A 57,671-nucleotide genomic window follows, 5' to 3' on the forward strand; every position below is an offset into this window, starting at 1 on the left:
ATGCTTACCCTGTTAATTCGTGAAACCATTGAGGTATTAGCGCCAACAACTGCTTGAGGATGCTGTCTATAAATCAAGGTGGGCTCTTCATCGTAATAAAAATAACCATCAATTGCTGTAATTAATTGATACATCCACCAATCGTGAGAGACCACTTTCACCGGACTAATTTGTTCGATAATATTTTTAAAAGCCTGATTGAATGCCAAAGAATTACCCCCTACAACACATTGAACAATTGCATTTCTGAAATTCTTGGGGAAAAGGTAAATATGAGACTTCTCGTAAATTACGCCATGCTCATCGCCAAGCAAGGTGCTGCTGCCGTACAATGATGGCTTGTTGGCATTGGTCACTTTTAGACAGTTAACAGCCCGTTCCAATTTATCGGGTAACCAAATATCGTCTTGATCGGAGAAAAAATAATAATCGGCTTTTATGTCAGAATCACTGGCCAAAGCCATAAAATTATCAGCAAAACCAGTTGATGGTCCTTGCTTTAAGATAATGCGATCAGAACCTGTTTTTTTCTGGTAATCTCTAATAATATCCAGCGTATTGTCAATGGAGCCATCATCACTGATAATGATTTTCCAATTTTTGAAGGTCTGCCTGCAAATTGAATCAAGCTGTTCAGCTATATACTTCCCGCCATTATATGTCCCCATGAGGATTGCAACAGCAGGCGCATTATCCGCCTCAAGCTGAACGTGCTCATTCTTCATAAAATTTAATTAATTCTTATTTATTGGCTTATAACCAAGACGCTGGCCAAGAACTTGGTTCCTGAGATTATTGGCATAATATACAGTAATAAATTTTCTATATTTTTTATTATTGAATCGATTTCTATAAACTTTCAGAAATTAAATTTCCAATTTACATCGCTGTAATCACACACAGATACCATTCATATCAAAGGATAGTATCTGTGTGCATAATAATTATTTATCTGAAAATCTATAGCGGGATAAAATTAATAAATATTATAACTCTTTGATTGAAATATTATTTTTTGCATTTACTCAGTTAATTATCAATATATTCAATCCATATTATAGTATAAATACTGTTGCAAATAGCCATAAAACCCACGCTAAATCAACCTATAAACAAATAACCATTGCCCGCCACATCCTTTGAAACGCCTGTCGGTATTTGAGACAACGCCAAACCGGTCAAGGTGATGGACGTATCAATAAGGCGATCATTATTTAAGTCATAATGATAGGTGGCACCTTTATAACCATCCGCGCCCTGATTTTCCATAGCAAATACCTGCTTGCTGACGCCATTATTCCAGCCCCATATATTGATTTGATCACCCACACTAAAGTCGGTTACGGTTGACCAGGTGATGGAACCTCCGCGACCATCCAAAAATATCGTATCGTTACCGCTGCCACCGGTCAAAAAGTTGGAGCCTGTACCGCCATCAAGCACGTCATTACCGGCACCGCCATTGGCGGCATCGTCACCAGCCAGTAAGTTCATAAAGTCATTGCCTGTTGATCCGATAATCACATCCCCGGTTGACTTACCCAGTAACTCATACTCTAAAAAAGTGACCGGACCGGTGTATTTGGCGGGCATAACATAACTCGACGTGCCGTCGCTGGCACTTGAGGAAAACAGAGGCACTGGCGTGTATTGCGCAATAAATTCATTAATCGATAAATTTGCATCCAAAAAACTCAGGTTTTCAATATTCAACAAGGTATCCGTACCTTCCAAGCTCTTGACCATCAGAGTATTGCCGTCACTTGAGCGACCGATTTCAGTAACAGCACTCTTATTGAAGTTAAAAATTACGGTGTCATTGCCAGCACCACCATCAAATAAATCATCACCACTTGTACCCACTAAAGTATCATTTCCTGAAGTATCAGTAGTGACGCTGTTTAACAAAGTATTATTCTGCGATAACTCGGTAATGATCGTATTGTAAACAAAAGAGTTACCAATATCGGCCCACCATGTGCCGGTACTTTTAACGCCAATAACAGAATTACCGACCAAAAGCGGGCCCCCAGAGCTTCCTGCTCCCATAACCTCTACTAGTGATTCGTAAATACCGTAGTCCCAAATGTTAAAAACCGATGCTGATTGCATCATCATCCCGGTGGATCCAACTGGATAACCAACCGCTATTGCTGCCTGGTTTCCGTTATAACCGGGATCTAATTCCAACCAACCCAGTGTGTCGCCAATTGGATTATCAATACCTATTAACGCAACATCAAACTGGGATTCGCTTTGCAGCATCGTCTGGTTATTTCCATCAGAATAGATTTGCGATGTCCAGGCATTCGCTGTCCATTTCGAGAAAGTTGGATTTGAAATCCATGATTCGAACGCTCCGGTATTAGAGTTGTAATCAGCCCCAAAATAAAATTCAAAGCCTGTGGCCCATCCTTTTTCATCAGGATTAAATACACAATGGCCAGCTGTCAAAATGTCGTTTCGCCCAACGAGACTACAGGTACCCAGAGTTATTGAACCATCAGACCATGTTGTCTTTATCAGCCCAATATTGTTGTATGGCTGACTATTTCGTTCGCTAAAGTTAAGCTCAATCATTAGTGTGCTCCGGATAACAAGTGATTAATTTACCAAGTAAGAAAGTAAAGCAATTGCCTGCTGTAATAATAAGCACTGTTCATTCAAAAAAAATAAATTAAAGATAATAAAATTTACAATCCTATTACTTCTGATTTAAAAGCTATTGAAGTCTTCAACAGTTTCGGTCAAGGTTACCCCGCCGACCGGTATGTTTTATGATACCAAATCATTCATCACTTCCATGAAAAAATTAAAAATGCTCATTATTAATAAAATAAAGTCTACATAGTAAACTATGCAGACTTTTTTACAATCAGAAAAACACAAAATACCTATCGAAATAATTTTTCTGTTAATAATATTAGTTATAAGAAAAATAACTCAAGCGTTGGCTGTTTAGTGAGAGCGACTAAAGCATTGCACTTAAATCACCGTCCACTAATACCCTATTTCAGCTTATTTAATACCCCTTCCGATGCCGATCCGGGTTTGCAACCCAAACCAAAACGTTTGAATATTTCTATAGCTTTTAAAACGTAAAAAAATCCTCCGTTAACTAATATACAAATACCCATGAGCGCCAAAGCTGTCAGTCACCTGCCCGGTAAGAAAATGCGTATTGGTGCCACTGGTGATTTGATTATTCAAATCTGCCAAAGAACTGGCACCAAATTCCGCCAGGGTATGCCCGGTCAGGGTAATTGAATTTAACGCCGGATTAGTGGTGCCGGCTGCCGAGCCATCAGGCAGCAGATTCTGAATATGCAACGTTAAGCCGGTATAGCCATCCGCACCATCGCTGTTGGAAAAAGCAACCACTTTACTGACACCGTTAACCCAACCAAAAATAGTGGCGTGATCCTGACCTTGCTGAAAATCAGTCAGCGTTGACCAGGAGGTACCGACCATTCTGCCATCCAGAAAGACCGTATCATTGCCCTCGCCACTGGTCAAAAAGGACGATCCTGTAGAACCATCAATCACATCATTGCCTGTTCCGCTATTGACGGCTTTATTGCCACTACCAGCTACCTTGATAAAATCATTACTGTCTGAACCAATAATAACCGCGTTGGCGGACTCATCTATTAGTTGATAGTCAAGATCAAGAGGACCCGTATACAAGTCAGGCATAACATAAGTTTTGTTAGCGTTGCCTAAAGAATCAAATAACTGATCAACCGTTACCATCTTCAAAAAATCAGCCATACTGATGGTGTCACTGCCAAAAACCAGATCTTGGATATTGGTTAAGGTATCGGTGCCATCAACGCCTTTAAAAACTACCGTTTTTCCATCAGCAGAGAGCCCAACCCGGGTAAAATTGGTTGACGTATCTGCTGCCAGAGCAAAATCATATTCAACCGTGCTGTTGTCAACACTACCGACAAAGGTATCATTTCCCGTTGTGTCTGTTTGTAACGCTATGACATTAGCGCTGGCAGCACTGGTTACCTGTTCAAGCGCACCGGCATCATCGGTATAACTGGCTTGTACGGTAATCGCTTGAGCCACCTGCTCCTGACCCAAAGTAAATGTTTCTGCAGTTGCACCGTTAATGACCGTGCCATTGGCAAACCATTGGTAGGCAATGACGCCTAAACCATCGGCATCTGCTAAGGTATTGGCGGCGATTAAGGTTTGATTTTGCTTGGCCGTACCGGTAATCGTTACTAAACCGGTCGGTCCATTGTCGTTCAGGTTAACCACCGAAACGACCACGGCTTGTGTGGTGGGGTTATCGCCGTCATTGGCGATGACATCAAAGTTGTAGCTGGCTTTGGTTTCAAAGTCGGCAGCTTCTTTCAGCGTCACCGCACCCGTTTGCGCATTAATATCCAGCCAGTTCCGATCTGCACCGCCCAAGTCGTAAGTAACCGGTAAGAGGTTGTCCACGTCGGTAGTCACTGCCGTGTATAGCGGCGTACTGCTTAGCGCGTTTTCATTGACAGTACCGGTAGCGCCTGAAATAAATACCGGCGCATTGTTATTCAGATTAATTACGTTAATTGCTGCCTGAATGGCGGTAACCGATTCCAAACCTTGATTATCTATAGCCATCACAGTAAAGGCATTCAGGATGCCGTTGGCATTAGCTTCCGGTGTCCAGTAAGCAAACTGCGTTTCATTAACCAGATAGTTAGTAACGGCATCCCAAATGGTAGCTGATTGTTCATTAACACCAATTTTTAACGTACCACTGGTGATCGCTTTAACGGCAAAGGCCATTACATCACCGTCACTGTCAGCCTCATCACCTTGGGCGACAAGATCAGTCAAAGTAATGGTAATGGCCGTATCTTCATTACCGGTAACCAGCGTTAAGGCGAAGGCGGTTAAGGTTGGCGCATCGTTGGCGGCGGTTACGCTGACAGTTGCCTGAATGGCGGTAGCCGATTCTGCACCCAGATCGTCAACGGCGGTCACGGTAAAGGCATTTTGAGTGCCGTTGGCGTTGGCATCCGCTGTCCAATAAGCACTATGTGTTTCATCAACCAGATAGTTGCTTGAACCATCCCAGTCGGTAGCCGATTGTTCATCGCTACCAATTCTTAAGGTACCTGATGTGATCGCTTTAACAGCAAAAGCCATTACATCATCGTCACTGTCAGCTTCATCACCTTGAGCGACAAGATCAGCTAAAGTAATGGTAATGGCGGTATCTTCATCGCCGGTGACCAGCGTTGAGGCGAAAGCAGCCAAGGTCGGCGCATCGTTGACGACCGTTACGTCGACGGTTGCCTGAATGGCGGTAGCCGATTCTGCACCCAGATCATCAACGGCGGTCAGGGTAAAGGCATTCAGGATGCCGTTGGCATTAGCCTCCGGTGTCCAGTATACAAGGTGTGTGGCATCAACCAGATAATTGTTCTCGGCATCCCAAGCGGTAGCCAATTGTTCATTAACACCAATTTTTAAGGTACCACTGGTGATCGTTTTAACGGCAAAGGCCATTACATCACCGTCACTGTCAGCTTCATCACCTTGAGCGACAAGATCAGCTAAAGTAATGGTAATGGCGGCATCTTCATCGCCGGTGACCAACGTTGAGGCGAAAGCAGCCAAGGTCGGCGCATCGTTGACGGCCGTTACGTCGACGGTTGCCTGAATGGCGGTAGCCGATTCTGCACCCAGATCATCAACGGTGGTCACGGTAAACGCATTTAGGATGCCGTTGACATTGTCATCCGGTGTCCAGTAAGCACTATGTGTTTCATCAACCAGATAGTTGCTTGAACCATCCCAAACAGTCGCAGTTTGTGAATCGACACCAATTTTTAAGGTACCCGTGCTGACGGCTTTAATAGCAAAGGCCGCTCCATTACCATCACTGTCAGCCAGATCACCCTGGACGACCAGATCAGCCAAAGTAATGGTGACGGCAGTATCTTCATCGCCAGTAGCCAACGTTGAGGCGAAGGCAGTTAAGGTCGGTACATCGTTGACGGCCGTTACGTCGACGGTTGCCTGAATGGCGGTAGCCGATTCTGCACCCAGATCATCAACGGCGGTCACGGTAAATGCATTAAGGGTACCGTTGGCATTGGTATCCGGTGTCCAATAAGCAATCTGCGTGGCATCAACCAGATAGTTGGTTAAAGCATCCCAAGCGGTAGCCGATTGTTCATCGATACCAATTTTTAAGCTACCTGATGTGATCGCTTTAACCGCAAAGGCCATTACATCACCGTCACTGTCAGCCTCATCACCTTGAGCGACAAGATCAGCAAAAGCAATAGCGATTGCGGTATCTTCATCGCCGGTAACCAGCGTTGAGGCGAAAGCAGCCAAGGTCGGCGCATCGTTGACGGGCGTTACGTCGACAGTTGCCTGAATGGCGGTAACGGATTCTGTACCTGTATTGTCAACGGCCTTAACCGTAAATGCATTCAGAGTGCCGTTGGTATTGGCATCCGCTGTCCAGTAAGCAATATGTGTGGCGTCAACCAGATAATTGGTAACGGCGTCCCAGTCGGTAGCCGTTAGTGCTGAAGTACCAATTTTTAAAGTACCGGTAGTGATCGCTTTAACAGCAAAAGCCGTTACCGTACCGTCACTGTCAGCTTCATCACCTTGGGCGGCAAGATTTGCAAAAGTGATGGTAATGGCTATATCTTCAGTGCCGTTAGTCAGTGTTGAGTCGAAGACACTTAATGTCGGCGTAGCGTTGTTAATAAATAACAGAGTATTGCCTTCAAGGTTACCAATCAAGGCATCCAGCTTACCGTCACCATTAATATCAACAAAGCTGGGACTGGCGATACTGCCAACATCCGTCAAACCAAAAGGATTGCTTACTGGCGCAGAAAAAACGGCTCTGCTGGCAGTACCGGTATTTCTATAAAACAGGGTAGTACCATCATTATTGCCAATAAAAGCATCCAGATCGCCGTCGCCATCAATATCAATCAAACTGGGCGTCGCAGAAATACCTACATTAGTCAAGCCAAAGGCATTGGTAATCGGCGCAGTAAAAACAGCACCGCTGGCATTGCCGATATTTTCATAAAACAGGGTATTGCCTGCACTGTTACCAATAAAGGCATCCAGATCGCCATCACCATCAATATCAACCAAGCTGGACGATGCAAAACTACCAACATCGGACAAGCCAAAGGCATTAGTAGCTGGCGTAGAAAAAACGGCACTGCTGGCAGTGCCCGCATTTTCATAATACAGGGTGTTGCCTCCGTTGTTGCCAATAAAAGCATCCAAATCGCCGTCGCCATTAATATCTACAAAGGTGGGCCTGGCAATATTACCAACATCCGTTAAACCAAAGGCATAACTGGTTACAGTAAAAGACGCACTACTAAAAGTGCCTGTATTTTCATAAAACCGGGTAAAGCCATCATTATTACCAATAAAGGCATCCAGATCGCCGTCGGCATCAATATCAACCAAACTGGGCCTGGCAACAAGATCGCTATTAGTAAGACCAAAGGGATTAGTAACCGTAGTAGTAAAAGTCGGATCCTGCGGGTGCCAAACGGTAACTGTCGTGGTGGTATTGGTTACCGTCGGGGCAACACCGTCACTGACGCTAACGGTAAAATGGGTGATTTCATGGCCAAGTGCTCCCACCCGATTGGCAGTGGGTTGAAATACCAATAACTGCAGGGCGGCTTGCAACGCGGCGGGGGTGCCGGTTGCATGGTTGTAAGTCAGGGCATCTGTAGTGCTAAAGCCGGAACTACTTAAGGACGCCGCCGTAAACACACCTTTGGCAGCGTTATCCAGGGCAATACTGACGGTTAGGCTGGCGCTGTCAGCATCGGTAATGGTAAACGCCGAAAACGGTGTCGCAGTCCCGGTATCATTAATATTGGTTACTGCCGTTACACCTGCCAAGGTCGGCGCATCGTTGACTGCCGTTACGTCAACGGTTGCCTGAATGGCGGTAGCCGATTCTGCACCCTGATCATCAACAGCCGTCACAGTAAAGGCATTCTGCGTGCCATTGGTATTGGCGTCCGCTGTCCAGTAAGCGAACTGCGTGGCATCAACAAGATAGTTGGTTGAAACATCCCAGTCTGTAGCCGATTGTTCATCAACACCAATTTTTAAGCTACCGCTGCTAATGGCTTTAACAACAAAAGCCACTACGGTACCATCACTGTCAGCTTCATCACCTTGGGCGGCAAGATTTGCAAAAGTAATAACGATGGCGCTATCTTCATTACCGGTGGCCAACGTTGAATTGAAAGCAGTTAAGGTCGGCGCAACATTATTAATAAATAGCTGGGTGATGCCATCGTTATTGCCAATCAAGGCATCCAGATCGCCGTCGCCATCTATATCAACGAAAGTAGGCTTGGCAGAACTACCAACAGTGGTTAAACCTAAGGCATTGGTCACTGGCGCAGCAAAAACGGCAAGACTGGCAGTACCGATGTTTTGATAAAACAGGATATCGCCATCACTGTTGCCGATAAAAGCATCCAAATCGCCGTCGCCATCAATATCAATAAAAGTGGGCGAGGCAGAAATACCGGCATCGGTCAAACCAAAAACGTTGCTTACTGGTGCAGTAAAAGCGGCAAGACTGGCCGTGCCGTTGTTTTGATAAAATAGAGTATTACCATCAAAATTGCCGATAAAGGCATCCAAATCGCCGTCGCCATCAATATCAATAAAAGTGGGTGATGCAAAACTGCCGACATCCGTTAAGCCAAAGGCATCGCTGATTGGCGCAGCAAAAGAAGCAAGACTGGCAGTGCCGTTGTTTTTGTAAAACAAGGCATTGCCATCCCTGTTACCAATAAAGGCATCCAGATCGCCATCACCATCAATATCAACCAAGCTGGGTGCGGCACCATAACCGGCATTGGTCAAACCAAAAGCATCGCTGATTGGCGCAGCAAAAACAGCAAGGCTGGCAGTGCCGGTGTTTTGATAAAACAGGGTATTGCCATCATAACTGCCAATAAAGGCATCCAGATCACCGTCGCCATCAATATCAACCAAATTGGGCTTGGCATAGTCACCAACATCGGTCAAACCCAGCGGATTACTGATTGGGCTATTGAAAACAGCATTCCCAATCCGCAGGTCATTATCGGTGACTGCCACGATAACGTTGCCAATAACCAGACCATTGTAACCGGGGTCAACACTGGCTACGGTGTGTTGAATAACACTACGGTGCATGCCTTCACCCACCGTATCATTAACTGCACTGACAGTTACAGTTTGCGGCGCATTCCAGTTGGCTGTCGTAAAGGTTAAGGTGGCAAAATCAGTACTTGCCTGTCCGTTGGTGTTACCCAAGGTAATAATAACATCAGCGGTGGGTGCGCTTTCCAGTACCAGTGTATAAGTATCGGCGGCACCACCTTCGGTAACTACGGTATTACCGGCAGTTTGGGTAATGATAATATCCGGCACCGCCGTTACCTCGACAGTTGCCTGAATGGCGGTAGCCGATTCTGCACCCTGATCATCAACAGCCGTCACAGTAAAGGCATTCTGCGTGCCATTGGTATTGGCGTCCGCTGTCCAGTAAGCGAACTGCGTGGCATCAACAAGATAGTTGGTTGAAACATCCCAGTCTGTAGCCGATTGTTCATCAACACCAATTTTTAAGCTACCGCTGCTAATGGCTTTAACAACAAAAGCCACTACGGTACCATCACTGTCAGCTTCATCACCTTGAGCGACCAGATCAGCAAAAGTAATAACGATGGCGCTATCTTCATTACCCGTGGCCAGCGCTGAGGCTAAGGCAGTTAAGGTCGGCGTAACATTGTTAATAAACAGCTGGGTGATACCATCGTTGTTGCCAATCAAGGCATCCAGATCGCCGTCGCCATCTATATCAACGAAAGTGGGCTTGGCAGAACTGCCAACAGTTGTTAAACCTAATGCATTGGTAACTGGCGCAGCAAAAACAGCAAGGCTGGCAGTACCGATGTTTTGATAAAACAGGGTATCGCCAGACTGGTTGCCGATAAAGGCATCCAGATCGCCGTCGCCATCAATATCAATAAAAGTGGGCGAGGCAGAAATACCGGCATCGGTCAAACTAAAAGCGTTGCTTACTGGTGCAGTAAAAGCGGCAAGACTGGCCGTGCCGTTGTTTTGATAAAATAGAGTATTACCATCAAAATTGCCGATAAAGGCATCCAAATCGCCGTCGCCATCAATATCAATAAAAGTGGGTGATGCAAAACTGCCGACATCCGTTAAGTCAAAGGCATCGCTGATTGGCGCAGCAAAAGCGGCAAGACTGGCAGTGCCGTTGTTTTCGTAAAACAAGGCATTGCCATCCCTGTTACCAATAAAGGCATCCAGATCGCCATCATCATCAATATCAACCAAGCTGGGTGCGGCACCATAACCGGCATTGGTCAAACCAAAAGCATTGCTGATTGGCGTAGCAAAAACGGCAAGGCTGGCAATGCCGGTGTTTTCATAAAACAAGGTGTTGCCATCATAACTGCCAATAAATGCATCCATATCACCGTCGCCATCAATATCAACCAAATTGGGCTTGGCATAGACACCAACATCAGTCAAACCTAGCGGATCACTGGTTGGGCTATTGAAAACAGCATTCCCAATCCGCAGGTCATTATCGGTGATTGCCACGATAACGTTGCCAACAACCAGGCCATTGTAATTGCCGTCAGCACTGGTCACCGTGTGTTGAATAACACCACGGTGCATGCCTTCACCCACCATATCATTAACTGCACTGACAGTCACAGTTTGCGGCGTATTCCAGTTGCCTGCCGTAAAGGTTAAGGTGACAAAATCAACGTTTATCTGTCCGTTGGTGTTACCCAAGGTAATAATAACATCAGCGGTGGGTGCGCTATCCAGTACCAAAGTATAGGTATCGGTGGCACTACCTTCGGTAACTGCGGTATTGCCGGCAGTTTGGGTAATGATAATATCCGGCACCGCCGTTACCTCGACAGTTGCCTGAATGGCGGTAGCCGATTCTGCACCCAAATCATCAACAGCAGTCACGGTAAAGGCATTCAAGGTGCTGTTGGCGTTGGCTGCCGGTGTCCAGTATGCAATCTGCGTGGCATTAACCAGATAGTTGGTTGAAACATCCCAGTCAGTTGCCGTTGCTACATCGACACCAATTTTCAAGCTACCGCTGCTAACGGCTTTAACGGCAAAAGCCGTTACCGTACCATCACTGTCAGCCTCATCACCTTGGGCGGCAAACTCAGCCAAAGTGATGGTAATAGCAGTATCTTCATTGCCGGTGGCAAGTGCTGCGGCGAAGGCGGTTAAGGTCGGCGCTGCGTTGTTAATAAACAGCAGGGTGTTACCAGCGCTGCTGCCAATCAAGGCATCCAGCTTACCATCACCATTAATATCAACCAAGCTGGGCGTGGCACTAGAACCAATATCGGTCAAACCAAAGGCATTGGTAACTGGCGCAGCAAAAACCGCAAGACTGGCCGTGCCGGTGTTTTTATAAAACAGGGTATTGCCAGCGCTGTTGCCAATAAAGGCATCCAGCAAACCGTCACCATTAATATCAACAAAACTGGGCCTGGCAATATTAACGACATTGGTTAAACCAAAGGCATTGTTGATTGGCGCAGCAAAAACCGCAAGGCTCGCAGTGCCGGTGTTTTCATAAAACAGGGTGTTGCCAGCAAAGTTGCCAATAAAGGCATCCAGATCGCCGTCACCATCAATATCAACCAAGCTGGGCGCGGAACGAGTACTGATAGGGGTCAAACCAAAGGCATTGCTAACCGGCGCAGCAAAAACGGCAAGGCTGGCCGTGCCGGTATTTTGATAAAACAGGGTATTGCCAGAATTGTTGCCAATAAAGGCATCCAGCAAACCGTCACCATTAATATCAACAAAAGTGGGTACGGCAGAATTACCGACATCGATCAAACCAAAGGCATTGGTGATTGGCGTAGCAAAAACGGCAGAGTTGGCAGTGCCGGTGTTTTCATAAAACAGGGTGTCGCCAAAGCGTTCGCCAATAAAGGCATCCAGATCGCCGTCGCCATCAATATCAACAAAAGTGGGCTTGGCAGAATTACCGACATCGGTCAAACCCAGCGGATTGCTGGTTGGGGTACCGAAAAGAGGATCCCTAACCGGCAGATCATTATCGGTAACCGCCACGATGACATTGCCAACAACCAAACCATTATAATTGCCGTCAGTACTGGTCACCGTGTGTTGAATAACACCACGGTGCATGCCTTCACCCATCGTGTCATTAACCGCTGTTACCGTCACTGTTTGCGCGATGTTCCAGTCAACTGCCGTAAAAGTTAAGGTAGTGACATCAGTACTTACCTGTCCGTTGGTGTTACCCAAGGTAATAATAACATCAGCGGTGGGTGCGCTATCCAGTACCAAAGTATAGGTATCGGTGGCACTACCTTCGGTAACAACAGTATTGCCAGCGGTTTGGGTAATGGTGATTTGATATACTGCCATAATGTTGTTGCTCGATAAGGTGATACTTGAGTTAAAACCGGTCAGCCTTTCGTTATTTGAAAGTACTGCACGGGTGCTTATTAATTGTTGTTGTCAGCATTGATTGGCAAGCCGTAAGCTTGTATCAAGCAATAGTCCGCTTAGGAACTGCATGCGGTACTCTGCGGTAAAAATGCGCTACTCATCAGTGAGTTTTCAAGGCTTGCTGCAAACATTGGGTTAAGGCAGCGGCAATACCCTGACGCCGATAGGCCGGCAACACAAACAACGACAACACTTCAATAGCGTATGTTTCGGGATTGGCTTGCGGTACTTGTTCGGCAACGATAAAACCGATCATTTCTCCGTCTATAGAAGCCGATACGCCATGCAACTCACCGCGTTGCAGTTTGGTTTGCCAGTGTTGTTGCAGACTGGGGAAGGTTAACGCCTCGTAGGGCAGCAGATTATCGGGGGTCAGGTGGTAAACCCGTTGATATTTAATCGGTGCGGGAGTACTTGGGGCCAGCTGCGTTAAGCGCGGTAAACCGGCAACCTGGATAACCGTGCCGATACCCGGACGCTTAACGGTAGGTTTGGTGGTAATAAGACCACCGGAACCCGGAAAATTAATCAGACGGTCAATCGCTTCTTCTTTAAATCCCAAGGTCGCGGGCCGCAGCACATCGGGCAACACCACCACGTCAAACAGCTCTTCCACGACACCGGTAAACTCTAAACTGTGCACCACGGCACCGGTATTTAAATCAATCACCTGCAAGCCGCACTGTGGGGTTTGCCCCAGTGCCGCCAAGCGCTGTTCCAAAACCAGGCCGCCAAAACTGGCTGAGCGCAATTTTGATAAACCCACCAGAGCGTAGTGGCCAAAAAATGCCAGGCCGCGAACAAATCCCGGGCAAAACGTCACCGGAATAAAGCGCTCGCCATCCAGATAACCCAGTTCGCCGCTGCCGGAATTAAGCAACCAAAGTTTGCCCTTGTGCCAACGTGGCGAGTGCGGCATGGATAAACCGGTAGCAATAATTTCATTACTGGGTATGTGCATGACAATGCCGCCGTGATGACGATGATGGCGCCAACCGGCGGCACTATCGGTACTGCTGCAGGCCGTGGCATAAGTCGGTTGGCCACCACGGAGCGCCAGGCCGTTTAAGTGGCAACGATCTTCAGATGCCAGTTTGGTGATAAATGGCGGCTGCCAGAGCGGCTCAAAACTAAATCCGGGGCGCAAAGCCGCCAGACAGCTAAAATCGGTATTGATAAACAGCAGTTGGCCGTCTTTATCCAACACCACATCATGCACATTAAGATCGCCAGTGGTGTACGACTGGCACGGAATGTACAGACGATCATTGCCCTGCCAGCTTTCACCTTCGGCCAGACGATTTTCCAGTTGCCAGAGCTGATAGCGGGTTGCCATGTACAGACTGTTATCGTGGGCATACAACCCCATCGGTTTATCAAACAAGCGCTCATTGACTGCCAACTCCCCGTCGGGCTTGCAACCAAGCAAAAATAAACGATTGGTTTGATAAGTGGTAAAAGCCAGACTCAGCTTGTTGGTGTTTAACCATTGCCATAGGCCTACGGAGGCTTGCAAATTAATTATCGATGGGGTTTCTTCAATCATGATGGTTTCTTTATTAGGGTGTAAAAATGTGCTTACAGAGTTGTACTATCGGTGCTGATAGTTTGCCAGAGCGTACGCAAAGTGTGTTCCAGCGTTTGTATAAACACCTGCGGTTTAAACAAGGGTGCGGTAATCAGCATATCGGCCAGTTTGGCTTTTAAAGCGGCCAGTTTCAGCCTGTCACGACCCAGCTCAAGGGCTTGTTGTTCATAGGCTAACGATGACGCGCAGATCAGTTCGGGCATACCAATGGCGTGACTTAAACTGGCGCCCATCCGTGTGGCATTGCTTTCGCCCGGACAGGTTAATACCGGTAATCCTGCCCACAAGGCACCTATAGCGGTGGAGGCTGCACTGTAGTTAAACGTATCCAAAAACAGGTCGGCCAGGCGGTAACGTGCCAGGTATTCATCATGCGGCAACTGTCCTGCAAAAATCAGCCGTTCAGGCGCGATACCCAAAAGCTTGGCTTGCTGCTGCAGGCGTTGTTTGATAAGGGGATGACCGCCCTCACTTAACCACAAAACGCTGCCGGGTAATTGTTGCAATATACGCATCCATACCTGAAAAAGGCTTGGGTCAATTTTATAGGTGCCGTTAAAACAACAAAACACCATACCGTCAGCAGGCAAGCCATAATCGGCCCGGGTAAGGGTGACATCGGCAATATCCATGGGCGCTGCCACCCAGGCATGGGGTAAATGCAATATCTGTTCGGTGTAATGGGCGGCGGTGGACGGCGGAAGCAAGGTGTGATCGGCCAGCATATACGGGATAAAATCAGCACTTAAGGTGCCGGGATAACCCAGATAATGTAGCTGTACCGGTGCCGGTTTTAAAGCAAACAACGCCGTTAACGAATGACTGGTATAACCGGCCAGATCAATCAAAATATGGATACCGTCCGCTTGAATCCGTTGTGCAATGGCCAGCGGTGACAGAAAGGCAACGTCAATAAAATGATCACAGCCTTGCCGGATACTTTCGGTCCAGTCATCATCAGTCGGTATCAGACTATAGGCAAAAATTTCAAAATCCGGGCGCTGATGATACTGGAACATCTCGTGTATCAGCATGCCGACAGCATGGCAGCGAAAATCCGGCGACACATAACCCAGTCGCAAGCGCGCTGGTGCCTGCTCAGGGATGACAGGAGGCACTTGGGCTTGCATACCGGTAACAGAAAGCGCATACGACTCGGCCACTTGTTTGGCGACAGCGCTTTGCAAAGCCATCGGCATGGGTACTGACATTAATTGCATTATTGGTAAGGTGGCTGCCTGTTGTTGGTCGACACAGACTTGCGTTTGCGCAATTAAGGTAGCCAGCCGTTGCTCATAATCCTGCCAGTCAGCCAGTTTTAAACGCAAGTGGTTTAGTCGGTATAAAACCGCCGTTGCCTGTGGTTGCAAAGCCAACGCTTGCTCATAATGCTGCTGTGCCGCGTCTAACTGCCCCAAATCTTCCAGCAACAAACCTAAATTGGCATACGCCACATCGTTATCCGGCTGCAGGACAAGGGCACGTCGATAGCAGATCTGAGAGAAGTTCATCTCTCCTCGCTGCTGCAAGGTAGCCCCTAAACTATTGTAAGCACGAGCAAAGTCAGGTTGGCTACGCAGTGCGGTTTTAAAACAGCTAATGGCCATATCAAGCAAGCCTTGTTGCCGATAAATATGACCAAGCTCCAGATGCACGTCAGCGTAATCCGGCTTTAGCTTTAGCGCTGCCTGATAAGCTTTTTCGGCATCTGCAAACTGGTTTAAAGAGGCGAATACTTTACCCAAATTGAAGTGGGCGGGTAAAAAATCGGGGTCCAGCGTCAAAGCACGCTGATAACTTGCGATGGCAAGATCGGTGTCACCCTGAAACTGCCAGAGACCGGCCATATTGCAATGCAATACCGCCATAGTGGGTGCCAGCTGCAAGGCCTGTTGATAAACGTCAATGGCTTGGGTAGTTAAGCCTTCTGCCTGCAAGAGATTACCCAGATTATTATAGGCGGGCACAAAATCGGCTTGTAAGCGGATGGCTTCTTTAAAACACAGCATCGCTGCTGCCGAATTACCATCATGGAGGTGCTGTTTACCTTGATCAAAGCAGGTCTTGGCAGGAGCGGTTTGCTTGGTTGTTATTAATTTTTTGGTCATTTTTGGAGAACATTATTTATTATTGTTACTAAACAATAACGCACTTATGAGTGCTTAATGCTACCAAGAAATCTGAAAATTACAAATATATTTTACTTTTAAAACTACATAAATGTATGATTATGCAAAAAGTGGGCTACCCACTTTAGACAGAACAAGCAAAAAGGCTTAGTAGCTGTGTTCAGTTACGGCTGGCGCCTAACCCGACCTTGTATGATCAAAATTAATTAAATATTACTAAAAGATCAAGTAAGCTTTAACCGTTTATTGGGAGGCCGTCCCGACTTTAGGACTGGTTATTGATATAATCAGAGCCTGTTTCGTAGATTGGCCCCCGCCCTATTCACCCATACCGTCGAGTATCCGAGGCTTAGAGCCTGCATACACAAGGAAGGTAGGTGCAGGGTCGGGAACCACTAAATAGTCTACTTCGATGCCGGTCGGGGTTTGTAACCCCGACCGAAACGTTTGAATATTTCAACAGCTTTTAAAACGTGAGTGACCGGATTTCAAGCCCCGTCACGCTTCAGACTGTGTCGGGTTACGGCTGGCGCCTAACCCGACCTACTACTATTACTACTACTTCAAGGATAATTTCAGCCTAGTTCCCACGCTCCGGCGTGGGAACTCATCCAGCAACGCTCAAGCGTTGCGTGACGCAGGAGCGTCACTAACGGCATTCCCACGCCGGAGCGTGGGAACGATAAGAGCCCCGTCACGCTTCAGTAAAATCAAGCAGTTACATCCCCCTCATCTCAACCTGGAACCCTCGCTTCCTCGATGCCGGTCGGGGTTTGTAACCCAGACCGAAACGTTTGAATATTTCAATAGCTTTTAAAACGTAAAAAAAATCCTCCGTTAACTAATATACAAATACCCATGAGTGCCAAAGCTGTCAGTCACCTGCCCGGTAAGAAAATGCGTATTGGTGCCACTGGCAATTTGACTATTCAAGTCTGCCAAAGAACTGGCACCAAATTCCGCCAGGGTGTGCCCGGTCAGGGTAAGTGAATTCAACGCCGGATTAGTGGTGCCGACTGCCGAGCCATCAGGCAGCAGATTCTGAATATGCAACGTTAAGCCGGTATAGCCAGCCGCACCATCGCTGTTGGAAAAACCAACCACTTTACTGACACCGTTAACCCAACCAAAAATAGTGGCGTGATCCTGACCTTGTTGAAAATCAGTCAGCGTTGACCAGGAGGTACCGGCCATTCTGCCATCCAGAAAGACCGTATCATTACCCTCGCCACTGGTCAAAAACGACGATCCTGTAGAACCATCAATCACATCATTGCCTGTTCCGCTATTGACAGCTTTATTGCCACTGCCGGCTACCTTGATAAAATCATTACTGTCTGAGCCAATAATAACCGCGTTGTCAGACTCATCTATTAGTTGATAGTCAAGATCAAGGGGACCGGTATACAAGTCCGGCATAGCATAAGTTTTGTTGGTGTTGCCTAAAGAATCAAACAGCTGAGTCACCGTTACCATCTTCAAAAAATCAGCCATACTGATGGTGTCACTGCCAAAAACCAGATCTTCGATATTGGTTAAGGTATCGGTGCCATCAATGCCTTTAAACACTACCGTTTTTCCGTCAGAAGAGAGCCCAACCCGGGTAATATTGGTTGACATATCTGCCAGAGCAAAATCATATCCAACCGTGCTGTTGTCAACACTACCGACAAAGGAATCATTTCCTGCTGTGTCTGCTTGTAACGCTATGACATTAGCGCTGGCATCGCTGGTTACCTGTTCAAGTGCATCGGCACCATCGATATAACTGGCTTGTACGGTAATCGCTTGAGCCACCTGCTCCTGACCCAAAGTAAATGATTCCGCAGTTGCACCGTTAATGGCCGTGCCATTGGCAAACCATTGGTAGGCAATGACGCCTAAACCATCGGCATCTGCCAAGGTATTGGCGGCGATTAACGTTTGGTTTTGCGTAGCCGTGCCGGTAATAGTCACTAAACCGGTCGGTGCATTATCATTCAGGTTAAGCACCGAAACGACCACGGTTTGTGGAGTGGTTAAGGTGCCGTCACTGGCAATGACGTTAAAATTGTAGCTGGCTTTGCTTTCAAAGTCAGCAGCTTCTTTCAGCGTCACCGCACCCGTTTCCACATTAATATCCAGCAAGGCCAGATCGTCGCCGCCCAAGCTGAAGGTAACCATCGACAGGTCGTCTGCATCGGTGGTTGTCGCCGTGTAAATGACGGTATCAATTAGCGCGTTTTCTTCAACCGAACCGGTTTCGCCTGAAGTAAATACCGGCGTATTGTCATTCAGATTGTTCACCGAAACCACCACGGCTTGTGGAGTGGTTTCGGTACCGTCAAAGGCAATGACGTTAAAACTGTAGCTGGCTTTGGCTTCAAAATTGGCAGAAGCTTTCAGGGTCACCGCACCCGTTTCCGCATTAATATCCAGCAAGGCTTGATCGTCGCCGCCCAAGGTGTAAGTACGTGAAGTCAGGTTGTCCGCATCGGTCGTTACCGCTGTATAAATGACGGTGCTACTTAGCGCGTTTTCGTCAACCGAACCGATTGCGCCTGAAGTAAATACCGGCGCATTGTCATTCAGATTGTTCACCGAAACCACCACAGCTTGTGGAGTGGTTAAGGTACCGTCAAAGGCAATGATGTTAAAACTGTAGCTGGCTTTGGCTTCAAAATTAGCAGAAGCTTTCAGCGTCACCACACCCGCAGTGATATCCAGTAAGCCGGCATCGTCGCCGCCCAAGGTGTAAGTACGTGAAGCCAGGTTGTCCGCATCGGTCGTTACCGCTGTGTAAATGACGGTAGTGATTAGCGCGTTTTCGTCGACGGAATCTGTCGCACCTGAAGTAAATACCGGCGCGTCATTCAGATCGTTCACCGAAACCACCACGGCTTGTGTGGTCGTGGTGATGCCGTCATTGGCGATGACGTCAAAGTTGTAGCTGGCTTTACTTTCAAAGTCGGCAGAAGCTAACAAGGTTACCACTCCGCTAACCTCATCAATAGCCAGCAAAGCCAGATCGGCGCCGCCCAAGCTGTAGGTGACTACCGAGAAGATGTCTGCATCGGTGGTTGTCGCCGTATAAATGACGGCACTGATCAGCGCGTTTTCGTCGACGGAATCTGTCGCACCTGAAGTAAATACCGGCGCGTCATTCAGATCGTTCACCGAAACCACCACGGCTTGTGTGGTCGTGGTGATGCCGTCATTGGCGATGACGTCAAAGTTGTAGCTGGCTTTACTTTCAAAGTCGGCAGAAGCTAACAAGGTTACCACTCCGCTAACCTCATCAATAGCCAGCAAAGCCAGATCGGCGCCGCCCAAGCTGTAGGTGACTACCGAAAAGATGTCTGCATCGGTGGTTGTCGCCGTGTAAATGACGGCACTGATTAGCGCGTTTTCGTCGATGGAACCGCTTGGGCCGGAAGTAAATACCTGCGCGTCATTCAGGTTGATTACATTTACGGTTGCCTGAATGGCTGTAGCCGATTGTGCATTCAGATTATCAACAGCAGTCACGGTAAAGGCATTCAAGGTGCCGTTGGCATTGGCATCCGGTGTCCAGTAAGCAATATGCGCTTCATCAACCAGATAGTTGGTAACGGCATCCCAAGCATCTGCACCAATTTTTAAGGTACCACTAGTGATCTCTTTAACAGCAAAGGCCGTTACCGTACCGTCATCAGTCTCATCACCTTGAGCGGTAAGATTTGCAAAAGTGATGGTAATAGCGGTATCTTCATTACCGGTGGCCAGTGCTGAGGTGAAAGTAACCAAGGTCGGCGCGGCGTTGTTAATAAACAGATTGGTTTGGCCGTCACTGTTGCCAATAAAGGCATCCAGCTTACCGTCATCATTAATATCAACAAAAGTGGGTGCCATATAAACACCGACACTGATCAAACCAAAGGCGTTACTGACTGGCGTAGCAAAAACAGCAAGGGTGGCAGTGCCGGTGTTTTCATAAAACAGGCTATTACCAGTCATGTCGCCAATAAAGGCATCCAGATCGCCGTCACCATCAATATCAACCAAGCTGGGCTTGGCAAAATTACCGACATTGGTCAAGCCAAAGTCATTGCTAACCGGCGCAGTAAAAGACGCACTACTGGCAGTGCCGGTGTTTTGATAAAACAGGGTGTTGCCATTCAAGTTGCCAATAAAAGCATCCAGATCGCCGTCACCATCAATATCAACAAGAGTGGCTGCGGTATACCCACCGACACTCGTCAAACCAAAGGCATTGATGATTGGCGCAGTAAAAACAGCAAGGCTGGCAGTGCCAGTGTTTTGATAAAACCTGGTTTCGCCAGCACTGTTGCCAATAAAGGCATCCAGATCGCCATCATGATCAATATCAACAAAGCTGGGCGTGGCCCAGCCACCGACATTAGTCAAACCAAAGGCATTGTAAACTGGCGCAGCAAAAGCGGCAAGGCTGGCCGTGCCGGTGTTTTCATAAAACAAGGTGTTTCCATTTGATTCACCAATAAAGGCATCCAGATCACCGTCGCCATCGATATCAACCAAGCTAGGGGTGGCTTTGCCACTGACTTGGGTCAAACCCAGCGGATTGCTAACCGGCGTAGTAAAGTTCGGATCCTGCGGATGCCAAACAGTAACCGTCGTGGTGGTATCGGTTACCGTCGGGGCAACGCCGTCACTGACGCTAACGGTAAAATGGGTAATTTCATGGCCAAGTGCTGCCACCCGATTGGCAGTCGGTTCAAATACCAATAACTGCAAGGCGGCTTGCAAGGCGGCGGGTGTGCCGGTTGCATGGCTGTAAGTCAGGCCGTTATATGTGGTGCTAAAGCCCGAACTACTTAAAGATGCCGCCGTAAACACACCTTTGGCAGCGGTATCCAGGGCAATACTGACGGTTAGGCTGGCGCTGTCGGCATCGGTAATGGTAAATGCCGAAAACGGTGTCGTAGTCCCGGTATCATTAATATTGGTCACTGCCGTTGCACCCGCCAAGGTTGGTGCAGCGTTGGTTGGCGCAGCGTTGTTAATAAACAGATTGGTTTTGCCGTCACTGTTGCCAATAAAGGCATCCAGCTTACCGTCACCATTAATATCAACAAAAGTGGGCGCGGCAGCATAACCCACATCGGTCAAACCAAAGGCATTGCTAACCGGCGCAGCAAAAGCGGCAAGGCTGGCCGTACCGGTGTTTTCATAAAACAAGGTGTTGCCAAGCCAGTTGCCAATAAAGGCATCCAGATCGCCATCGCCGTCAATATCAACAAATCTCGGCTTGGCAAAAGCAGCATTGGTCAAGCCAAAGGCATTGGTAACTGGTGTAGTAAAGGCGGCAAGGCTGGCAGTGCCGGTGTTTTGATAAAACAGGGTGTCGCCAACCAAGTTACCAATAAAAGCATCCAGATCGCCATCCCCATCAATATCAACCAAGCTGGGCGCGGCATAAGTACCGACATTAGTCAAACCAAAGGAATTGCTGATTGGCGCAGCAAAAACGGCAAGACTGGCCGTGCCGGTGTTTTCATAAAACAGGGTATTGCCATATCTCTCGCCAATAAAGGCATCCAGATCGCCATCGCCATCAATATCAACAAAACCGGGCGAGGCAAAATCACCGATATAAGTCAAACCAAAGGCATTGGTAACTGGCGCAGTAAAAACGGCAAGGCTGGCCGTGCCGGTGTTTTCATAAAACCAGGTTTCGCCAACTTTATTGCTAATAAAGGCATCCAGATCGCCGTCATCATTAATATCAACAAAAGTGGGCCAGGCATAAGAACCAATATCGGTCAAACCCAGCGGATTGCTAACCGGCGTCATAAAAGTTGGATCCTGCGGATGCCAAACGGTAACCGTTGTGGTGGTATTGGTTACCGTAGGGGCAACACCGTCACTGACGCTAACGGTAAAATGGGTACTTTCATGGGCAAGTGCTGCCACCCGATTGGCAGTCGGTTCAAATACCAATAACTGCAAGGCGGCTTGCAAGGCGGCGGGGGTGCCCGGTGCATGACTGTAGGTCAGGCCGTTATCTGTGGTGCTAAAGCCGGAACTACTTAAAGATGCCGCCGTAAACACACCTTTGGCAGCGGTATCCAGGGCAATACTAACGGTTAGGCTGGCGCTGTCGGCATCGGTAATGGTAAACGCCGAAAACGGTGTCGCTGTTGCGGTGTCATTGATATTGGTCATTGCCGTTGCGCTAGCCAAGATCGGCGCGGCATTGGCAGATACTAGTGTGTTAATAAACAGCTGGGTATTGCCAGATTCATTGCCAATAAAGGCATCCAGATCGCCGTCGCCATCAATATCAACCAAGCTGAGCGCTGCACGATAAGCGAGATTGATCACGCCAGAGGAATTAGTAACTGGCGAGTCAAAAGACGCACTACTGGCAGTGCCGATGTTTTGATAAAACAGGGTGTTGCCAGCATAGTTAGCAATAAAGGCATCCTGATCGCCATCACTATCAATATCAACAAAAGTAGGCCTGGCAAAACTACCGACGTTGGTCAAACCAAAGGCATTGCTGACTGGCGTAGCAAAAACGGCAAGGCTGGCAGTGCCGGTATTTTCATAAAAGAGGGCATTGCCATCGCCTTTGCCAATAAAGGCATCCAGATCGCCATCACCATCAATATCAACAAAGCTGGGCGCGGCATAATTACCGACATTCGTCAAACCAAAGGCATTGCTGATCGGCGCAGCAAAAACGGCAAGACTGGCCGTGCCGGTGTTTTCATAAAACAGGGTATTACCGGCACTGTTGCCAATAAAGGCATCCAGATCGCCATCGCCATCGATATCAACAAAGCTGGGCGTTGCATAACCACCAACATCGGTCAAACCAAAGGCATTGCTTACTGGCGTAGTAAAAGCGGCAAGGCTGGCAGTGCCGGTGTTTTCATAATAGAGGGCATTGCCATCGCCTTTACCAATAAAAGCATCCAGATCACCGTCGCCATCAATATCAACAAAGCTGGGCGCGGCATTACTACCAATATCCGTCAAACCCAGCGGATTACTGGTTGGGCTAGTAAAAACAGGATTCCCGACCGGCAGGTCATTATCGGTAACCGCTACGATAACGTTACCAACAACCATACCATGGTAATTGTCATCATCACTGGTCACCGTGTGTTGAATAACACCACGGTGCATGCCTTCACCCACCGTGTCATTAACCGCACTGATCAACACGCCTTGCGGCGCACTCCAGTTGTCTGCCGTAAAGGTTAAGGTGATTAAACCATTGGTGCTTACCTGTCCGTTGGTGGTACCCAAGGTAATAACAACATCGTGAAGGGGTGCACGTGATAGTACCAAGTCATAGCCATCTGGCACACCACCTTCGGTAACTGCGGTATTGCCGGCAGTTTGGGTAATGATGATACCCGGCGCTGCCGTTACCTCGACGGTTGCCTGAATGGCGGTAGCCGATTCTGCACCGGTATTATCAACGGCGGTCACGGTAAAGGCATTTTGGGTGCCGTTGGCTGCCGGTGTCCAGTATGCAATATTCGTGGCATCAACCAGATAGTTGCTCGCGGCATCCCAGTCGGCAGCCGTTGCCATTGAAGTACCAATTTTTAAGCTACCACTGGTGATCGCTTTAACGGCAAAAGCCGTGATCGTGCCGTCACTGTCAGCCTCATCACCTTGCGCGGCAAGATCAAGAAAAGTGATGGTAATGGCGCTATCTTCATTGCCGGTGGCCAGCGCTGCGGTAAAGGCAGTTAAGGTCGGTGCGGCATTGTTAATAAACAGCAGAGTATTGCCAACTTGATTACCAATAAAGGCATCCAGATCGCCGTCGCCATCGATATCAACAAAGCTGGGCGAAGACAAACCAAATACAGCGGTCAAATTAAAGGCATTGCTGACTGGCGCAGTAAAAGCAGCACTACTGGCAGAGCCGGTGTTTTCATAAAACAGGGTATTGCCGGCAATGCCATCCCTGTTGCCAATAAAGGCATCCAGCAAACCGTCGCCATCAATATCAACCAAACTGGGTGAGGCATTCATACCAACATCGGTCAAACCAAAAGCATTGCTAACTGGTGTAGTAAAAGCGGCAAGGCTGGCAGTGCCGGTGTTTTGATAAAACAGAGTATTACCATCAAAGTTGCCTATAAAGGCATCCAAATCGCCGTCGCCATCAATATCAACCAAGCTGGGAGCAGCCATATTACCGACATCGGTCAAACCAAAGGCATTGCTAGTCGGTGTAGTAAAAGCGGCAAGACTGGCAGTGCCGGTGTTTTCATAAAACAAGGCATTGCCATCCGTGTTACCAATAAAGGCATCCAGATCGCTATCGCCATCAATATCAACAAAAGTGGGGGCGGCATAAAAACCGACATCAGTCAAACCAAAGGCATTACTAACCGGTGCAGAAAAAGACGCACTGCTGGCCGTGCCGGTGTTTTGATAAAACAGGGTATTACCGTCACTGTTGCCAATAAAGGCATCCAGATCGCCATCACCATCAATATCAACCAAATTGGGTTTGGCATATAAACCAACATCGGTCAAACCCAGCGGATTACTGGTTGGGCTAGTAAAAACAGGATTCCCGACCGGTAAGTCATTATCGGTAACCGCTACGATAACGTTGCCAACAACCAGACCATGGTAATTGCCGTTAGCACTGGTCACCGTGTGTTGAATAACACCACGGTGCATGCCTTCGCCCACTGTGTCATCAACCGCACTGACCGTGACGGTTTGCGCGACGTTCCAGTTGAGTGTCGTAAAAGTTAAGGTAGTGAAATCAGTGCTTACCTGTCCGTTGGTGTTACCCAAGGTAATAATAACATCGGCGGTGGGTGCGGTATCCAGTACTACGGTATAAGTATCAGTGGCAAAACCTTCGGTAACTGCGGTATTGCCGGCGGTTTGGGTAATGATAATATCTGCCACTGCCGTTACGTCGACGGTTGCCTGAATGGCGGTAATCGATTCTGCACCCATGTCATCAATGGCGGTCACGGTAAAGGCATTTTGGATGCCGTTGGCGTTGGCATCCGGTGTCCAATAAGCAAAGTGCGTGGCATCAACCAGATAGTTGGTCGCGGCATTAAAGGCGAGCGCGGTTGCGGCATCTGCACCAATTTTTAAGGTACCTGATGTGATAGCTTTAACGGCAAAGGCCGCTCCGTTTAGATCAACGTCAATCGCATCACTTTGGTCGGCCAGATTAGCCAAAGTGATGGTAATGGCCGTATCTTCATTACCGGTAGCCAGTGCTGCGATGAAGGCGGTTAAGGTCGGTATATCGTTGACGGCCGTTACGCTGACAGTCGCCTGAATGGCGGTAGCCGATTCTGCACCGGTATTGTCAACGGCGGTCACGGTAAAGGCATTTTGGGTGCCGTTGGCATTGGCTGCCGGTGTCCAGTATGCAATATTCGTAGCATTGACAAGATAGTTGGTCGCGGCATTAAAGTCGGTAGCCGTTAATGCTGAAGTACCAATTTTTAAGGTACCACTGGTGATCGCTTTAACAGAAAAAGCCGTGACAGTGCCGTCATCAGCTTCATCACTTTGGTCGACCAGATTAGCCAATGTAACGGTAACGGCGGTATCTTCATCGCCGGTGACCAGTGTTGAGACAAAAGCCGTTAAGGTCGGCGCATCGTTCACCGATGTGACATCAACCGTTAAGGTATTGGCCGTGGCACTAAAGGTCGTGCCATCGCTGACTTTAAAGCCTACCGTCGCATAACCGTCGCCATTACCATTAGCAGTCGGCGTAAAGCGCAAGTTGCCGGCGGTAATATCAGTCACGCTGATTTCTTGATCCAGCGTCACCGCGGCCCAGTTACTGCCGTTGTTATATTCCAAGGTACCGGCACTGGCCAAGGTGGTGATTTGTACTGCTGCAAACGCGGTGGCCGTTGAACCCACACTCGAATCACTGTAGGTACCAAAATCACTGGTCGTCAACACCACAGCGGTATCTTCCAGCGTAGTGACCGTATCATTGGTACTGATCGGTGCGGCATTGTTGATATAAAACAGGGTATTGCCAGCATTATTGCCCACAAAGGCATCCAGATCGCCGTCGCCATCAATGTCAATAAAAGTGGGCGAGGCAGAAGGACCTACATCACCCAAACCAAACGGACTGGTGCTAGGGGTTGCAAATGCGGCACTGCTGGCTGTGCCGGTATTTAGGTAAAACAGGGTGTCGCCAGCCTGATTACCCACAAAGGCATCCAGATCCCCATCGCCATCAATATCCACAAAAGTGGGGTTGGCAGAATTACCCACATCACCCAAGCCAAACGGACTGGTGCTAGGGTTTGCAAAAGCGGCACTGCTGGCCGTACCGGTATTTTGGTAAAACCAGGTGTTGCCAGCATTATTGCCCACAAAGGCATCCAGATCACCGTCGCCATCAATATCCACCAAAGTGGGGACGGCATAACTTCCCACATCACCCAAACCAAACGGATTGGTGGTCGCCGTTGCAAAAGCGGCAAGGCTTGCAGTGCCGGTGTTTTCATAAAACAGGATATCGCCAGACAGGTTGCCGATAAAGGCATCCGGATCGCCGTCGCCATCAATGTCAATAAAAGTGGGCGAGGTAGAAATACCAGCATAGGTCAAACCAAAAGCATTGCTGATTGGCGTAGCAAAAACGGCAAAGCTGGCAGTGCCGGTGTTTTCATAAAACAAGGTGTTGCCATCATTATAGCCCACAAAGGCATCCAGATCGCCGTCGCCATCAATATCCACCAAAGTGGGATGGGCAATCTGACCCACATCACCCAAACCAAATGGATTGGTAATAGCGGGTTGAAAAGTCGGATTACCCACCGGCAGGTCATTATCCGTCACCGTGACGATGGTATTGGCGATGGCAATGTTGTTGTAATTGGCATCGGTACTGGCCACGGTGTAGTTAATCACACCGGTGTTGGTAAACTCACCCATGGTGTCATTAACCGCACTGACCGTGACGGTTTGCGCGACGTTCCAGTTATCTGTCGTAAAGGTTAAGGTGGCAAAATCAACATTTACCTGTCCGTTGGTATTACCCAAGGTAATAACAACATCGGCGGTGGGTGCGCTTTCCAGTACCAGTGTATAAGTATCGGTCGCTCCACCTTCGATAACAGCGGTATTGCCAGCGGTTTGGGTAATGATAATATCTGCCACTGCCGTTACGTCGACGGTTGCCTGAATGGCGGTAATCGATTCTGCACCCATGTCATCAATGGCGGTCACGGTAAAGGCATTTTGGGTGCCGTTGGCGTTGGCATCCGGTGTCCAATAAGCAATTTTCGTGGCATTGACAAGATAGTTGGTCGCGGCATTAAAGTCGGTCGCCGTTAGTGCTGAAGTACCGATTTTTAAGCTACCCGAGCTAATGGCTTTAACGGCAAAAGCCGTGACAGTGCCATCATCAGCTTCATTACCTTGGGCGGCAAGATTTGCAAATGTAATGGTAATGGCGGTATCTTCATTACCGGTAGTCAGCGTTGAGGCTAAGGTGGTTAAGGTCGGTACAACGTTGGTTGGCGCCGGGCTGTTAAGAAACAATCGGGTGATGCCCAAGTTGTTGCCAATAAAAGCATCCAGCTTACCGTCACCATTAATATCAACAAAAGTGGGCGAGGCAGAATTACCAACATTGGTCAAACCAAAGGCATTGCTAACCGGCGTAGTAAAAACGGCAAGGCTGACAGTGCCGGTGTTTCGATAAAACAATGTGTTGCCAGCTTGGTTGCTAATAAAGGCATCCAGCAAACCGTCACCATTAATATCAACAAAAGTGGGCACAGTATAGGTATCGCCATTGGTCAAACTAAAGGCATTGCTGACTGGCGAGGCAAAAGCGGCAAGGCTGGCAGTTCCGATATTTTGATAAAACAGGGTTTCACCAGCTCTGTTGCCAATAAAGGCATCCAGATCGCCATCACTATCAATATCAACAAAAGTGGGCGAGGCATAACTACCTACATTGGTCAAACCAAAGGCATTGCTAACCGGCGCAGCAAAAGCGGCAAGACTGGCCGTGCCGGTGTTTTGATAAAAAAGGGAGTTGCCATCATAATTACCAATAAAAGCATCCAGTAAACCGTCATCATTAATATCAACAAAAGTGGGCTTGGCAAAAGAACCGGCATCGGTCAAACCAAAGGCATTGCTAACCGGCGCAGCAAAAGCGGCAAGACTGGCCGTGCCGGTGTTTTGGAAAAACCAAGTATCGCCAGCGTTGTTATCAATAAAGGCATCCAAATCACCGTCGCCATCAATATCAACAAAGCTGGGCGCGGCATTACTACCAATATCCGTCAAACCCAACGGATTAGTTATTGGGCTATTGAAAGCAGGATCCCCAACCGGCAGGTCATTATCGGTGACCGCCACGATAACATTGCCAACAACCAGACCATTGTAATTGCCGTCAGCACTGGTCACCGTGTGTTGAATAACACCACGGTGCATGCCTTCACCCACCGTATCATTAACTGCAGATACCGTCACGGTTTGCGCCGTATTCCAGTTATCTGTCGTAAAGGTTAAGGTGGCAAAATCAACATTTACCTGTCCGTTGGTATTACCCAAGGTAATAACAACATCGGCGGTGGGTGCGCTTTCCAGTACCAGTGTATAAGTATCGGTCGCTCCACCTTCGGTAACAGCGGTATTGCCAGCGGTTTGGGTAATGTTGATTTGATAGACTGCCATAATATTATTGCTCTATTAAAGTGATGCGTCAGTTAAAACCCGTCAGCCTTTCGCTATTTGAAAGTAATGCCCGGGTGCTTATTAATTATTATTGTTGTTGTTGCAAATCAGCATTGACTGGCAGGCCGTCAGCTCGTATCAAGCAATAGTCCGCTTAGGGACTGCATTGCGTTACTCTGCGGTAAACATGCGCTACTCATCAGGGAGTTCTCAGGGCTTGCTGCAAGTATTGGCTTATGGCAGCGGCAATACCCTGACGCCAATAGGCCGGCAAACTGGATAACCGCGCAGATACCCGGACGCTTGACGGTAGGCTTGGTGGTAACAAGACCATTCGAGTGTTGCTGTTTACCCTGCGCAAAGCAAGTCTTGGCAAGGCTGGTGCGCGCGGTTTGCTTGGTTAACATCAATTTATTGATCATTCCGAGACAACACTATTTTCCATTATTACAAAACAATAACGCACTTATGCAGCTATAGACATAAGCTTAATCCTACCAAGAAAGTCTGGAATTACAAATTAATTTTACTTTTAAAACTAAAAAAATGTATAAATTTATGCAAGAGGTGGGGTAGTTATTCACCGCCCCCTTTGAAAAAGGGGGATTGAGGGAGATTTATCTAATAAAATTTACGATGCCGGTCCGGGTTTGCAACCCCGACCGAAACGTTTGAATATTTCTATAGCTTTTAAAACGTGAGTGACGGGGTTACAAACCCCGTCACGTTTCAGGATGTGTCGGGTTACGGCTGGCGCCTAACCCGACCTACTACTATTACTACTTCAAGGACAATTTCAGCCTAGTTCCCACGCTCCGGCGTCACTGCCATTAAGTTAAGAAATAAGGAATCAAAAAACATGTTTTTTGATTCCCCACCATATAGTGACTGCTGGAGTACAAACCTAGGTTTGTACTCCATGTAAAAGGTATTTCAACACTTAACTTAATGGCAGTGACGCCGGAGCGTGGGAATGATAGGAAAACGTGAGTGACAGGGTTACAAAACCCGTCACGCTTAAAGCTGTGTCGGGTTACGGCTGGCGCCTAACCCGACCTACTACATAACTTTTTTCATGTATTTCATGAAAAAAAATCCTCCGTTAACTAATATACAAATACCCATGAACGCCAAAGCTGTCAGTTACCTGCCCGGTAAGAAAATGCGTATTGGTGCCACTGGCAATTTGACTATTCAAGTCTGCCAAAGAACTGGCACCAAATTCCGCCAGGGTATGCCCGGTCAGGGTAATTGAATTCAACGCCGGATTAGTGGTGCCGGCTGCCGAGCCATCAGGCAGCAGATTCTGAATATGCAACGTTAAGCCGGTATAGCCAGCCGCACCATCGCTGTTGGAAAAACCAACCACTTTACTGACACCGTTAACCCAACCAAAAATAGTGGCGTGATCCTGACCTTGTTGAAAATCAGTCAGCGTTGACCAGGAGGTACCGGCCATTCTGCCATCCAGAAAGACCGTATCATTACCCTCGCCACTGGTCAAAAACGACGATCCTGTAGAACCATCAATCACATCATTGCCTGTTCCGCTATTGACAGCTTTATTGCCACTGCCGGCTACCTTGATAAAATCATTACTGTCTGAGCCAATAATAACCGCGTTGTCAGACTCATCTATTAGTTGATAGTCAAGATCAAGGGGACCGGTATACAAGTCCGGCATAGCATAAGTTTTGTTGGTGTTGCCTAAAGAATCAAACAGCTGAGTCACCGTTACCATCTTCAAAAAATCAGCCATACTGATGGTGTCACTGCCAAAAACCAGATCTTCGATATTGGTTAAGGTATCGGTGCCATCAATGCCTTTAAACACTACCGTTTTTCCGTCAGAAGAGAGCCCAACCCGGGTAATATTGGTTGACATATCTGCCAGAGCAAAATCATATCCAACCGTGCTGTTGTCAACACTACCGACAAAGGAATCATTTCCTGCTGTGTCTGCTTGTAACGCTATGACATTAGCGCTGGCATCGCTGGTTACCTGTTCAAGTGCATCGGCACCATCGATATAACTGGCTTGTACGGTAATCGCTTGAGCCACCTGCTCCTGACCCAAAGTAAATGATTCCGCAGTTGCACCGTTAATGGCCGTGCCATTGGCAAACCATTGGTAGGCAATGACGCCTAAACCATCGGCATCTGCCAAGGTATTGGCGGCGATTAAGGTTTGATTTTGCTTGGCCGTGCCGGTAATAGTCACTAAACCGGTCGGCGCATTGTCGTTCAAGTTAAGTACCGAAACGACCACAGCTTGTGTGGTAGTGGTGATGCTGCCGTCATTGGCGATGACATCAAAGTTGTAGCTGGCTTTGGTTTCAAAGTCGGCCGCTTCTTTCAGCGTCACTGCGCCCGTTTCCTCATTAATATCCAGCCAGGCCAGATCGTCGCCGCCCAGGCTGTAGGTGACTAACGACAGGTTGTCCGCATCGGTCGTTACAGCCGTGTAAATAACGATATCGGTTAACTCGTTTTCGTCAACCGAACCGATTGCGCCTGAAGTAAATACCGGCGCATTGTCATTCAGGTTGTTCACCAAAACCTCCACAGTTTGCGTGGTAGTGGTGATGCTGCCGTCATTGGCGATGACATCAAAGTTGTAGCTGGCTTTGGTTTCAAAGTCGGCCGCTTCTTTCAGCGTCACTGCGCCCGTTTCCGCATTAATATCCAACAAGGCTTGATCGTCGCCGCCCAAACTGTAAGTAACCGGCAACAGGTTGTCAGCATCGGTCGTTACAGCCGCGTAAATAACGGTATCGGTTAGCTCGTTTTCGTCAACCGAACCGGTTTCGCTTGAAATAAATACCGGGGCATTGTCATTCAGGTTGTTCACCAAAACCTCCACAGTTTGCGTGGTAGTGGTGATGCTGCCGTCATTGGCGATGACATCAAAGTTGTAGCTGGCTTTGGTTTCAAAGTCGGCCGCTTCTTTCAGCGTCACTGCGCCCGTTTCCGCATTAATATCCAACAAGGCTTGATCGTCGCCGCCCAAACTGTAAGTAACCGGCAAGAGGTTGTCCGCATCGGTCGTTACAGCCGCGTAAATGACGGTAGTGATTAGCGCGTTTTCGTCAACCGAACCGGAACCGGTTTCGCCTGAAGTAAATACCGGGGCATTGTCATTCAGATTGTTCACCGAAACCACTACGGCTTGTGTGGTGGTGATGATGCTGCCGTCATTGGCGATGACATCAAAGTTGTAGCTGGCTTTGGTTTCAAAGTCGGCCGCTTCTTTCAGCGTCACTGTGCCCGTTTCTGCATCAATATCCAACAAGTCCAGGTCTGTACCGCCCAAGCTGTAGGTGACTTCCAACAGGTTGTCCGCATCGGTCGTTACAGCCGTGTAAATGAAGGTATCGATTGCGTTTTCGTTGACGGAACCGGTTTCGCCTGAAGTAAATACCGGGGCATTGTCATTCAGATTGTTCACCGAAACCACCACAGCTTGTGGAGTGGTTAAGGTACCGTCAAAGGCAATGACGTTAAAACTGTAGCTGGCTTTGGCTTCAAAATTGGCAGAAGCTTTCAGCGTCACCGCACCCGTTTCCGCATTAATATCCAGCAATGCTTGATCGTCGCCGCCCAAGGTGTAAGTACGTGAAGTCAGGTTGTCCGCATCGGTCGTTACCGCTGTGTAAATGACGGTAGTGATTAGCGCATTTTCGTCAACGGAACCGATTGCGCCTGAAGTAAATACCGGCGCATTGTCATTCAGATTGTTCACCGAGACCACCACAGCTTGTGTGGTAATGTTGCTGCCGTCATTGGCAATCACGTCAAAGTTGTAGCTGGATTTGCTTTCAAAGTCGGCAGAAGCTTTCAGCGTCACCGCACCCGTTTCCGCATTAATATCCAGCAAAAGCTGATCGGCGCCGCCCAGACCGTAGGTGACTGCCGACAGGTTGTCAGGGTCGGTAGTCACTGCCGTGTAAATGACGACAGTGGTTAGCGCGTTTTCGTCGACGGAACCGATAGCGCCTGAAGTAAATACCGGCGCGAGGGAGTTAGTAAATAAAAAGGTCATGCCAAACATGCTACCCATACTGGAGCCAATAAAGGCATCCAGCGTACCGTCGCTATTAATATCAACAAAAGTGGGGGCGGCAAAACCAGGAACATTGGTCAAGCCAAAGGCATTGGGTTCACCTTGCCCAAAATTCGCACTACTGGCAGTGCCGATGTTTTCATAAAACACGGTGTTGCCTACGGAGTTGCCAATAAAGAGATCCAGATCGCCGTCACCATCAATATCAACAAAAGTGGGCTTGGCATTATTACCAACATTGCTCAAGCCAAAATTCGATTGATCTTGCACAAAAATCGCACTATTGGCCGTGCCGGTGTTTTCATAAAACAATGTATTGCCGTCACCGTTGCCAATAAAGGCATCCATATCGCCGTCACCATCAATATCAACAAAAGTGGGGGCGGCATTATTACCGACATTGGTCAAACCAAAGGCATTATTGGGGGTACCCACAAAATCCGCACTAATGGCAGTACCAATGTTTTCATAAAACTGGATGTTGCCAAATTGATCGCCAATAAAGGCATCCATATCGCCGTCACCATCAATATCAACAAAAGTGGGGGCGGCAGCACCCATTTCCTGAAAGCCATTGAGTTGACCTTGCATAAATTCCGCATTAAAGGCACTCCCGACGTTTTGATAAAACGATGTATTGCCGAAGGCATCGCCAATAAAGGCATCCAGATCGCCGTCACTATCAATATCAACAAAAGTGGGCGACTGAAAAGCATTAATACTATACAAGCCAAGGGGAGCGGAGATTGGGCTAGTGAAAGATGGATTTCCAATAGACAGGTCATTATCGGTGACCGCCACGATAACGTTGCCAATAACAAAGCTATTGTAATTTACATCAGTACTGGTCACCGTGTGTTGAATAACACCACGGTGCATGCCTTCACCCACCGTATCATAAGTCGCAAAGACAGTTACAGTTTGCGGCGTATTCCAGTTGGCTGTCGTAAAGGTTAAGGTGGCAAAATCAACATTTACCTGTCCGTTGGTATTACCCAAAGTAATAACAACATCGGCGGTGGGTGTGTATGTCAGTACCAAGGTATAAGTATCTGCCACACCTTCTTCGGTAACAGCGGTATTGCCGGCGGTTTGGGTAATGATGATACCCGGCGCTGCCGTTACGTCGACGGTTGCCTGAATGGCAGTAGCGGATTCTGCACCTGCATTGTCTACGGCGGTCACGGTAAAGGCATTCAGGGTGCCGTTTGCGTTGGCATCCGGTGTCCAATAAGCAATATTTGTGGCATCAACAATAAAGTTGTTTGAAACATCCCAGTCGGTAGCCGATATTTCATCGATACCAATTCTTAAGGTACCTGATGTGATCGCTTTAACAGCAAAAGCCGTTACCGTGCCGTCACTGTCCGCTTCATCACCTTGGGCGGCAAGATCAGCAAAAACAATAGCGATTGCGGTATCTTCATTACCGGTGGCCAGCGCTGCGGCGAAGGCGGTTAAGGTGGGTACAGCGTTGGTCGTTTGTGTGTTAATAAACAACAGGGTATCGCCAGCTTGATTGCCAATCAAGGCATCCAGCTTACCGTCGCCATTAATATCAACAAATGTGGGCGTGGCATAAACACCGACATTGGTCAAACCAAAGGCATCACTGATTGGCGCAGCAAAATTGGCAAGGCTGGCCGTGCCGATGTTTTCATAAAAGAAGGTACTGCCACTGAGGGTACCAATAAAAGCATCCAGATCGCCATCGCCATCAATATCAACCAACGTAGACGCGACAAAATTACCGGTATTGGTCAAACCAAAGGCATCACTGACTGGCGTAGTAAAAGCGGCAAGGCTGGCAGTGCCGATATTTTCATAAAACAGGATGTTGCCATCGCCTTTGCCAATAAAGGCATCCAGATCGCCATCACCATCAATATCAACCAAACTGGGCGTGGCATTAGAACCGGTATTGGTCAAACCAAAGGCATCGCTGACTGGCGTAGTAAAAGCGGCAAGGCTGGCAGTACCGGTGTTTTGATAAAACAGGGTGTTGCCAGCAAAGTTGCCAATAAAGGCATCCAGATCGCCGTCACCATCAATATCAACAAAAGTGGGCGCAGCATAAAAACCGTCATTTGTCAAACCAAAGGCATTACTAACTGACGTAGTAAAAGCGGCAAGGCTGGCGGTGCCGGTGTTTTCATAAAACAGGGTATCACCAAGCTTATTGCCAATAAAGGCATCCAGATCGCCGTCACCATCAATGTCAACAAAAGTTGGGGCCGCATAAGTACCGACATTGGTCAAACCCAGCGGATTGCTGATTGAACCAGTGAAAACAGGATTCCCGACAGACATGTCATTATCGGTAACCGCCACGATAACGTTGCCAATAACAAAGCCATTGTAATTTAAATCAGTACTGGTCACCGTGTGTTGAATAACGCCACGGTGCATGCCTTCACCCACCGTGTCATTAACCGCCGTCACAGTCACCGTTTGCTCGACGTTCCAGTTGGCAGTAGTGAAGGTTAAGGTGGCAAAATCAACGTTTACCTGTCCGTTGGTATTACCCAAGCTAATAATAACATCCGCTGTAGGTGCGTATGTCAGTACCAAGGTATAGGTATCGGTGGCACCACCTTCGGTAACAGCGGTATTGCCAGCGGTTTGGGTAATGATAATTTCGTAAGGTACGATTGACATAATATTATTGCTCTATTTAAAGTGATGCGTTAGTTAAAGCCGGTCAGCCTTTCGTTAGTTGAAAGTAATGCCCGGGGCTTATTAATTATTTTTTGTAAATTAGTGGTGGTTTGGTTTGTAACCGATCAAAAACAAGCGAGTGGTTTGGTAAGTAGTAAAGGCCAGACCCGGCTTGTTAATGTTTAACCATTGCGACAAGCCTGCTGAGGCCTGCAAGTTAATTACCTGTGAAATTGTTTGAGTCATGACTATTTATTGAGGATGAAAAAATGTGGTTACGGAGGTACTGTGCTATATCTAATTGCCTTAAATTCTCCAGAACCAAGTCTAAATTGGTATACGCTGCATCATTTTTAGGTTGCAGGGCAATGGCACGCTGATGGCAGACCTTAGATAATTTGATTTCGGCGCGCTGTTGTAAGGTAGCCGCTAAACTGTTGTCAGCACGAGCAAAGTCAGGTTGATAACGTAACGCTGTTTTAATACAGTTAATGGCCAAATCAAGCATACCTTGCTGCCGATAAAGATGGCCTAGCTCCAAATACACGTCTGCCGCATCCGGCTTTATCTGTAACGCCGATTGATAGGAATTTTTGGCATCTGCAAACTGGTTTAGGGAGGCGAATACTTTACCCAAATTTAAGTGAGCGATTAGTAGATTTGGGGACAGCGTCAAGGCATGTTCATAACCCGCTATAGCAAGATCGGTGTCACCCTGAAACTGCCAGAGACCGGCCAGATTGCAATGCAACACCGCCATAGTGGGTGCCAACTGCAATGCCTGTTGATAAACGTCAATAGCTTGGGCAGTTAAGCCTTGTGCCTGCAAAAGATCAGCCAGATTATGGTAAGCGGGCACAAAATCGGCTTGCAAGCGGATGGTTTCTGTAAAACACAGCATTGCCGCTGCCGGATTGCCATCCCGAACGTGCTGCTTACCTTGCTCCAAACAGATATTGGCAAGGCTGGTTTGCTTGGTTGTTAGTAATTTTTTGGTCATTTCGGCAGAACACTATTTATTATTGCTAAGCAACAACGCACTTGAGCGGGTGCAGGTGTAGGTTAGGTGTCATGCTATCAAGAAAGTTAGAATTTACAAAATAAATTTACTTTAAAAAATAAAAAAACAGATTCATATTTACAATTTTGCAATTATAAAAATTTTTAGAAAGCATTATGTCTGACAGGAGCGAGTGATTTTTTGGGAGACGACTATACTTTGAGCGGTCACAAATGCGGAAAATCAATGTAGGGTTAGTGCAACGTAACCCGACAACTGCTTGTAAATGTTGGGTTACGCTATCGCTAACCCAACCTACATTGGGCTTTTTTGATTTATTAAAAACCCGCAACCGTAAACGCTTGCAGTATATATCCTGCAGGCATGGCCTGCTGATACAGAATTTGAATATGGCAGTTGAGTTTTAGAGTAAAGCGAGGATTTGAAAAAAATTTAATGCAAGTTAACCGGGTTATTTTTCATTGCTTTATGTTGGCCAGACAAACATAAAATAATTGCAATATTTTCATATTTTTTACTTTATATAAAAATTTGTCACTATAGATTTTCAGATAAATAATTTCGATACCGATGCCGGTCCGGGTTTGCAACCCTGACCGAAACGTTTAAAGGCTTTACTATTTTTCAGCCGAGTTCCCACGCTCCGGCGTGGAACTCATCCAACAACGCTCAAGCGTTGCGTGACGCAGGAGCGTCACTAGCGGCATTCCCACGCCGGAGCGTGGGAACGATAGGGCGGGGGTTATTTATTGCGAGTTACGATGCCGGTCCGGGTTTTCAACCCCGACCGAAACGTTTAAAGGCTTTACTATTTTTAAAACGTGAGCGACGGGGTTACAAGCCCCGTCGTGCTTTATTACGCTGTGTCTACTACTTCATTACGCTGTGTCGGATTACGGCTGATGCCTAACCCGACCTAAATTGATTCAGTCTCTTTATCCAAACCAAAAGCCGCGTGTAACGCCCTAACGGCAAGTTCCAGGTATTTTTCATCGACAACGACAGATATTTTTATTTCTGAGGTTGAAATCATGCGAATATTGATACCTTCATCTGCCAATGTTTTAAACATGGTGCTGGCAATACCGGCATGCGAACGCATTCCTACGCCAACGATTGATACTTTTACCAGGCTGTTGTCACCCTTTACTTTTCTTGCTCCCAGCTCGGCACAAGTGTGCTCCAGTATATCTTTTGCACGCGGATAATCATTGCGATTAACCGTGAAAGTAAAATCCGTGGTGGCATCATCAGCAATATTTTGCACAATCATATCCACTTCAATATTGGCATCGGCAATAGGACCCAAAATTTTAAAAGCGACTCCGGGCAAATCAGGCACTCCGGTGATTGTTAATTTTGCTTCATCGCGATTAAAAGCAATGCCGGATATTAAAGCACTTTCCATTTGTGATTCCTCGTAAGTAATGAGTGTGCCAGACCCTTCTTTAAATGATGATAATACGCGTAGCGCAACATTATATTTGCCGGCAAACTCTACCGATCTGATTTGCAAAACTTTTGAACCCAAACTGGCCATTTCCAGCATTTCTTCAAAAGTAATGTGGTCAAGTCTGCGCGCTTTAGGCTCAACCCTGGGGTCAGTGGTGTAAACGCCATCCACATCCGTATAAATATGACACTCGTCGGCATTTAATGCCGCCGCCAAAGCAACCGCCGTCGTATCTGAACCGCCACGACCTAAAGTGGTAATATTACCGTGTTCATCAACACCCTGAAAACCGGCGACAACCACGACTTTACCGGTATTAAGATCAGCACGTATTTTGCTGTCGTCAATCTTTCGTATCCGTGCTTTGGTGTGAAAGCTGTCAGTCAGAATTTTTACCTGCCCGCCGGTATAAGAAACGGCAGCACAACCTGTTTGATGCAGCGCCATACTTAATAACGCCACCGTAACCTGTTCGCCGGTAGAAATTAAAACATCCATTTCCCGGTCACTGGGTTGCTCTTGAATGTCTTTTGCCAACGCGATTAACCGGTTGGTTTCGCCACTCATGGCGGAAAGCACTACCACGATTTGATTACCCAAATCATGGGCTTTTTTAACTTTTTCAGCGACAGCTTTAATCCGCTCGACAGAGCCTACCGACGTGCCGCCAAATTTATATACATATAATGCCATTCAATAAAACCTTTTATTACGCGCCCAATTGCGCTTGTATCCAGGCAGGAACACCCGCTAATGCCGCCGCCAATCCAGCCGGATTATTACCGCCAGCCATTGCCAAATCGGGTTTTCCACCACCTTTACCACCCACTTGAGTGGCGACAAAGTTAACCAGTTCGCCGGCTTTTATCTGACTCATTTTATCTTTGGAGACAACGGCGATTAAATTAACCTTGTCGCCATCGACAACCGCCAGAACGATAGCACAACTGCCAAGCTTGTTTTTAAGCTGATCGGCCATATCGCGCAGGGATTTGGCATCCACATCATCAAGTTTGACTGCCAGTACTTTTACACCCGCTACCTCAATGGCCTGCGAACCCAACTCATCACCCGCTGAACTGGCCAGCTTTGAATTTAGGCGTTCAAGTTGTTTTTCCAGTACCCGGTTTTTTTCCAGCAATTGCTCGACTTTTTCAGCAACTTTTTCAGGTGGGCTTTTTAACAGTCCGGTAACGCTGTTCAAAGCTTTATCGCGATTGGCTATCCACTCAATACAACCACCACCGGTGACCGCTTCAATGCGTCTGACACCGGCAGCAACGCCGTTTTCACTGATTATTTTAAAACAACCGATGTCCCCTGCCCTGTTAACATGCGTACCACCACAAAGCTCGGTTGAAAACTCACCTATTTTTAAAACCCTGACTTCGGCGCCATATTTTTCGCCAAACAGCGCCATGGCACCGGCTTCTACCGCCAAATCTTTAGCCATGACTTGGGCAGAAACGGGATTGTTTAAACGAATCTGCTCATTAACCAAATACTCAAGGCTGCTAATTTGCTCAGGCGTCACCGGCTCAAAATGTGAAAAGTCAAAACGTAACCGCTCGGTATTAACCAGTGAGCCTTTTTGAGTCACATGCTCGCCTAAGGTCTGCCTTAAGGCGGCATGTAATAAATGCGTGGCCGAATGGTTTAATTCCGTGGCTTTTCTGTCTGCCGCATTGACTTTTGCAGCACATAACTGACCTTTGCTTAAGACCCCTGAAATCAACTTACCTTTATGTAAAAACAGGTTACCACCCTGCTTTTGCGTATCCGTCACGTTAAATACCGCTTCCGAGGCAATAATTTGGCCACAATCACCTATCTGGCCACCGGACTCGGCATAAAAAGGCGTTTTATCCAAAACTACCAAGCCTTCTTCACCGACTTGCAAGCTATCGACTGGCTGACCTTCCAGGTAAAGTGCGACAATATTGACTTGATCATCAAGATGATCATAGCCGGTAAATTCAGTCTGACTATCGAGCTTGATATCCTGACTGTATTCCGTACCAAAACTACTGGCCGAACGCGCTCTGACCCGTTGCGCCGACATGGCGGTTTCAAAGCCGGCATGATCTACCGTCAGATTATTTTCGCGGGCAAAATCAGCGGTTAAATCAACGGGGAAACCGTAAGTATCATAAAGCTGGAATACCGTTTCGCCGGGAATAACAGAGCCTTGCATCTTGGCAACACAAGCTTCCAGGATTCTCATGCCCTGCCCCAAAGTTTCGGCAAACCGTTCTTCTTCTTTTTTTAATACCCGTTCAGCCTGTGATTGTGCAGCTTTAAGCTCGGGAAAAGCCTCGCCCATTTCGTCAACCAAAGGGGCAACCAGCTTATAAAAGAAAACATCCGGGATACCCAATCGATAACCATGCCGAATGGCACGTCGAATAATTCGGCGCAGCACATAACCTCGACCTTCATTGGAGGGCATGACGCCATCGGTAATTAAAAAGGCACAAGAACGAATATGATCGGCAATAACACGTAAGGAACTGATGCTTAAATCAGTGGTGTCGGCAAGTTTGGCAGCAGCTTTTAAAACGCCTTGAAATAAATCAATCTCATAATTGTTGTGCACGCCTTGCAACACCGCACTAATCCGTTCCAGCCCCATACCTGTATCAACAGACGGCTTGGGTAGTGGCGTTAACGTGCCATCTGCATCACGGTCATACTGCATAAATACCAGATTCCAGACTTCGATATATCTATCGCCATCTTCTTCCGGCGTACCCGGAGGGCCACCAGGAATATCGGCACCATGATCATAAAATATTTCAGTGCAAGGCCCACAAGGACCCACATCGCCCATAGACCAAAAGTTATCTTTTGCGCCGATTTTTGAAAGACGGGCCGGCGAAACACCAATATCATGCAACCAGATATTTTCTGCTTCGGCATCCTCGTCAAAAACGGTGACCCATAATTTCTCGGCAGGAATCTCCAACTCTTTGGTTAAAAAATCCCAGGCATAATGAATCGCTTCTTTTTTAAAATAATCGCCAAAACTAAAATTACCCAGCATTTCAAAAAACGTATGATGCCTTGCCGTATAACCGACATTTTCCAGATCATTATGTTTGCCACCGGCTCTCACACAACGCTGACTGGTCACCGCTTTGTTAAACTCACGCTGTTCCCTGCCCAAAAATACATCCTTAAACTGGACCATTCCGGCATTGGTAAATAATAAGGTAGGATCGTTAACAGGTACCAGTGAGCTGGAAGGCTCAATGGAATGCCCACGCTGATGAAAGAACTCAAGGAAGGCGGTGCGCAGCTCAGCGCTAGTCATTTTTTTCATGGTATCAATAATTTTAAAGTGGCACGTAAAAACGCACCCTAGAATTTAATGTTTAAATGATCAAACAAAGCACTAATCATCGTGCCGGAAAAACCGCGCTGCATTAAAAAGCGACTGCGTTTTGCCCACTCATTACGATCAATGAGTAAATCCTGACCATATTTTTTACTATAAACCTGCTCCAACAACACCATCCAGCTACTTACAGTTTGCTGCACAACATCGTCAAGATTAAATGCTTCTATACCATTTTTGCGCAACTCATAAGTCACCGCAACGGGCCCGTAACCTTTTTGAATACGGCATCTGGCATAGCTTTCGGCATAACGTAAATCGCTCTGCCAACCTTGCAGAGCGAAGTCCTCAATAACCGCCAAAATCTCATCCTTGTTAAAGTCTCTTAGCAGTAATTTATTCAGTAATTCTTTTTGGCTATGCTCCCTGCGCGCCAATAATCGAAGACAGCATTCCTTTATTTGCGTAGTAGTGCTTTTATCTGTGTCTTGATTGTCACTTGCTTCATTGGCTGAAGTAAACGGGATTTCTTTATACTTCATCAATGACCGGTTGAATAATCGGCACCGGCTTTTTAAATGCCTCGGCTCTTATTTTGGCTTCAATTTCTTTCGCTTTTTCAGGATGCTCTTTTAAGAAAAGTTTTACATTTTCTTTACCCTGACCAATTTTCTCATCCCCATAACTATACCAGGAACCGGCTTTTTGAATAAAGCCATAGCTGACGCCAAGATCAACCAATTCACCCATAAACGAAATACCTTCGCCGTATAAAATCTCAAATTCAGCCTGTCTAAACGGCGGCGCCACTTTATTTTTTACGACCTTTACCCGGGTTTCATTACCAATAACTTCTTCGCCTTTTTTTACGGCACCAATACGACGTATATCCAAACGTACAGAAGCATAAAATTTAAGTGCATTACCGCCGGTTGTAGTTTCCGGACTACCGAACATCACCCCGATTTTCATCCTGATCTGGTTAATAAAAATAACCAGCGTATTGGAACGTTTGATATTACCTGTTAATTTTCTTAATGCCTGTGACATCAAACGTGCTTGCAAGCCCATATGAGAGTCGCCCATATCGCCTTCAATTTCGGCTTTAGGCGTTAATGCCGCAACCGAATCGATTACCACAACATCAACCGCACCTGAGCGCACCAGCATATCGGTAATTTCCAGAGCCTGCTCGCCGGTATCCGGTTGGGAAACCAGTAATTCATCGACATTAACACCGATTTTTTCGGCATAACTTGGATCCAGGGCATGTTCGGCATCAACAAAGGCAGCTGTGCCACCAAGTTTTTGCATTTCAGCGATGACTTGCAAAGTCAGTGTCGTTTTACCGGATGATTCAGGGCCATAAATTTCAACCACGCGACCACGTGGCAAACCACCACAGCCCAAAGCGATATCCAAACCTAAAGAACCGGTAGAGACTACATCAATATCACGGGAAGCTGCCACATCACCCATACGCATTACAGAGCCTTTACCAAACTGCTTTTCTATCTGCATCAGGGCTGCGCCTAATGCTTTCTTTTTATTCTCATCCATTGTTAATACCCTGTAGGCCAGAAAAATGTCGACTAACTAATACAATTATTATCACATAGACACCCGGGTTCGGGTAGTGTTGATTTTTACTATACAACACACACTCAAATTGCGGTTTTTGTCTCTCTCGTTCGGTATAGCTATCCATACAAGCACTGCTGCTCAGGCTCAGAACAAAGAAGCTTGGAGGGACAACGATAAGGACAGCTAATATCTATCCATGCAAGTTAGCTGCCTGTTTTTTCGTCTTGCGTAAAGATCCCAAAAAATTAAAACTTGTCGGCCTTCGCTCTGGCATCTTTACCACCGTTTAAGTCACCCTGCATTTCTCTCGCTCTGGCAACCAATAACCAACTGTGTTTTTTAAGCGGAGTATCGTTATTTGCCAATATCGCCGCTTTTTTTGCAAGATCTTCTGCCAAGCGAGGTTTTGAATCCTTTAGCTTTAATAATGCCAACTTGTAATATAACGTTGCATTTCGCGGCTCGATTCTAATGGCACGCTCAATGGTTGTTGTTGCCGATTCAATATTTCCCGCTTTACTGTTTTGGTTGGCCGCTAAAGCTAATGCATTGACCGCTGGGGATAAAGGTGAAAAAGTTTCTAAAGGTGCAAAAGCCGGTATACGAGGTGGCGGTGGTGGCGGTGCAACAATCATTGGCTCAATATTAAGAGCAGGTGATGAATCACTTTGTCCGAATGGAAAAGCCCCCTGCTCTGATGCCAATGGCTCTTGACCTGGCTGATTTTGTAATTGTCCTTGTTGCTCTTGGCCTGGTATTAGAGGCTCAGGTTCTAACGCTTCTATCGGTGCTGTTATTGGTACAAATTCCTGAAGTGGCTGTGTTGTCACTATATCATTAGAGCCTTGATTTATCGGCTCGGATTTTATGGGCTGTTGCGCTTTTGATTTCCGTAAGGAAGGTTTTGTTTTACTATAAATTGTTGTTCCATTTCCATACACAGGCGCAGGAGGCTGAGAAGCACAGCCAACAAGGAAAGAAGACCATAAAAAAAGTAAAGTAAGTCGTTTGATTAGCATGTTTTATAAAATTAACGGTAGTAGGTTTACTAATGAAATAACTATCATTGCTTTAAATTGAAAAGGCATTGTAGGCTTTTAAAATGGGATGATACAGGGTAAAACCATAGTCATCCCCTTACTCATCGAAACTAATTTAGTATGATATTTCATTATTCGCTGCTCATTCTACATTTTTTATTGAAATCCAGTGAAGTTTGATCTTATAAACACTGACAGTACCTTAATAAAACCTATGCAGCAAAACGGAATCGGTAAGCTCTAAACGTCAGATTATCAACAATTCCACTGCATTACATCGAGGCTACTTACTGTAGCTTCATAACCCAATCCATACCGTACTGTAATGTTCAAATAAAACAGGATACTTTATTAAGCAGTCTTCTTGTAGAATTCCTCCTTCAAAGTCCTACGGGGAAAAATTAAATGTAGTCGTTTGCCATTCTATAACTGAGTGGTAGAGTAATTCTGCAACTTATAACAACAACTTCTATGTTCCACCCAAATTGCTTTTTCGGGCTTACTTGAGGTGGCGTGGGGCTGGCTCGGTTTTAATTTTGTATGATTAAAATATTGCTTTAAGCTCAGTAATTAATACAACGATAACGGTTTGTTTCTTATTTTTATATCGCTGGCCCAACATCTTAAAAGCCAGTAATCTTTTGCTACTTAGGCGACGCTGCCTTCAATTAGCACAATAGCGGCCTGTTTAGCCTGTTCGGCCGCTCCTGAGTGACGTTTCATTTGTTCCGAGACTATCGCGCCTTCAATTAACAGTCTTAATTGCAGAGCCAAGTTTTCAGGCTGCTTTGAACCATACTGCGCGGTCAAGTCGGCAATATAATGTTGGAATTTGTCATAGAATTCTGAGGATACTTGGTGCACAGGATTGCCCTTTAATGGAAATTCAGCAGACGCATTGATGAAGGCGCAGCCACGAAATTCCGGGATGTCTATCCATTCGCTTATCACATCAAAAATAGCCAGTAATTTGTCTCTGGGGTTAGTAGTCTTGGCGTCAACCTGAGCGATAAACCAGGTTCGAAAATCTTCATCCCGTTTACGTAGAACGGCAAGCACCAACTCGTCCTTAGATGGAAAGTATTTGTACAGACTCATCTTGGTGGTATTGGCAGCTTTGGCAATAGCATCGACACCGGTTGCCCTAATTCCCTGGCTATAAAACAGTTCGGAAGCAGCGGCCAAGATATTTGCTTGCAGAGTTTTAGCCATAGATTATAGAAGTAGCGGTTGATAAAAATTTTGTGATATACCGAGCGGTATACTACAATTCAGGTCTGACTGACCGGTAAGTTTTTTTAATCATAACAAATATTTTTAAAAACTGATGATGTAATAATGGTTTTTTTCTTTTAACACAAGCTTGGCGAGGAAACATACAATGACTGTAGCACTGAAAACAACACATCATGGCGGCTGCCCGCATGATTGTCCGGATACTTGCTCAATGGTATTTGAGGTTCAGGACGGCAAGCTGACCGGTGTTAAAGGCAATCCGGATCATCCGATAACGCGCGGCGGTCTTTGCGTTAAATTGAAAGATTATGAAAAGCGGCATTATCACCCCGACCGCTTGTTATATCCGATGCGCCGCACCGGCCCAAAAGGCAGCAAGCAGTTTCAGCGCATCACTTGGGATGAAGCGCTGGATGAAATCGTCATGCGCTGGACGGCCATTATTGAGAAACACGGCCCGCAGGCGATTGTTCCTTACAGTTATTTAGGCAATCAGGGCCTGGTGCATGGTTTGAACGGAGGCGATGCGTTCTTTAACCGGATGGGTGCTACCGTTACCGAGCGCACTTTTTGTGGCGAAGGATCGGGTACTGCCTGGCTGTTGACCGTGGGACCGACAGCCGGCGTTGATCCTGAAAGTTTTATTCATGCCAAATACATCATTATCTGGGCCTGTAATTCGGTCAGCACCAATTTGCATCACTGGCACATTATTAAAGAAGCGCAAAAAAAAGGCGCGAAAGTCATCGTAATCGATAGTTACGCGTCCAAAACAGCCAAAGAAGCCGATGTTCATATTGCGCCAAAACCAGGTACCGATGGCGCATTGGCGATGGCGATGATCCATACCATTATTGAAGAAGGTCTGGTCGACCAGGATTATGTCGATAATTACACGGTCGGTTTTGAAACCTTAAAAGAACGAGCGAAAATGCGTACTCCGGAATGGGCGGAAACTATTACCGGAATACCGGCTGAAGTGATTCGCACGCTGTCCCGCGATTATGCAACGACACAGCCTGCCGCGATTCGTCTGGGCGTGGCGCTGGAAAGACATTATGGCGGCGGTCAAACCATCCGCGCAGTAAGCTGTCTGCCTGCATTGACCGGCGCCTGGCGTCATGTTGGTGGCGGTGCATTGCAGATGCCGGTCTGGGAGCATCCCTACAAATTTGACGTCATCTGTCGGCCAGACTTAATTCCTGGGGGCACGCGTGTTATTAATGCATTGCAACTGGGCCGGGCACTGACCGACGAACCACCAGCAGGGCCACCGATTAAATCGATAATGTGTTGGAATGCCAACCCCGTCACTCAAGCCCCGGAGACCGACAAGATAGTCCAAGGTTTGAGCAACGAAGAGCTGTTTCTGGTTTCGGCGGAACATTTTATCTCGGATACGGCCTGCTATGCCGACATCCTGTTGCCTGCATCTATGGGCGCGGAGCTGGAAGACATGATCCTGTCCTGGGGACATTTGTATCTGACCTACAATGCCAAATGCGTAGAGTCACCAGGCGAAGCCATCCCGAATAACGAGATTTTCCAGCGACTGGCGGCACGTATGGGCTATCAAGAAGAGAACTTTAAATGGTCGGATTCGGAATGCCTGGAAAATTATGTCGATTGGGATTCGCCGGCTTGCGAGGGTATCACGCTGGAAACTCTGCGCGAACGAGGGTTTGCCCGTCTTAATGTCGGAACCAAAGATAATCGCGCGCCTCATAAAGCAGGAAATTTCAGGACACCATCCGGTAAATGTGAATTTGAAATAACAGATGCAACAAACTTTGTCGCAGGCCCTTTTCGTCAGATGTATGAAGGCTTCCAGTCTGGTGAAGCTTTAGATTCACTGCCGGATTATGTGCCTTCCAGAGAAACGCAGGCAACCAATCCGGAACTTGCGAAAAAATATCCGTTAAATATCCTCTCGCCTAAAAGCCACGGATTTCTGAATTCCTGTTACGCCAATATGGAGCAAAAAATCAAAGGTCAGGGTGAACAGTTTGTACTGATCAATGCGCTGGATGCAGAGCAACGCAATATTAAGCAAGGCGACACGGTGCGGGTCTTTAATGATCGCGGCGCTTTTGAAGGCGAGGCCAGGATCACCAGTGATGTGAATCCCGGCTTGATCGTCGCAACACTGGGTTATTGGCGGCAGTTGAACAAAGGCACGGTTAACAGTATCAGTTCGGCTGAATTCGTCAATATGGGGCATGCACCGACATTCTCCGACAATCTGGTGCAGGTGGAAGCAACAGCTTGATTACTCTTGCTCATCTCTGTTGACATGATAAAGCTGTCTTTAGAAGTGTCTTGTTCAATTAAGCCATTTTCTGTCGCTGGCAGGTTTAGTCGACTGCCCGATCAGTGTCTTTCATTGTTCATTTAATAAAGATTTTCTGGACAGTTTCGAAAGATAGCTTTTTACGTATTTTTTTAGCTAAAAAGCGTTAGGGTTATTAGCAAGATGAACATAAACTTACGCTGCGGTTTTGCTACACTGGACATTTGCTGCAGAATGGGTTCTGTTAAGTGCATAGAAGCCTTTGGCGTGTTGGGCTGTTATCGTCGTTGACGACATCTTCACATGTTAGAGGCTTCCAGACTATTTTTTAATCAAAGCAAAACTGTCCGAAGTATTGTATTTTGCGTAAGTTTGATTTAATCCTCCACTAACCGACAGAAGCCTTGTTATTTATGAAGTACCAATTATAAAAACTGTCCGAAGTATTGGTTTATTAATGTCAATCTAAAGGCATTATATGTGGGAGGCTATATATTAGACATATTAGTACTGACTGAGTACTAGAGTACCGAAGCCGTAAACAGGACAGATACCACAGGTTTTATAAGCTGTTGCAGTCTTGAAACATGACGGTCTTTTGATTGAATTACACTATTTCACTGACGAACAGTCCCACCGGAAATTCTGCCAGCATCTGTGCGACAGACAGTCGCCATCCGGAGAGCCGCTGCTGCGGTTCCAGCACCTTCCCGGTGAAGGCGCATAGATAGTGAGTGCCGCGCTTATGGAAAGGTATAACCACGGTAGTATCTCCCCATATTTTTTCTCCGATCGGCAGTATTGTAGCTTCATCCGTCAGTCCCGCAAAAAAACGCGGCGCCACAGTGATTACGTAGCTATTACCTGCAATACGCGCATAGGCGCACACATGTGCGGCTTGCTCTCCTTTTACTGCCAGTGGGACATAGCTTCCTTGCAAAAATACCTCCGGCTTGCGTTCTCGTAATGCCAGCGCCGACTTGACTACCAACAGTTTCCCCCGGCCATCTTCCAGCGTGTCGGATAATGCGCGTACTCCGACACTACGCTGTTGAGGCGTTTGTGTGGCAAGTGTCTGTAACGCATCAAGCAGGGTTTTACGGTGGGTGAAATCAACCGGCCGGCGGTTATCAGGATCCACCAAACTGAAATCCAACAATTCACAACCTTGATAGATGTCCGGCACACCTGGCGCTGTCAGCTTAATCAAGGTCTGTGACAAGCTGTTGAATAATCCTAGCCGTGCAATTCGCCGCTGAAAAGGCAAAAAGTCGGACATAAATTCCCCTTCAATCGGCGCTTTTATTAACGCATCGGTAAAAGCCAATACTGCATCTTCATAGTCCGTATTAGGGTTTACCCAGCTGCTATGAACCTTGGCCTCGCGTACCGCCTTGACCATGTATTCAGATACCCGCACACTCAACTGCGCCAGTTCATTTTGATCCGGATCGCTTGGCGGCCAAATACCCAGCAAGGTCTGATAGATGAAATATTCATCATTGGCTGTCGGCACCAGTAACCCGTCTACCGTGTGTTTCAGACTGATATTGACGCGACTCCAGTGCTTTAGCGCCAGCCGCCAAGCAGCGGGCAACTCGGATAGCACATTGAGACGGGCACGTACATCCTCGCTGCGCTTGGTGTCGTGAGTGGATGTGGTCAGCATCGCATGCGGCCAATCAGCTGCGCGCGCCTGATTGGCTTTATGGAAGGCGTTAAGGGTTACCCCGAAACGACGTGGATCGCCACCGACCTCGTTCAGCGATAGTAAGCGATGATAGATATAGGCGCTGGTATCTTCCAGGCCTTTCGCCATGACCGGGCTGGTGAATTGCTGAAATTTCATCGCAAAGGCAAGCATCTGGGCCGCGTACTCCGGCGATTTTCCCTCTGCGGCGGCGAGTGTCAGCACGTCATGCAAAAAGTCAAAGATACTGGTATCGGCTGTCGTGCTTTTGCGTTTGGCGGCTACGATGGCCAGATCAATGTTACGAAGGTCTTCCGCGATCACTGCACGGGCGCTGATGTAGCCGCGATAAACCGGAAAATAAGCGACTATTTCAGCCAATGCTGTACGCAGTCCGCTTAAGGTATAATCACGGGTCTGGCGGTCAGCCTCGGCAATTTTCGAGATCAGGTTGGCTAACACATTAAGTTCACCCGCTAAGGCGGTTTTCATGACCAGCATTTTGGATCGGTAGAGTAGAATATCGAAATTAACAGGCTCTCCGCTAAAACTGCTATACAGGCGTTGCATGCGCTGGGCGGCGCCGGTAACCACAAACAGTCCATTGAGCAGATTGGTGAATTCGTAGCCCACAGTACCCTGCACCGGCCAACTGGTACGCAAATCCTCATGGTTCCCCAGGATTTTTTCCACGACCAAATAAGGTGCGTGGCCGGTGCGACTGCATTGTTCAAGCAGTTTGTGAAAATATGCCTCCGGATCGTACAGACCATCCGGATGATCCAGTCGCAGACCATCCAGCTTGCCTTCCTGAACTAGTCTTAGCACTAACTGATGGGTCGCATCGAAAACCTCGTCGTTCTCCATACGCAATCCGGCAAGATCATTGATATCGAAAAACCGCCGGTAATTAATCTCGTCTGAGGCCACCCGCCAGAACGCCAGCCGGTATGCTTGCACCTCAATCAAGTCGTGGAGCCTATCGAAGCTGGATGATTCTCCGGCCGTCCCATTGAAACAGTGCAAATTTTCGTCCAGAAATCCGGCGATATCGGCAGACTGTTTAACCTGGCTGGCCAGATGACGCTTATAGACTTCCTTGTCGCGCCTACGCTCAAGTTGACGTTCAGGCAAATGCTCATCCCGGCAAGGAAGATTACGAAACGCAGTGATCAGGCTTTGATATTCCATTAATATCGGATTGTCCAGTCCCAATAGCGCGCTTAAGATATCAATGCGATACGCCAGGATTTGTGGGTACTCGGCAGGATCCACCGGAAAGTGGTGTCCAAAGTAATAAATGGCAAATTCACCAGACTCTGCATCAAAGTTCAGTTGTAATTTTGCATTTTCCAGCTCCTGTCCATAACGGTTAGCCAACACCGGTAACAACACCTTGCCGTGCAGATTAAGCTTTATTGGAGTCCAGTCTATGTCGAAAAACCCGGCATGTGCAGAAGCTTGACCATTTTCCAGTACATCCAGCCACCAGGCATTATCGGCTCCCTGTACGCCCATATGGTTAGGCACCAGATCAAGGACTTGACTCATACCGTGCTCAGCCAGTATTGCACAGAGCCGCTCAAAATCGGCGTAAGTGCCGATCTCAGGGTTTAAGGTATTGTGGTCGATAATGTCGTAGCCATGTCGACTGCCCGGCCGCGCCTTCAAATAGGGCGAGGCATACAGATGCGAGATGCCCAGAGCCTTAAGGTAGGGGATAATTGCTGTCGCCTGATTAAAGGTAAAATCGCGATTGAATTGCAGACGATAGGTGGATAAAGGAATGTGTGGCGTCGGGGGCTGAAACGACGCTTGTTCACGTTTATCGTCTTCTCGCGTTAGCCAGTGGTTGGTTCTGTCTATTTGTGGGTCTGGTAATGTAACCGAAACAACCGGCGCACTATCGTTTAAAACGGCGAGCGGTGTGAGTATATCAATGTGTTTCATGGCTGTAACTCCTCAATGAACCAGGCCACAGACCATGGTGGCATTTGGCCGGAGGCAAAGCTGTCAGGCAGGTCGGGCTGGCTAAGATAGATTGTCTTAATCTCATCTCCAGCAGGATAGACTGCATTAACTGCGCCTTGAACAGCACTGTCACCTAGGTTAGCCAACAGCGTAAGTCGAGCGGAGTCGCCCACATGCCAGAACACAACCAGACCCGTAGCCCCGATCAATTTGAATGTAGCGCTGCCGCCGATACCTGGTAATCGTGGGACTATATGTTCATTTCGTAGCGCCAGTAAATTACGGTAATGTTCAAGCCATGCCTTGTGGTGAGGCTCATCGAGACAGTCCCAATCGAGTTTGCAGCGTTCAAAAGTAGATTTATCGTTAGGATCGGGAATCTGTGCACGCACAGCAGGATCGGCGAATTTACGGAAACCGGAAAATTCGCGCCGCCTGCCTTCGGTGACCGCCTCGGCTAATTCACCATTGAAATCGCAGAAAAACTGGAAAGGCGTTGCCGCTGCAAACTCTTCGCCCATAAACAGCATCGGTGGAGATGGGGCTAGCAGCAACACAGCCAGCGCAACCTGTAGCGGTTTTTGCTGCGCAAGCATGGAAATACGCTCGCCGTAAGCACGGTTGCCTATCTGGTCGTGGGTCTGGCTAAAATTAATAAAGGCTCCAGGCGATAGATGTCCACTAGACTCACCGCGCGATTGACCTTCGCGAAAGACCGAAGGCTCGCCCTGGAATGCAAAGCCTTCAGCCAGACAACGTGCCAGATGGCGTACCGGCTGATCGGCATAATCAACATAATAGCCGTCGCGTTCCCCGGTCAGCAGAAGATGCAAAGCATGGTGACAGTCATCATTCCACTGAGCAGCAATGGTTCCTTGCTGGAGATAGCCCGCGTTATTGGCGTCGTTCTCCAGTATCAGATGGATATGCCTTGTGCGTCCGGGCCCTTCCTGGACCTTTGCTGCCAGTTCCTCGACGATGTCGGGTCGACTCTGATCGACAATGGCGTGCACTGCGTCGAGTCTTAGTCCATCGAAATGGTATTCTTCCAGCCAGTACAAGGCATTATGAATAAAGAAGTCGCGGACGGTGCGGCTGCTTTGACCGTCAAAATTAATGGCCTCGCCCCACGGCGTATGATGGTTCTCGCTAAAGAACTGCGGCGCATAGGCATGCAGATAATTACCATCCGGCCCAAAATGATTGTAGACCACGTCGAGCAATATCATTAAGCCACGCGCATGCGCCGCCTGCACCAGTGCCTTCAGTTCGTCCGGCGTACCGTAACAACTGTCGGGCGCAAACAGCAGCACGCCGTCGTAGCCCCAGTTGCGGGTGCCTGGAAAATCGGCTACCGGCATCAATTCAATCGCAGTGATACCTAAGTTCACCAGATAATCGAGGCGTTGCATGGCAGCTGCGAAAGTACCTTCTTTCGTAAACGTACCCAGATGGAGTTCATAGATGACCGCTTCATGCCAAGGGCGACCGGGCCAATCATCGTCCTGCCACAGAAAAGCGGCCGCATCGACGACCTGACTGGAGTCATGCACGTCCCGGGGATTCCTACGGGATACCGGATCGGGCACAACCAGCTCGCCATCCAGCCGGTATTTATATAAAGTTCCAGGTCTTGCCTGTAACGGCGAGGTGAGGATTTCAAACCAACCGTCTTCCTGCGAATGCATGGTTAAGATGAGGTCGTGTTCGTTGCCGTTATTTAGTAATAGCTCAACCTGATGGACTGCCGGTGCCCATAGACGGAAACGGGTGCTACGATCAGTCAGCAGACAAGCTCCAAACGGCATGTCATGCACGCTGTTCATGATATTTTGCCTTGTTTTAACAGCACCAGAGACCGTCCCTGCACCGGATAGGCTTGTCCTGCTTTGTAGCGCGAAGCTTCGGGCGTGCCGGTGTTATCAAAGGTATCGAGTAAGACGTCCCAACGGTTATGCTCGTCGAATTCCGGCAGCGTAAAAGCAATTTCCTCATGATGGGCATTGATCAACAACAACAGGTTGTTGTCCAGTAAACGTCGTCCACGTTCGTCGGTTTCGCGCAGGGTATCGCCGACCATGTGTACGCCCAGACAACGCGAGAAGGCTTGATTCCAGTCTTCATCGCTCATCTCGGCTCCATCCGGATTAAGCCAGATGAGATCTTTTACCTCGCCGCCACGAATAGGCCGTCCCTGAAAGAAATAGCGCCGCCGCAACAACGGATGTTCCTTGCGCAACTTGATAATGCGCTGAGTGAATTCCAGTAAATCCTTATCCTGCGGCTTCAAATCCCAGTTTAGCCAGCTAATCGCATTGTCCTGACAATAGGCATTGTTATTGCCCTGCTGGGTACGCCCCATCTCGTCGCCGGCTAGCAGCATCGGAACCCCTTGTGAAAACATCAGGGTAGCGAGAAGATTGCGTTTTTGACGAGCGCGCAAGGTATTAATTTCAGGGTCGTCGGTTTCTCCTTCGACGCCGCAATTCCAGGAACGGTTGTTGTCATTGCCGTCGCGGTTATCTTCATGATTGGCCTCGTTATGCTTTCCGTCATAAGTCACCAGATCATGCAGGGTAAAACCGTCGTGCGCATTGATGAAATTGATACTGGCATGCGGTTTTCGCCCGCTGCGTTCATAAAGATCACTGGAACCGGTCAGGCGTTGCGCCAGTTCTCCAAGTAGTCCTCCGTCGCCTTTCCAATAGGAACGAATACAATCGCGATACTTGTCATTCCATTCCGCCCAGCCCAAGGGAAAATTACCGACCTGATAACCGCCTTCGCCCAGATCCCAGGGTTCGGCGATCAGTTTGATCGTGCTCAGTACCGGATCTTGGCGTATGGTATCAAAGAAGGTGCCCAGCTGGTTGACTTCATGAAACTCTCTGGCCAGCGCGGAAGCGAGGTCAAAACGAAAACCGTCCACATGCATGTCCAGTACCCAATAACGCAGGCTATCCATCAGTAACTGGAGTACACAGGATTGCTGCATGTCCAGAGTATTGCCGCAACCGGTGTAATCCATGTTATAGCGCGGATTGTCTCCGGTCAGTCGATAGTAGGACGCATTGTCTAAACCCCGGAACGACAAGGTAGGGCCCAAATGATTACCTTCGGCGGTATGGTTGTAGACCACATCGAGAATTACTTCAATGCCTGCCTTATGCAGGGCCTTTACCATGGTTTTAAATTCACTGATTTCGCCGCTGGCCGAATACCGTGAGTCGGGGGCCAAAAAACCTATCGAGTTATAGCCCCAGTAGTTGCGAAGGTCTTGTTCGACCAGATAACGGTCGTCGAGAAAGGTATGTACCGGTAACAGTTCAACCGTGGTCACGCCCAGACTCTTGAGGTGTTCGATAGCCGGCGCCATTGCCAAGCCGGCGTAGGTGCCGCGAAACTTGGCAGGAATGTCCGGGTGCTGCATTGTAAAGCCTTTGACGTGCAGCTCATAAATCACCATCTCGTGCCAGCGTATGTCGGGCGGTTGATCATTACCCCAGTTAAATGACTGATCGACAACCCGGCATTTGGGCATGACACTGGCATTGTCCTTTCGATTAAAAGACAGGTCTTCATGCTTGCTGCCGATACTGTAACCGAAATGAGCGTCGCTCCAGCGCGGCGTCCCGACGATGTCTTTCGCATAGGGTTCTATCAACAGTTTGTGCGGATTGAAGCGGTGTCCCTCCTCGGGACAGTAAGGTCCATGTACACGTAAACCATAAAGCAGCCCTGGACGCGCCTCGGGTAAATAGCAGTGCCAGATCATATCGCTACATTCTTTCAGTTCGATACGCTGGACTTCGGTCTTGCCTTTCGTGTCAAATAGGCACAGTTCGACTTTTTCGGCATGTTCGGAAAAAATCGCAAAATTTACACCTTCGCCATCCCAGTAAGCACCACGTGGATAGGGGCGGCCAGGCCATACGGTTGTTATCGGATTAGTCATCGTGATTCCTCTAAATTAAATTCTTTTAAGTAAATAGTTAGGTTGCCGGTTGCAACAGCGACAAGATGCCGCAGAGCGGAATAGCTATCCAGTCAGGTCTGCCGTTTAGTTCATAGCGCAGTTCGTACAGTGCTTTTTCCAACAAGAACAGGTCCAGTAAGCCCCGTTGCGGGGTATCCGTTTCGGTCAGTCCGGAAATGTGTGCTGCCAGCTCATAGGCGGCAAGAAAACTCCGGCAGACCTCGGCTTCCCAGGCGCGTACCAGTGGTTCAAATTTTGCTAAATCTGAGGGGTTCTCGGCGCAAGTATTTGCCAGTGCGGTATCGGCGGCATAGTTAAACGAGCGCAACATTCCGGCCACATCCCGCAACGGCGAATGTTTGTAGCAACGCTCGGAGAACGGACGTACCGGTTCACCCTCAAAATCGATGATGACAAAATCATTTTGGGCGATTAGCACTTGGCCAAGATGATAATCGCCATGGTAGCGGGTCTTGGACGCTTTAAGCTGTCCAGAAATGCAGGCACTCAGGCGCTCCGTAATGATTTTGCGCTGTGCGAGCAGAGCTTTTGCCGAGTTTTGAACGGTGTGACCTAGTCCCTCTAATTGATGTTCAAGCTGATCCAGCGTCGCTATAGCTTCCTTTTGCACATGCGACACCCAGTCTGTGAGTTCGTTGTCGCTTACCGGTTCGGGATCGAAAGCCTGGTTGCCAGTAACTTGGCCTAGCGCAGCATGCAGTTCACCGGTACGCTGGCCGAGGGTGCTGATTAGAACCAGGTAGGCGCTATGGGTCTCTGCTGCCGGTTTAGCCGGTTCTACAGCGGTGCGATATTCTTCAAGAAATCGCTCCAGATAATTCAGTGTGTAGTTCCAGCCATCGCCCTGATTTTCGACATAACCCTGAAGCAAGGCAAGCGTCATATTGTTACCGTCTTTGCCTTGATACTCGACTACGCCAAACACCGGCGCGGCATTTGGGAAGTGAGCGACGTTGGTCAAAAAATGTCCGATCTCAAATTCTGGGTGCGTACCTGTTTGCAGATGCCGATAGCCTTTCAGGAATAACTGTTCACCCAGTATCACTGCAGTATTACTGCCCAGTGTGGCAGATTGATGAACCGGCAGTTGGGTATAGGTTTCCCTGTCCATAGCCGAAAAGGCAGTTGTGGGTAAAAAACAAATAACGCCTTGTTCGCAAGTTAGCGTTTGATCCAGGCTAATGGTCTGTACCACAGCGCGACAAAAGGCAGCGTCAGCAAACGCATCGCCGATGATGCCGATACGAGACTGCTGGCGAACTCTGGCTACGGTGGTCGGCGACATTATGTGCAGACGTTCCTTATCGTCATTGTCCCAAGCCAACGCGAGTGGCAAGAAACAGGTCAGTGGTTCGGAGGCTGGACCTTCAATTCGGCAAAGGGTTAGCAGCCATTTATAGTCGTTAGTTACCAGTTCGGCGTAATCGCTAAGAGTTACGCGTTGCACAAATTTAGCCTTGCCACCATACCAATGCTGCGCTGCGACAAAGCGTGGTAAGGCATCGACTTCAAGCTGTTTGCGGACTTGCTCCGCTGTAGCACTACGCCAGGCTACAACCCGATCACGAAAGAAGCTGCGCCAACCCTCGAACAACACCAGCGTCGGCGTATCTTCGAGTGGCAGGGATTCCTGATGCCAAGCCGGTGCTTGTTCGCTATTGGTCAGCTTAAACCAGTAATAGTTATGCCCAGGCAAAGTCAGCATATAAGGTAATTCGCCGATAGGTGGAAAAGCCGTGCGTCCCATTAATTCGACGGGCACACAGCCTTTATAGGCCGACAGATCAAGCTCCAACGCCTGCGCAGCACGCGACAGGTTGGTCACGCACAAAATAACGTCGTCTTCGTAAAGTCTGAAATAGGCCAGTATTTTGCGGTTTCGGGGATGTAAAAAAACCAGTTCCCCGCGACCGAAGGCCTGATGATTCTTGCGCAAAGCCAGCACTCGCTGCATCCAGTTCAGCAGCGAAGCTCGGTCGCGTAACTGCGCCTCAACATTGACGGACTCGTAGCCATAGACAGTATCCATAACAGGTGGAAGATACAGGCGCTGTGGATCAGCGTGAGAAAATCCCGCATTACGATCCGGACTCCATTGCATGGGCGTACGCACACCATTGCGATCGCCCAGGAAGAAGTTGTCGCCCATGCCAATTTCATCACCGTAGTAGATGATGGGTGTACCCGGCATCGACAGCAGCAAACTGTTCATCAGCTTGATTTTGTCGATCTCATTATCCATCAGCGGCGCCAAACGCCGACGTATACCGACGTTGATGCGGGCGCGAGGATCACCGACATACATCTGGTACATATAGTCACGTTCCTTGTCAGTGACCATTTCTAGCGTTAGTTCGTCGTGA

General features: G+C 47.8%; 20 protein-coding genes (2 of these 20 cut by a window edge). 1 reads left to right on the forward strand and 19 read right to left on the reverse strand.

Annotated features, from left to right (window positions below; all coding sequences use genetic code 11):
• The 15 genes from KKZ03_RS19855 to KKZ03_RS19925 form a co-directional block, all read right to left on the reverse strand.
• Positions 1-725, reverse strand: the 5' portion of a protein-coding gene (locus KKZ03_RS19855) for a glycosyltransferase family 2 protein (protein WP_243218483.1). It extends 232 nt beyond the left edge of the window; the window shows 725 of its 957 coding nt (coding positions 1-725); it begins with the start codon at positions 723-725; its stop codon lies beyond the left edge, outside the window.
• A 376-nt stretch (positions 726-1,101) separates the two neighbouring features.
• Positions 1,102-2,580 carry a trypsin-like serine protease gene (locus tag KKZ03_RS19860; RefSeq protein ID WP_243218484.1) on the reverse strand — a complete coding sequence of 493 codons (1,479 nt, stop codon included), beginning with the start codon at positions 2,578-2,580 and terminating at the stop codon, positions 1,102-1,104.
• Positions 2,581-3,114: 534 nt separating this feature from the next.
• Positions 3,115-12,492, reverse strand: a complete 9,378-nt coding sequence (locus KKZ03_RS19865) for an FG-GAP-like repeat-containing protein (protein ID WP_243218485.1) — start codon at positions 12,490-12,492, stop codon at positions 3,115-3,117.
• A gap of 184 nt (positions 12,493-12,676) precedes the next feature.
• Positions 12,677-14,122: a TIGR03032 family protein gene (locus KKZ03_RS19870; protein ID WP_243218486.1), complete on the reverse strand. Its 1,446-nt coding sequence runs from the start codon at positions 14,120-14,122 to the stop codon at positions 12,677-12,679.
• A 32-nt stretch (positions 14,123-14,154) separates the two neighbouring features.
• Entirely contained in the window at positions 14,155-16,272 is a 2,118-nt protein-coding gene (locus tag KKZ03_RS19875; protein ID WP_243218487.1) for a glycosyltransferase family 41 protein, read from the reverse strand.
• A gap of 858 nt (positions 16,273-17,130) precedes the next feature.
• Positions 17,131-28,968: an FG-GAP-like repeat-containing protein gene (locus KKZ03_RS19880; protein WP_243218488.1), complete on the reverse strand. Its 11,838-nt coding sequence runs from the start codon at positions 28,966-28,968 to the stop codon at positions 17,131-17,133.
• A 128-nt stretch (positions 28,969-29,096) separates the two neighbouring features.
• Positions 29,097-29,390: a hypothetical protein gene (locus KKZ03_RS19885; RefSeq protein WP_243218489.1), complete on the reverse strand. Its 294-nt coding sequence runs from the start codon at positions 29,388-29,390 to the stop codon at positions 29,097-29,099.
• Positions 29,391-30,070: 680 nt separating this feature from the next.
• Positions 30,071-35,689: a cadherin domain-containing protein gene (locus tag KKZ03_RS19890; RefSeq protein ID WP_243218490.1), complete on the reverse strand. Its 5,619-nt coding sequence runs from the start codon at positions 35,687-35,689 to the stop codon at positions 30,071-30,073.
• A 217-nt stretch (positions 35,690-35,906) separates the two neighbouring features.
• Positions 35,907-36,689, reverse strand: coding sequence for a tetratricopeptide repeat protein (locus KKZ03_RS19895; protein ID WP_243218491.1), 783 nt, complete (start codon positions 36,687-36,689; stop codon positions 35,907-35,909).
• Between the two features lie 937 nt (positions 36,690-37,626).
• A complete protein-coding gene (locus tag KKZ03_RS19900; RefSeq protein WP_243218492.1) occupies positions 37,627-38,856 on the reverse strand; it encodes an aspartate kinase in 1,230 nt (409 codons plus the stop codon).
• A 16-nt stretch (positions 38,857-38,872) separates the two neighbouring features.
• Positions 38,873-41,476, reverse strand: a complete 2,604-nt coding sequence (gene alaS / locus KKZ03_RS19905) for an alanine--tRNA ligase (RefSeq protein WP_371744909.1) — start codon at positions 41,474-41,476, stop codon at positions 38,873-38,875.
• A gap of 47 nt (positions 41,477-41,523) precedes the next feature.
• Positions 41,524-42,042: a regulatory protein RecX gene (locus KKZ03_RS19910; protein WP_243218494.1), complete on the reverse strand. Its 519-nt coding sequence runs from the start codon at positions 42,040-42,042 to the stop codon at positions 41,524-41,526.
• Positions 42,032-43,060, reverse strand: a complete 1,029-nt coding sequence (gene recA, locus KKZ03_RS19915; RefSeq protein ID WP_243218495.1) for a recombinase RecA — start codon at positions 43,058-43,060, stop codon at positions 42,032-42,034. Before recA ends, KKZ03_RS19910 begins: the two co-directional genes overlap by 11 nt.
• A 269-nt stretch (positions 43,061-43,329) precedes the next feature.
• Positions 43,330-43,914, reverse strand: a complete 585-nt coding sequence (locus tag KKZ03_RS19920) for a tetratricopeptide repeat protein (RefSeq protein ID WP_243218496.1) — start codon at positions 43,912-43,914, stop codon at positions 43,330-43,332.
• 858 nt (positions 43,915-44,772) lie between these two features.
• Positions 44,773-45,336 (reverse strand): TetR/AcrR family transcriptional regulator, encoded by a 564-nt coding sequence (locus KKZ03_RS19925; RefSeq protein WP_243218497.1) that lies wholly within the window; start codon positions 45,334-45,336, stop codon positions 44,773-44,775.
• A gap of 169 nt (positions 45,337-45,505) precedes the next feature.
• Between KKZ03_RS19925 and KKZ03_RS19930 the strand changes: the two genes are divergently transcribed.
• Positions 45,506-47,629, forward strand: a complete 2,124-nt coding sequence (locus tag KKZ03_RS19930) for a molybdopterin-dependent oxidoreductase (protein ID WP_243218498.1) — start codon at positions 45,506-45,508, stop codon at positions 47,627-47,629.
• Positions 47,630-48,257: 628 nt separating this feature from the next.
• Here KKZ03_RS19930 and treY read toward each other — a convergent pair.
• The 4 genes in view from treY to treS are tightly spaced (at most 37 nt apart) and all read right to left on the reverse strand, a layout consistent with a single transcriptional unit that may run on beyond the window.
• On the reverse strand, positions 48,258-51,290 hold the full coding sequence (gene treY, locus KKZ03_RS19935; RefSeq protein ID WP_243218499.1) for a malto-oligosyltrehalose synthase: 3,033 nt from the start codon (positions 51,288-51,290) through the stop codon (positions 48,258-48,260).
• Complete coding sequence (gene treZ, locus KKZ03_RS19940) at positions 51,287-53,137, reverse strand: malto-oligosyltrehalose trehalohydrolase (RefSeq protein ID WP_243218500.1); 1,851 nt, start codon at positions 53,135-53,137, stop codon at positions 51,287-51,289. Before treZ ends, treY begins: the two co-directional genes overlap by 4 nt.
• Entirely contained in the window at positions 53,134-55,266 is a 2,133-nt protein-coding gene (gene glgX, locus KKZ03_RS19945; RefSeq protein ID WP_243218501.1) for a glycogen debranching protein GlgX, read from the reverse strand. Before glgX ends, treZ begins: the two co-directional genes overlap by 4 nt.
• A 37-nt stretch (positions 55,267-55,303) precedes the next feature.
• A protein-coding gene (gene treS / locus KKZ03_RS19950) for a maltose alpha-D-glucosyltransferase (RefSeq protein WP_243218502.1) crosses the window boundary here: on the reverse strand, positions 55,304-57,671 show its 3' portion. Its footprint extends 923 nt past the window's final position; only the last 2,368 of its 3,291 coding nucleotides appear in the window; its start codon lies beyond the right edge, outside the window; it ends in the stop codon at positions 55,304-55,306.

This window comes from Methylobacter sp. S3L5C (genome assembly GCF_022788635.1).
Lineage (GTDB): Bacteria > Pseudomonadota > Gammaproteobacteria > Methylococcales > Methylomonadaceae > Methylobacter_C.

Bases quoted from the DNA above. Each gene is read 5' to 3' on its own strand.
- KKZ03_RS19860 (WP_243218484.1), bottom strand. From the start codon at position 2,580: ATGATTGAGCTTAACTTTAGCGAACGAAATAGTCAGCCATACAACAAT.
- KKZ03_RS19865 (WP_243218485.1), bottom strand. From the start codon at position 12,492: ATGGCAGTATATCAAATCACCATTACCCAAACCGCTGGCAATACTGTT.
- KKZ03_RS19870 (WP_243218486.1), bottom strand. From the start codon at position 14,122: ATGATTGAAGAAACCCCATCGATAATTAATTTGCAAGCCTCCGTAGGC.
- KKZ03_RS19875 (WP_243218487.1), bottom strand. From the start codon at position 16,272: ATGACCAAAAAATTAATAACAACCAAGCAAACCGCTCCTGCCAAGACC.
- KKZ03_RS19880 (WP_243218488.1), bottom strand. From the start codon at position 28,968: ATGGCAGTCTATCAAATCAACATTACCCAAACCGCTGGCAATACCGCT.
- KKZ03_RS19885 (WP_243218489.1), bottom strand. From the start codon at position 29,390: ATGATCAATAAATTGATGTTAACCAAGCAAACCGCGCGCACCAGCCTT.
- KKZ03_RS19890 (WP_243218490.1), bottom strand. From the start codon at position 35,689: ATGTCAATCGTACCTTACGAAATTATCATTACCCAAACCGCTGGCAAT.
- KKZ03_RS19895 (WP_243218491.1), bottom strand. From the start codon at position 36,689: ATGACCAAAAAATTACTAACAACCAAGCAAACCAGCCTTGCCAATATC.
- KKZ03_RS19900 (WP_243218492.1), bottom strand. From the start codon at position 38,856: ATGGCATTATATGTATATAAATTTGGCGGCACGTCGGTAGGCTCTGTC.
- alaS (WP_371744909.1), bottom strand. From the start codon at position 41,476: ATGACTAGCGCTGAGCTGCGCACCGCCTTCCTTGAGTTCTTTCATCAG.
- KKZ03_RS19910 (WP_243218494.1), bottom strand. From the start codon at position 42,042: ATGAAGTATAAAGAAATCCCGTTTACTTCAGCCAATGAAGCAAGTGAC.
- recA (WP_243218495.1), bottom strand. From the start codon at position 43,060: ATGGATGAGAATAAAAAGAAAGCATTAGGCGCAGCCCTGATGCAGATA.
- KKZ03_RS19925 (WP_243218497.1), bottom strand. From the start codon at position 45,336: ATGGCTAAAACTCTGCAAGCAAATATCTTGGCCGCTGCTTCCGAACTG.
- KKZ03_RS19930 (WP_243218498.1), top strand. From the start codon at position 45,506: ATGACTGTAGCACTGAAAACAACACATCATGGCGGCTGCCCGCATGAT.
- treY (WP_243218499.1), bottom strand. From the start codon at position 51,290: ATGAAACACATTGATATACTCACACCGCTCGCCGTTTTAAACGATAGT.
- treZ (WP_243218500.1), bottom strand. From the start codon at position 53,137: ATGAACAGCGTGCATGACATGCCGTTTGGAGCTTGTCTGCTGACTGAT.
- glgX (WP_243218501.1), bottom strand. From the start codon at position 55,266: ATGACTAATCCGATAACAACCGTATGGCCTGGCCGCCCCTATCCACGT.